46 protein-coding genes and 4 pseudogenes (2 of these 50 only partly in view) are annotated in these 57,671 nt (G+C 39.4%); 23 read left to right on the top strand and 27 right to left on the bottom strand.

The genetic code is table 11. The annotated features are described in order from the left end of the window. A protein-coding gene (locus ACYIB7_RS10010) for a trimeric intracellular cation channel family protein (protein WP_103982211.1) crosses the window boundary here: on the bottom strand, nt 1-179 show its 5' portion. 433 nt of this gene lie to the left of the window's left edge; the window shows 179 of its 612 coding nt (coding positions 1-179); it begins with the start codon at nt 177-179; the stop codon falls past the left edge of the window. Nucleotides 180-333: 154 nt separating this feature from the next. Here ACYIB7_RS10010 and ACYIB7_RS10005 point away from each other — a divergent pair, with 154 nt between their 5' ends. Then, the gene (locus ACYIB7_RS10005; protein ID WP_103982210.1) at nt 334-1,809 is read left to right on the top strand and encodes a DUF3943 domain-containing protein; all 1,476 of its coding nucleotides are present in this window, start codon (nt 334-336) and stop codon (nt 1,807-1,809) included. Between the two features lie 80 nt (nt 1,810-1,889). Here the strand turns inward: ACYIB7_RS10005 and ACYIB7_RS10000 are convergent, their stop codons facing one another. Beyond that, complete coding sequence (locus ACYIB7_RS10000; protein ID WP_099465095.1) at nt 1,890-3,527, bottom strand: ABC-F family ATP-binding cassette domain-containing protein; 1,638 nt, start codon at nt 3,525-3,527, stop codon at nt 1,890-1,892. Nucleotides 3,528-4,004: 477 nt separating this feature from the next. Here ACYIB7_RS10000 and ACYIB7_RS09995 point away from each other — a divergent pair. The 6 genes and pseudogenes from ACYIB7_RS09995 to ACYIB7_RS09970 form a co-directional block, all read left to right on the top strand. After that, a pseudogene (locus ACYIB7_RS09995) lies at nt 4,005-4,067 on the top strand (hypothetical protein); the annotation flags it as partial. 168 nt (nt 4,068-4,235) lie between these two features. Continuing rightward, entirely contained in the window at nt 4,236-5,510 is a 1,275-nt protein-coding gene (locus tag ACYIB7_RS09990; RefSeq protein ID WP_103982209.1) for a replication-associated recombination protein A, read from the top strand. Nucleotides 5,511-5,741: 231 nt separating this feature from the next. Continuing rightward, the gene (serC, locus tag ACYIB7_RS09985) at nt 5,742-6,809 is read left to right on the top strand and encodes a 3-phosphoserine/phosphohydroxythreonine transaminase (RefSeq protein ID WP_480336942.1); all 1,068 of its coding nucleotides are present in this window, start codon (nt 5,742-5,744) and stop codon (nt 6,807-6,809) included. A gap of 2 nt (nt 6,810-6,811) precedes the next feature. After that, complete coding sequence (locus tag ACYIB7_RS09980) at nt 6,812-7,732, top strand: NAD(P)-dependent oxidoreductase (RefSeq protein WP_103982208.1); 921 nt, start codon at nt 6,812-6,814, stop codon at nt 7,730-7,732. Nucleotides 7,733-7,783: 51 nt separating this feature from the next. Next, nucleotides 7,784-9,031 (top strand): DUF1015 domain-containing protein, encoded by a 1,248-nt coding sequence (locus tag ACYIB7_RS09975; RefSeq protein WP_480336941.1) that lies wholly within the window; start codon nt 7,784-7,786, stop codon nt 9,029-9,031. A 163-nt stretch (nt 9,032-9,194) separates the two neighbouring features. Next, nucleotides 9,195-10,397, top strand: a complete 1,203-nt coding sequence (locus tag ACYIB7_RS09970) for a PAS domain-containing sensor histidine kinase (RefSeq protein WP_480336940.1) — start codon at nt 9,195-9,197, stop codon at nt 10,395-10,397. Nucleotides 10,398-10,462: 65 nt separating this feature from the next. Here the strand turns inward: ACYIB7_RS09970 and galE are convergent, their stop codons facing one another. From galE to ACYIB7_RS09925, 9 genes and pseudogenes are all read right to left on the bottom strand, one after another. Further along, nucleotides 10,463-11,503 (bottom strand): UDP-glucose 4-epimerase GalE, encoded by a 1,041-nt coding sequence (gene galE / locus ACYIB7_RS09965; RefSeq protein ID WP_480336938.1) that lies wholly within the window; start codon nt 11,501-11,503, stop codon nt 10,463-10,465. A gap of 23 nt (nt 11,504-11,526) precedes the next feature. After that, nucleotides 11,527-12,099, bottom strand: a complete 573-nt coding sequence (rsxA, locus tag ACYIB7_RS09960) for an electron transport complex subunit RsxA (RefSeq protein WP_099465101.1) — start codon at nt 12,097-12,099, stop codon at nt 11,527-11,529. 17 nt (nt 12,100-12,116) lie between these two features. After that, a complete protein-coding gene (locus tag ACYIB7_RS09955; protein WP_480336936.1) occupies nt 12,117-12,701 on the bottom strand; it encodes an RnfABCDGE type electron transport complex subunit E in 585 nt (194 codons plus the stop codon). Further along, complete coding sequence (locus ACYIB7_RS09950) at nt 12,698-13,333, bottom strand: RnfABCDGE type electron transport complex subunit G (RefSeq protein ID WP_480338471.1); 636 nt, start codon at nt 13,331-13,333, stop codon at nt 12,698-12,700. The genes ACYIB7_RS09955 and ACYIB7_RS09950 overlap by 4 nt, the downstream gene beginning before the upstream one ends. After that, nucleotides 13,325-14,295 (bottom strand): annotated as a pseudogene (locus ACYIB7_RS09945) (RnfABCDGE type electron transport complex subunit D); the annotation flags it as partial. The pseudogene ACYIB7_RS09945 and the gene ACYIB7_RS09950, both read right to left, overlap by 9 nt. An 11-nt stretch (nt 14,296-14,306) precedes the next feature. After that, the gene (gene rsxC, locus ACYIB7_RS09940) at nt 14,307-15,638 is read right to left on the bottom strand and encodes an electron transport complex subunit RsxC (protein WP_103982201.1); all 1,332 of its coding nucleotides are present in this window, start codon (nt 15,636-15,638) and stop codon (nt 14,307-14,309) included. 16 nt (nt 15,639-15,654) lie between these two features. Beyond that, complete coding sequence (locus ACYIB7_RS09935; RefSeq protein ID WP_103982200.1) at nt 15,655-16,593, bottom strand: Fe-S cluster domain-containing protein; 939 nt, start codon at nt 16,591-16,593, stop codon at nt 15,655-15,657. A 10-nt stretch (nt 16,594-16,603) separates the two neighbouring features. Continuing rightward, entirely contained in the window at nt 16,604-17,020 is a 417-nt protein-coding gene (locus ACYIB7_RS09930) for a SoxR reducing system RseC family protein (protein WP_103982199.1), read from the bottom strand. Nucleotides 17,021-17,121: 101 nt separating this feature from the next. Next, a complete protein-coding gene (locus ACYIB7_RS09925; RefSeq protein ID WP_103982198.1) occupies nt 17,122-18,672 on the bottom strand; it encodes a DUF3078 domain-containing protein in 1,551 nt (516 codons plus the stop codon). A gap of 526 nt (nt 18,673-19,198) precedes the next feature. On the opposite strand from ACYIB7_RS09925, the gene ACYIB7_RS09920 reads away from it, so the two are divergent. The 3 genes and pseudogenes from ACYIB7_RS09920 to ACYIB7_RS09910 all read left to right on the top strand — a co-directional run. After that, a complete protein-coding gene (locus ACYIB7_RS09920) occupies nt 19,199-20,815 on the top strand; it encodes a CTP synthase (RefSeq protein ID WP_103982197.1) in 1,617 nt (538 codons plus the stop codon). 3 nt (nt 20,816-20,818) lie between these two features. After that, nucleotides 20,819-22,720, top strand: a complete 1,902-nt coding sequence (gene yidC / locus ACYIB7_RS09915; RefSeq protein WP_103982196.1) for a membrane protein insertase YidC — start codon at nt 20,819-20,821, stop codon at nt 22,718-22,720. A gap of 236 nt (nt 22,721-22,956) precedes the next feature. Beyond that, a pseudogene (locus ACYIB7_RS09910) lies at nt 22,957-23,625 on the top strand (DUF6057 family protein); the annotation flags it as partial. On the opposite strand, the gene ACYIB7_RS09905 reads toward ACYIB7_RS09910, so the two are convergent. From ACYIB7_RS09905 to ACYIB7_RS09895, 3 genes are read right to left on the bottom strand one after another with little or no spacing between them, the layout of a single operon-like run. After that, nucleotides 23,616-23,786 (bottom strand): hypothetical protein, encoded by a 171-nt coding sequence (locus ACYIB7_RS09905; protein WP_160034616.1) that lies wholly within the window; start codon nt 23,784-23,786, stop codon nt 23,616-23,618. The pseudogene ACYIB7_RS09910 and the gene ACYIB7_RS09905 overlap by 10 nt on opposite strands. Before the next feature lie 57 nt (nt 23,787-23,843). After that, on the bottom strand, nt 23,844-24,599 hold the full coding sequence (kdsB, locus tag ACYIB7_RS09900; RefSeq protein WP_103982195.1) for a 3-deoxy-manno-octulosonate cytidylyltransferase: 756 nt from the start codon (nt 24,597-24,599) through the stop codon (nt 23,844-23,846). Between the two features lie 34 nt (nt 24,600-24,633). Next, nucleotides 24,634-26,898: a monovalent cation:proton antiporter family protein gene (locus ACYIB7_RS09895; protein WP_480336932.1), complete on the bottom strand. Its 2,265-nt coding sequence runs from the start codon at nt 26,896-26,898 to the stop codon at nt 24,634-24,636. 71 nt (nt 26,899-26,969) lie between these two features. On the opposite strand from ACYIB7_RS09895, the gene ACYIB7_RS09890 reads away from it, so the two are divergent. After that, nucleotides 26,970-27,611 carry an AlbA family DNA-binding domain-containing protein gene (locus ACYIB7_RS09890; protein WP_103982193.1) on the top strand — a complete coding sequence of 214 codons (642 nt, stop codon included), beginning with the start codon at nt 26,970-26,972 and terminating at the stop codon, nt 27,609-27,611. 44 nt (nt 27,612-27,655) lie between these two features. Here ACYIB7_RS09890 and ACYIB7_RS09885 read toward each other — a convergent pair whose 3' ends face one another. Then, a complete protein-coding gene (locus ACYIB7_RS09885; protein WP_480336930.1) occupies nt 27,656-29,035 on the bottom strand; it encodes an NfeD family protein in 1,380 nt (459 codons plus the stop codon). A 260-nt stretch (nt 29,036-29,295) separates the two neighbouring features. Here ACYIB7_RS09885 and ACYIB7_RS09880 point away from each other — a divergent pair, with 260 nt between their 5' ends. The 6 genes from ACYIB7_RS09880 to ACYIB7_RS09855 all read left to right on the top strand — a co-directional run bounded on the left by ACYIB7_RS09880 (nt 29,296) and on the right by ACYIB7_RS09855 (nt 36,436). Beyond that, entirely contained in the window at nt 29,296-29,805 is a 510-nt protein-coding gene (locus tag ACYIB7_RS09880) for an RNA polymerase sigma factor (protein ID WP_103982191.1), read from the top strand. A 126-nt stretch (nt 29,806-29,931) separates the two neighbouring features. Next, nucleotides 29,932-30,954, top strand: coding sequence for a threonine aldolase family protein (locus ACYIB7_RS09875; protein ID WP_103982190.1), 1,023 nt, complete (start codon nt 29,932-29,934; stop codon nt 30,952-30,954). Between the two features lie 118 nt (nt 30,955-31,072). Beyond that, nucleotides 31,073-32,932 carry an endonuclease/exonuclease/phosphatase family protein gene (locus ACYIB7_RS09870; RefSeq protein WP_480336929.1) on the top strand — a complete coding sequence of 620 codons (1,860 nt, stop codon included), beginning with the start codon at nt 31,073-31,075 and terminating at the stop codon, nt 32,930-32,932. 11 nt (nt 32,933-32,943) lie between these two features. After that, a complete protein-coding gene (locus ACYIB7_RS09865) occupies nt 32,944-34,317 on the top strand; it encodes a nucleobase:cation symporter-2 family protein (RefSeq protein WP_103982188.1) in 1,374 nt (457 codons plus the stop codon). Between the two features lie 7 nt (nt 34,318-34,324). Then, a complete protein-coding gene (gene xpt / locus ACYIB7_RS09860; RefSeq protein WP_103982187.1) occupies nt 34,325-34,891 on the top strand; it encodes a xanthine phosphoribosyltransferase in 567 nt (188 codons plus the stop codon). A gap of 3 nt (nt 34,892-34,894) precedes the next feature. Next, the gene (locus ACYIB7_RS09855) at nt 34,895-36,436 is read left to right on the top strand and encodes a serine hydrolase domain-containing protein (RefSeq protein ID WP_480336926.1); all 1,542 of its coding nucleotides are present in this window, start codon (nt 34,895-34,897) and stop codon (nt 36,434-36,436) included. A gap of 43 nt (nt 36,437-36,479) precedes the next feature. Here ACYIB7_RS09855 and ACYIB7_RS09850 read toward each other — a convergent pair. Beyond that, nucleotides 36,480-36,803: pseudogene (locus ACYIB7_RS09850) on the bottom strand (succinate--CoA ligase subunit alpha); the annotation flags it as partial. 103 nt (nt 36,804-36,906) lie between these two features. On the opposite strand from ACYIB7_RS09850, the gene ACYIB7_RS09845 reads away from it, so the two are divergent. Further along, the gene (locus ACYIB7_RS09845; RefSeq protein WP_103982185.1) at nt 36,907-37,683 is read left to right on the top strand and encodes an SGNH/GDSL hydrolase family protein; all 777 of its coding nucleotides are present in this window, start codon (nt 36,907-36,909) and stop codon (nt 37,681-37,683) included. A gap of 101 nt (nt 37,684-37,784) precedes the next feature. Here ACYIB7_RS09845 and ACYIB7_RS09840 read toward each other — a convergent pair whose 3' ends face one another. Continuing rightward, entirely contained in the window at nt 37,785-38,927 is a 1,143-nt protein-coding gene (locus tag ACYIB7_RS09840; protein WP_103982184.1) for a glycerate kinase family protein, read from the bottom strand. Between the two features lie 263 nt (nt 38,928-39,190). On the opposite strand from ACYIB7_RS09840, the gene ACYIB7_RS09835 reads away from it, so the two are divergent. Both ACYIB7_RS09835 and ACYIB7_RS09830 read left to right on the top strand, forming a co-directional pair. Beyond that, complete coding sequence (locus ACYIB7_RS09835) at nt 39,191-40,156, top strand: Acg family FMN-binding oxidoreductase (RefSeq protein ID WP_103982183.1); 966 nt, start codon at nt 39,191-39,193, stop codon at nt 40,154-40,156. Nucleotides 40,157-40,279: 123 nt separating this feature from the next. Further along, nucleotides 40,280-40,879, top strand: coding sequence for a recombinase family protein (locus tag ACYIB7_RS09830; protein ID WP_103982182.1), 600 nt, complete (start codon nt 40,280-40,282; stop codon nt 40,877-40,879). On the opposite strand, the gene corA is transcribed toward ACYIB7_RS09830, so the two are convergent. From corA to ACYIB7_RS09815, 3 genes are read right to left on the bottom strand one after another with little or no spacing between them, the layout of a single operon-like run. Further along, a complete protein-coding gene (corA, locus tag ACYIB7_RS09825) occupies nt 40,880-41,956 on the bottom strand; it encodes a magnesium/cobalt transporter CorA (RefSeq protein ID WP_480336923.1) in 1,077 nt (358 codons plus the stop codon). Nucleotides 41,957-41,969: 13 nt separating this feature from the next. Beyond that, a complete protein-coding gene (locus ACYIB7_RS09820; RefSeq protein WP_103982180.1) occupies nt 41,970-44,438 on the bottom strand; it encodes an endonuclease MutS2 in 2,469 nt (822 codons plus the stop codon). A 14-nt stretch (nt 44,439-44,452) separates the two neighbouring features. Further along, the gene (locus ACYIB7_RS09815; protein ID WP_480336921.1) at nt 44,453-45,877 is read right to left on the bottom strand and encodes a DUF4136 domain-containing protein; all 1,425 of its coding nucleotides are present in this window, start codon (nt 45,875-45,877) and stop codon (nt 44,453-44,455) included. Between the two features lie 206 nt (nt 45,878-46,083). Here ACYIB7_RS09815 and ACYIB7_RS09810 point away from each other — a divergent pair, with 206 nt between their 5' ends. From ACYIB7_RS09810 to ACYIB7_RS09800, 3 genes are all read left to right on the top strand, one after another. Then, the gene (locus ACYIB7_RS09810) at nt 46,084-46,677 is read left to right on the top strand and encodes a nucleotide exchange factor GrpE (protein WP_099465128.1); all 594 of its coding nucleotides are present in this window, start codon (nt 46,084-46,086) and stop codon (nt 46,675-46,677) included. Between the two features lie 29 nt (nt 46,678-46,706). Continuing rightward, the gene (gene dnaJ / locus ACYIB7_RS09805) at nt 46,707-47,864 is read left to right on the top strand and encodes a molecular chaperone DnaJ (RefSeq protein WP_103982178.1); all 1,158 of its coding nucleotides are present in this window, start codon (nt 46,707-46,709) and stop codon (nt 47,862-47,864) included. A 376-nt stretch (nt 47,865-48,240) separates the two neighbouring features. Beyond that, entirely contained in the window at nt 48,241-51,147 is a 2,907-nt protein-coding gene (locus ACYIB7_RS09800) for a PD-(D/E)XK nuclease family protein (protein ID WP_103982177.1), read from the top strand. Between the two features lies 1 nt (nt 51,148). Here ACYIB7_RS09800 and ACYIB7_RS09795 read toward each other — a convergent pair whose 3' ends face one another. From ACYIB7_RS09795 to ACYIB7_RS09765, 7 genes are all read right to left on the bottom strand, one after another. Continuing rightward, nucleotides 51,149-51,877 (bottom strand): porin family protein, encoded by a 729-nt coding sequence (locus tag ACYIB7_RS09795; RefSeq protein WP_103982176.1) that lies wholly within the window; start codon nt 51,875-51,877, stop codon nt 51,149-51,151. A 4-nt stretch (nt 51,878-51,881) separates the two neighbouring features. Next, nucleotides 51,882-52,448: a flavin reductase family protein gene (locus tag ACYIB7_RS09790; protein WP_103982175.1), complete on the bottom strand. Its 567-nt coding sequence runs from the start codon at nt 52,446-52,448 to the stop codon at nt 51,882-51,884. Next, nucleotides 52,445-52,909, bottom strand: coding sequence for an aspartate carbamoyltransferase regulatory subunit (gene pyrI / locus ACYIB7_RS09785; protein WP_099465133.1), 465 nt, complete (start codon nt 52,907-52,909; stop codon nt 52,445-52,447). Before pyrI ends, ACYIB7_RS09790 begins: the two co-directional genes overlap by 4 nt. A gap of 6 nt (nt 52,910-52,915) precedes the next feature. Then, complete coding sequence (pyrB, locus tag ACYIB7_RS09780) at nt 52,916-53,836, bottom strand: aspartate carbamoyltransferase (RefSeq protein WP_099465134.1); 921 nt, start codon at nt 53,834-53,836, stop codon at nt 52,916-52,918. Between the two features lie 71 nt (nt 53,837-53,907). Further along, the gene (locus ACYIB7_RS09775; RefSeq protein WP_480336918.1) at nt 53,908-54,534 is read right to left on the bottom strand and encodes an RloB domain-containing protein; all 627 of its coding nucleotides are present in this window, start codon (nt 54,532-54,534) and stop codon (nt 53,908-53,910) included. Next, nucleotides 54,534-55,853, bottom strand: a complete 1,320-nt coding sequence (locus ACYIB7_RS09770; protein WP_103982173.1) for an AAA family ATPase — start codon at nt 55,851-55,853, stop codon at nt 54,534-54,536. Before ACYIB7_RS09770 ends, ACYIB7_RS09775 begins: the two co-directional genes overlap by 1 nt. Before the next feature lie 142 nt (nt 55,854-55,995). Continuing rightward, nucleotides 55,996-57,671 carry the 3' portion of an alkaline phosphatase gene (locus tag ACYIB7_RS09765; RefSeq protein ID WP_103982172.1) on the bottom strand. It continues 25 nt past the right edge of the window, so the window shows 1,676 of its 1,701 coding nt (coding positions 26-1,701); its start codon lies beyond the right edge, outside the window; it ends in the stop codon at nt 55,996-55,998.

The following is a 57,671-nucleotide window of genomic DNA, read 5'->3' as shown; positions in this document are numbered from 1 at the left end:
ATCCAGAAAGGGGTTGCATTTAGTAATATATCGCGTATTGTTCCACCTCCTACGGCTGTTACTACCCCGATAACGTATGCACCGAACCAATCAAATTGCTTGGCAGAGGCTAACCTTATGCCGCTTATTGCGAATGCAAACGTGCCCGTATAGTCGCAGAATGTGATAAAATCTATCATTATGTTTTTTCTGCAAAAATATGGAATAGTTTGGAATATCGCTCTTTATATTAAGAATACCTAACAATAATTTAAACCAAACGAATATAGTACTGTTTATAATACATAAGTTTGCGGGTAAAATGATAGTAGTGAAGGTGTAAAGAGTATACGAATGAAAAGATATTTGTTATCAGGGTTATTATTTTTTATTTCGGTTCAGTGGTTATGGGGACAACATTTTCCCAGAATGAAAAGTCGTAATTATGTCAGTGATTCAGCCCTTTTTGTTCCCCGTCATCCTTGGAGGGCAGCCGGAGAAGTCTTCGGACTTAATATGGCTGTATGGGCTTTCGACCGCTATGCAATGAATGAAGATTTTGCCCATATAAACTGGAATACGATCAAAAGTAATTTTAGAAAAGGTCCGGTATGGGATACAGACAAGTTTTCAACTAATCTTTTCTCTCATCCGTATCACGGTTCCCTGTATTTTAATGCTGCACGTAGCAATGGGCTGAACTTTTGGCAATCAATTCCTTTTTCAGCGGGAGGCAGTTTGATGTGGGAGTTTTTTATGGAAAATGAGCCTCCCTCTATTAACGACATGTTGGCTACCACCTTCGGTGGGGTAGAGTTGGGTGAAATCACTTATCGTTTATCGGATTTGTTTATCGATAACCGTACTTCGGGTATGGAGCGTGTCGGGCGCGAAGTATTGACAGGTGTGTTATCCCCCGTCCGTGCACTTAACCGTATTATAACGGGAGAGGCTTGGCGCCGTAGCCCTTCTAAAGGGCGTACCTATTCTTCCGTACCGATAAATTTTATCGTGAGTATGGGACCCCGCTTCCTGGCAGAGCAAGAGAATTCAAAGAATGGTACTACGAGTCTGAATATAAATTTCCGTTTGGATTATGGCGATCCTTTTTATGACGAATTTTATTCTCCATACGAATGGTTCCAGTTTCGTTTCGGAATGGATCTGTTTTCCGCCCAACCAGTCATCAGCCAGGTAAATGCTGTAGGAGCTTTATGGGGGAAAAGAGTATGGAATAAAGGACCTCGTGCATTGACGGTTGGTGTTTTCCAGCATTTTGACTACTACGATTCCGAACTCCGTTCGAATAGTGATAAAGAAGTGGCACCTTATCGTATATCGGAAGCTGCGGCAATAGGGGGAGGTCTTATCTATTATAAAGAATCTACTCCGGATGACAAGGTGGATGTATTTACCGAATTTTATGCTACCGGGGTTGCTCTTGGCGCCAGTGTATCCGATTACCTGAAATTGGCTGAACGCGATTACAATCTGGGTAGCGGTTATAGTGTGAAGGCTTATACGGGTCTGAGTTACAATAAAAGATGGGGGCTTCTGCTGGATATTGAAAACTATCATCTTTTTACCTGGAAAGGATATGACCCGGATATAAATTGGAATGAGATCGATCCTACAACGCTGAATGTGCAAGGCGATACCGGTCATGCGCGTTTAACGGTATTTTCTGCAAAACTGTTCTATCTGATAAAAAACAGATGGAGTATTATTTTAAGCAACCGCTATTTTTCCCGCCGTACACATTATAAATATTATGATGATATTGAAAGCTCCACTTACGATGTCATGCTGAGTGTGGGCGTCCGGATATAAACATGCTTTGGAAAATCATCCTGATGTTTTTATAAAATGATCGGGATGATTTTCCAAAAACATTGGGATGATTTATATATTTAGCTTTTCCGTTCCAACTCGCGGAGGTTTTCCATTTTCTTACGTTGCATGAATTCGTAAATACCTTCCAGATGTTCGGTCACTTTTTGGTTGCCGAACTCATATACCTTTGTTACAAGGCCATCCAGGAAGTCTCGGTCGTGTGATACAACAATCAATGTCCCGTCAAAATCGAGCAGTGCTTGTTTCAGGATGTCTTTTGTCTTCATGTCCAGGTGGTTGGTCGGCTCATCCAGAATCAGCAGGTTTACAGGTTCCAGTAGCAGCTTTATCATTGCCAGTCGCGTACGTTCTCCTCCTGAAAGCACCTTTACTTTCTTGGCCGAATTTTCACCTCCGAACATGAATGCACCCAGCAAGTCTTTTATCTTGTTGCGGATATCGCCTTGTGCTACGTCGTCGATGGTCTGGAATACCGTCAGGTTTTCATCCAGCATGGATGCCTGGTTCTGTGCAAAATAACCGATCATTACATTATGGCCGATTGTTAGTGTGCCATCGTGCTCTATTTCTTTCATGATGCACTTCACCAATGTAGATTTACCTTCTCCGTTTTTTCCAACGAAAGCAATCTTGTCGCCGCGTTCTATCGTCAGGTTTGCATTACGGAATACGGTATGATCCCCGTAGCTTTTTGTTACACCTTCTATCATCACCGGGTAAGAGCCGGAGCGGGGAGAAGGTGGAAACTTAAGGCGTAAGGCCGAGGTATCTTCTTCGTCTACTTCCAGTATATCCAGTTTTTCAAGCATCTTTACACGGCTTTGTACCTGCAGGGTTTTAGAATAAGTACCTTTGAAGCGTTCGATAAATTCTCTGGTATCGGCAATAAATTTCTGTTGTTCGTCAAAAGCCTTTTGTTGCTGCTCGCGGCGTTCCTTACGCAGTTGAAGATATTGGCTGTAGTTTACTTTATAATCGTAGATGCGTCCCATTGTCACTTCAATAGTGCGTGTGGTGATACGGTCTACAAAAGCGCGGTCGTGGCTGATTACCACAACTGCCTGTCCGTTATCGATCAAAAAATCTTCAAGCCATTGTATAGATTCAATGTCGAGGTGGTTGGTTGGCTCGTCCAACAACAACACATCCGGTTTCTGAAGCAGTAGCTTAGCCAGTTCGATACGCATCCGCCATCCACCACTGAATTCGCTGGTTTGCCGGGTAAAATCTTCGCGCTTGAAACCTAAGCCCAGTAACGTCTTTTCTATGTCGGCATCGTAGTTGATCTCTTCAATCGAATAAAACTTTTCGCTGAGAGCTGACACACGTTCGATCAGTTCCATGTAACTGTCCGACTCATAGTCTGTGCGTGTTTCCAGCTCTTTGTTGATAGCATTAATTTCAGCTTCCATTTCGTGCAAATGGGCAAAAGCCTGGGCTGTTTCTTCAAAAACGGTGCGTCCGTCTTCCGTCATCAGATGCTGAGGGAGATAGGCTATGACTGTATCTTTAGGGGCGGAAACTTTTCCACGGGTTGGCTCGCGTACACCGGCAAGTATCTTCAACAACGTTGATTTACCTGCCCCGTTCTTACCCATCAGGGCAATACGGTCTTTTTCATTTATCACAAAAGATACATCCGAAAATAGGGCGCTTCCGCCAAATTCAACTGTTAGTCCGTCTACTGAAATCATTCTCTATTATATATTAATGTATGCGAATCAGCAGTAGTTATCTCTCGTTTTATTTGTTAGAAGTCAAGTAGTTAAGAATAACAGGCTATTTCTACTTAACTACTTGTCTACTTGACCCCTTGCTTTTTTAACTTCTCTTCTCCTTTAACTCCTGCCGGTTCGCGTAATGTATTAAAGAAGGCGCAAATGTACTAAAAAGCTTCGAGTTTTCAGTCTGTTGTGTTTTCGCAGAAGCAGAATTTGTTTTTATTGTGGCTGAGGCAAATACTACTAATAGGATAGATGGTACAAATAAGATATGGAAGAGCGGAAACTTTGTTTTACCTGTTGCTTCTGAATATCTTGATAGATATTGTGGGCGACGAGGTAAGCAAAGGTGAGAAGGTTTGCTTTCAGGGATTCGGCGCCTTTACCCTTTGAAACTAAACGGAGCGGCCGGGGCGCAATCCACAGACAGGAACTCCGGTAACAGTACGGCCGCGGCGAAGTGTAAAATTTAGGGCGGGGACGGATTTGCTGGAAAAGGTGAATGTAAAATAAATCATAAATAAACAAACATATAGTAAGCATATATCTCTGTATATGGCGTGTTGTTGGGATATATGCTTACTTTTTGATAGTAAATGCTGCTGTTTAACATCTGTTTTGAACTGTAAATTTCTTTCCTTCCCCTTTGATAAATGAATAAAATATGCGACTTTTGCCAACATGATGAATCAACCGTTAGCAGAAAGATTGCGTCCGAAGACACTGGACGATTATATCGGACAGAAACATTTGGTAGGACAAGGGGCTGTGCTCAGAAAGATGATAGATGCAGGGCGCGTACCTTCGTTTATCCTTTGGGGACCTCCGGGTGTGGGAAAGACAACGTTGGCGCAGATTATAGCGAACAAGCTCGAAGCGCCGTTTTATACGCTGAGTGCGATTAGCTCGGGCGTGAAGGATGTACGCGAGGTGATAGACCAGGCTAAGAATAACCGCTTTTTCAATGCCGTATCGCCTATCATGTTTATAGACGAAATACATCGTTTCAGCAAAGCACAACAAGACTCGTTGCTGAATGCGGTTGAAACGGGAGTGGTTACGCTGATTGGCGCTACGACGGAAAACCCTTCGTTTGAGGTGATACGCCCACTGCTTTCGCGCTGTCAGGTGTATGTGCTGAAATCGCTGGATAAAAACGATCTGCTGACCTTGCTTAATAAAGCGGTAACGGAAGACATCGTGCTGAAAGAAAAGAACATTACGCTTACCGGGACGGATGCTATGCTGCGATATTCCGGAGGGGATGCGCGCAAACTGCTAAACATTCTGGAATTGGTGGTTTCGGCCGAGGAAAGCGAAAAGGATATAGAAATAACGGATGCTAAGGTTGTGGAGCGTTTGCAGGAGAATCCGGCGGCGTATGATAAAGGAGGCGAAATGCACTACGATATTATATCGGCCTTTATCAAATCTATCCGCGGGAGTGATCCGGATGGAGCTATCTACTGGCTGGCACGTATGGTGGCAGGAGGGGAAGACCCTGAGTTTATAGCACGCAGGTTGCTTATATCGGCTTCCGAAGATATAGGACTGGCAAATCCCAATGCTTTGTTACTGGCAAATGCCTGCTTTGACGCCTTAAAAAAGATAGGCTGGCCCGAAGGCCGTATTATCCTTGCCGAAACTACGGTTTATCTGGCTTGCAGCCCCAAAAGCAATTCTTCGTATATGGCGATCAATGCTGCTCTTGACCTGGTGGAACGAACCGGAAATTTGCCGGTACCTTTGCATTTAAGGAATGCACCGACTAAACTAATGGCTGAACTTGATTATGGAAAAGAATACAAGTATGCACACGACTATGCCGGCCATTTTGTCAAACAGGAGTATCTGCCGAAGGAAGTCCGGAACGAACGTTTGTGGATAGGGCAGGAGAATCCTGCCGAAAGTAAGTTGGTGGAGCAGATGAAGAGGCTTTGGGGAGATAGGTTTTAATAACCGGAAACGGATAATTGAAAGTTGAAACTAAATAAAAAGATAATGGCTAAATGACGGGAAGAATGTTGAGAATTAGGGAGAAACGTTAGTGTATGGGTGTATATTTGTATCGTTTTGATTATAATTTTCGGATTTTGGTTTTCAATTATCAATTAAATGCGTACATTAGCCGCCTGTTTTGAAAAACACGTTACTAAAATTATTATAACATTCAAAAAAGACATTGGTATGAAGAAGCACAATTTTTCTGCAGGTCCCTCTATCCTGAGTGAATACACAATTAAAAATACCGCTGCTGCGGTTGAGAACTTTGCAGGTACGGGGTTGTCAATTCTTGAAGTTTCCCACAGAGGAAAGGAATTTGTAGCAGTCAATGACGAAGCGCGTGCATTAATTAAAGAATTACTGGATGTTCCTGCCGGTTATGAAGTTGTATTTATGGGTGGCGGAGCAAGCATGCAGTTCTGTATGGTACCATATAATTTGTTGAACAAGAAAGCTTCTTACCTGGATACCGGTACATGGGCTTCCAAGGCCATTAAAGAAGCAAAACTGTTTGGTGAAGTAGATGTAGTAGCTTCTTCAAAGGATGCTAACTATACTTATATTCCTAAAAATTATAAGGTAGCCGAAGATTCCGATTATTTCCACTTTACTTCGAACAACACGATTTACGGAACAGAAATGCGTTACGATCCGGATATGAAGGTTCGTTTGGTTGCAGATATGTCTTCCGATATATTCTCACGTCCGATTGACATATCCAAATATGACGTTATCTATGCCGGCGCACAGAAAAACCTGGCTCCTGCAGGTGTAACGTTGGCTATCGTCCGTGTAGACGCTTTGGAACATGTAGACCGTCTTATCCCTACCATGTTGAAGTATAAGACACACGTTGATAAAGATTCTATGTTTAACACCCCTCCAGTGTTGCCGATTTATTCAGCATTGCAAACATTGAAATGGTATAAGGAGCAGGGCGGTGTGGCTGTTATGGAAAAGAAAGACAAAGAAAATGCAGCTATATTGTATGATGAAATAGACCGTAACAAGTTGTTTAAAGGTACCGTTGCTGTAGAAGACCGTTCTATTATGAATGTTTGTTTCATAATGAACGATGAATACAAAGACTTGGAAGACGAATTCAGCAAGTTTGCTTCTGCTGCCGGTATGGTAGGTATTAAGGGACACCGTTCGGTAGGCGGATTCCGCGCTTCTTTGTATAACGCTATGCCTAAGAGCAGCGTTGAGGCTTTGATTGTTTGCATGAAAGAATTTGAAAGAACACATTGATTATGGCAAAAGTATTAGTGGCAACAGACAAACCTTTCGCAGCGGTAGCTGTGAAAGGTATTCGTGAAGTAGTAGAAGGAGCAGGCGACGAATTAGTCCTGCTGGAAAAGTATACGGAAAAGCAACAGTTATTGGATGCTGTGAAGGATGTGGAGGCTATGATTGTCCGTAGTGATATTATAGATGCCGAAGTGTTTGATGCAGCAAAAAAACTGAAAATAGTAGTCCGTGCAGGTGCTGGTTATGATAATATAGACCTGGCTGCTGCAACAGCCCATAAGGTTTGTGTGATGAATACGCCGGGGCAGAACTCGAATGCTGTAGCTGAACTGGTATTCGGTATGTTGGTATATGCCGTGCGCAATTTCTATAACGGAGCTTCCGGTACGGAGTTGAAAGGGAAGAAGCTGGGTATTTTGGCTTATGGCAATGTGGGACGTAATGTAGGCCGTATAGCTAAAGGCTTCGGTATGGATATTTGTGCATATGATGCCCATTGTCATGCTCAGGTAATAGAGAATGACGGTATAAGGGCTGTTGCATCTACTGCCGATCTTTTCAAGGAATGCCAGATTGTATCATTACATATTCCGGCAACTGCCGAAACAAAGAATTCTATCAACTTTGAATTGATGAACTCGATGCCCAAAGGAGCTATTATTGTAAATACGGCCCGTAAGGAGGTGATAGATGAGGCAGGCTTGGCTAAAATGTTTGAAGAACGTCCTGATTTCAAATATATGACAGATATTAAACCGGCTATCGATGCAGAATTGGCTGCCAAGTATCCCGAACGTTATTTCGGAACTCCCAAAAAGATGGGGGCACAGACTGCCGAGGCAAATATAAATGCCGGTATTGCTGCTGCAAGACAAATAGAAGATTTCCTTTGTACAGGTAATCAGAAATTCAGAGTGAATTAATTCATAATATGAAAAGCCGGATTTCTATATTCATTAAAAACACCGTGAATTATGGCAAAAATTAAACCTTTTAAAGGTATTCGTCCGCCCAAAGATTTGATCGGACAAGTAGCTTCTCGTCCTTATGATGTTTTAAATTCGGAGGAAGCGAGAGAAGAGGCGAAAGGTAATGAGAAATCTTTATATCATATTATAAAACCGGAGATAGATTTTCCTGTCGGTACAGACGAACATGATCCTGCTGTATATGAAAAGGCAGCCGAGAATTTCCGGAAATTTCAGGATAAAGGATGGTTGGTTCAGGATGAGAAAGAATGCTATTATGTGTATGCACAGACAATGAACGGCAAGACGCAATACGGTTTGGTTGTTGGTGCTTATGTTCCCGACTATATGAACGGCATCATCAAGAAACATGAATTGACACGCCGCGATAAGGAAGAAGACCGTATGAAGCATGTCCGTGTGAATAATGCCAATATTGAACCTGTATTCTTTGCATATCCTGATAATGCAGAGCTGGATATTATTGTAAAGAAATATACAGCCAGACAGCCTGAATATGATTTTGTTGCCCAGTTGGATGGTTTCGGACATACATTCTGGATTATAGACGATGAGGCCGATATAGCCCGTATTACCGAGCTGTTTTCGGCTATGCCGGCTCTTTATATTGCAGATGGCCATCATCGCTCCGCTGCTGCCGCTTTAGTGGGAGCGGAGAAGGCAAAACAGAATCCGAACCACTGTGGTGATGAAGAATACAATTATTTTATGGCAGTTTGTTTTCCTGCCAACCAGCTTACCATTATAGACTATAATCGTGTAGTAAAAGATTTGAATGGTCTGACAGAGGCTCAGTTCCTTGAAAAACTATCCGGTAATTTCATAGTGGAAGAAAAGGGTACGGATATTTATAAACCGAATGCTTTACATAACTTTTCCCTTTATCTGGACGGAAAGTGGTATTCTTTAACTGCAAAACAGGGAACATACAACGATAATGATCCGATAGGGGTGTTGGATGTAACTATATCTTCTGATCTGATATTGAATGAGATTCTGGGTATCAAAGACCTCCGTTCCGACAAACGTATCGACTTTGTAGGCGGTATCCGCGGTTTGGGAGAATTAAAACGCCGGGTAGACAGCGGAGAGATGAAAGTGGCTTTAGCTTTATATCCTGTTACGATGAAACAATTAATGGATATAGCAGATACCGGAAACATTATGCCTCCGAAAACTACGTGGTTTGAACCGAAGCTACGATCAGGCCTTGTAATTCATAAATTGTCTTGACAAGAGAATGAGATATAGGAAAGGCGAACCTGACGGGTTCGCCTTTTTATATTATCTTGTATTTGTGAAAAGTGTTGATTTTTATTGCATATTGATGATTTATAATAGCTGTGCATTCAAATATTTATTTATTTTTGTGCCCAATAATAAGAGGGTGAAATGTATGCTGAATAAACATCAAGACGAGTCAAAGAAAAATTTGACCGGTAATCTAGTATCATTAGAAGAAAAAAACCGGGATATACAGATGCATACAATGCCTGAGTCCATAGGAGCGGAACGAGACCAGGAGAAGATTGCTATTTTAAAAGCTGCTGTTAATATTGGTGATTCTCTGATCTGGGAATATGACGTACAGCATGATCTGATTCACGTTGATTATGACTTAAACGAACATACTAAATTCTCGCGTTTACGAATAAAGCCTTTCAGGAATAAAGAAGATTTTTTGAATGCTATTCATCCCGATGACAGGCAAAATGTGTTTTATGATCATTTTGAACGCCTGATCCGGGGTGAAATAAAAAGTTATAGTATAAAGTATCGTAGAATATTTGAAGGACAGGTACTTTGGGTGGAAGCGAATGTACAACCTTACAGGTATAATGCCGACGGAACACCTAGTTGTGTTGTTTATTACCTGTCTGATATAACCAAAGAATATGAAAGTGAAATGGCTTTGGTGGAAGCACGCGAGGCCGATAGGCTGAAATCGGCTTTCCTGGCAAATATGAGCCATGAAATACGTACTCCGTTAAATGCAATCGTAGGTTTTTCAAGTTTATTGGCCGAAGCGGACGATCATGAAGAGCGCGATTCGTATATGGAAGTAATCAATAAGAATAATGCTTTGCTACTGCAGCTTGTTGATGATATTTTGGACTTTTCGAAAATCGAATCCGGCAAAATGGATTATAATTTTGCCGATGCGGATTTGAAAGGAATATGTATGGATGCATATAATGTACATGTTGTGCGGGTAAATCCGGGAGTGGAGCTTATTTTTAATTTTGAACATCCTTCATTGGTATTGTATACCGATGAACAACGGATTATGCAGGTGCTTTTTAATTTCCTTTCGAATGCTATTAAGTTTACTAAAAAAGGTTCTATTACTATTTCCTATAAGAAAAGGATAGATGACGTTTATGTCTCTGTTGCCGATACCGGGATAGGTATTTCTGCCGAAGATTGCCGGATTGTGTTTAATCGTTTTGTAAAGTTGGATAGTTTCCAGCAAGGTACAGGACTTGGTTTGGCTATCTGTAAAATGATTATCAAGTTTCTGGGGGGGCAAATAGGAGTTGCGTCGGATGAGGGAAAAGGTTCTGTTTTTTGGTTTACATTGCCTTTATCCGAATCATAATATAAAAAGAGGATGCCACTTCAATTTGGGACATCCTCTTTCAATATATAGGATTTTTATGTTTGTTACATGATACCGCGTTCGCGCAGCCTTTGTTGCCATTTCCATGCGGAGGCCAGTGTGTCGGCCAACGTCTCTTCCGATTTCCAACCTAAAACTTTATTGGCACGTTCCGGATTGGCCCATACTTTTTCAATATCACCTTCGCGGCGGCCTACGATTTTGTGAGGAACTTTTACACCGGTAGCTTGCTCAAATGTATTGATCAATTCCAATACGGTTACACCTTTTCCTGTTCCGAGGTTGAATATTTCAACATTCTCTTTTGTTTTATTGCCCAGCATGCGGTCCATGGCAATAACGTGTGCTTTTGCCAGGTCTACCACATTTATATAATCACGGATACAAGAACCGTCAGGGGTATTGTAGTCATTTCCAAAAACGCTTAATTCTTTGCGGATTCCTATTGCTGTTTGCGTCAGGTATGGAATCAGGTTCTGAGGAACTCCGTTGGGTAATTCTCCGATTTCTGCACTTGGATGTGCTCCGATCGGATTAAAGTAACGGAGAATAATGCTTTTGAAAGGAGCACCTGCATGGATTGTATCGCGGATAATCTCTTCGTTGATCTGCTTTGTATTGCCATAAGGAGAGGTGGCCGGCATGATAGGGGCATTTTCTGTTACAGGCAGGTTTTTCGGATCCGGTTGTCCGTAGACCGTGCATGAAGAAGAAAATACAATGCCTTCAATTCCGAATTCAGGCATCAACTCAAGCAAGTTAACCAACGTGACAATATTATTACGGTAGTATTTAAGTGGTTGTTGAACCGATTCGCCAACAGCCTTGCTTGCTGCAAAAAGAATGATGCCTTTTATTCCCGGGTGGGCTTTCAGTGCTTCGCGGGTTCCTTCTTTGTCTTTCAGGTCTAATTTGATAAACTCAGGGCGTATGCCTGTGATCTTTTCTATACCGTCCAGTACTTCGATATTGGAATTAGACAAGTTGTCAATGATGACAACTTCATAACCGGCATTTTGTAATTCCACTGTGGTATGTGAACCAATATAGCCTGTACCGCCTGCTACTAAAATCTTCTGTTTCATTCTAGTGTTATTTAGATTCGTAATTATACAATACCAGAAAATCCCATGAAAGCCATAGCTAACAGACCTGCAGTAATCAATGCGATAGGAGTGCCTTTCATGCCTTCAGGAACATGGGTCATAGCCAGTTGTTCCCGAATCCCTGCAAAGATAACCAAAGCTAGCGCAAATCCAATAGCTGTTGATATTGCATATACTACGGATTGTAATAAATTATATTCTTTTTGTATTACCAGAATGGCAACACCCAGGATACAGCAGTTTGTTGTGATCAAAGGCAGGAATACTCCCAACGCCTGATAAAGCGCCGGAGATACTTTCTTTAATATAATTTCCACCATTTGCACGAGAGCGGCAATAATAAGGATAAAGCTGATTGTCTGCATGAATCCTAATCCAAAGACGTCCAGAACATATTTCTGGACCAGGAAGGTCACGATCGTTGCAATGGTAAGCACGAATGTAACGGCAGCTCCCATGCCTGCGGCGGTTTCTACTTTCTTGGAAACTCCAAGAAACGGACAAATGCCTAAAAACTGTGCCAGTACTACGTTGTTGACGAATACAGCGGCAATAAATATAAGTATATATTCCATATCGTTCGTTTTTATAATCAGGCTTTACGGAGTTTATTTACAATTGCGATCAGATAGCCTAATGCAATAAAAGCACCCGGAGCCAATACAAAGATCAATGAACCGTATTCTTCCGGCATGAAAGAGAAGCCGAAGAATTTACCGGTTCCCAACATTTCGCGGATAGCTCCCAATAGAGTTAAAGCCATCGTGAATCCTAATCCGATACCTAAACCGTCAAAGGCAGAAGGAATAATGCCGTTCTTTGCAGCAAATGCTTCGGCACGCCCTAGTACGATACAGTTTACTACAATCAAAGGGATAAAGAGTCCCAGGCTGGCATATAACGCAGGAACAAAAGCTTCCATACACATCTGTACGACAGTTACGAAAGTGGCGATTACCACAATGTATGCCGGTATACGCACCATGTCAGGAATCAGGTTCTTCAACGCTGAAATTACAATGTTTGAACAGATCAATACGAACATGGTAGCCAACCCCATACTCATACCGTTCAAGGCAGAGGAGGTTGTACCCAATGTGGGACACATACCCAGCAATAAGACGAAAGTCGGGTTTTCTCTGATGATACCGTTCATCAATATCTTAAAGTTGCTCATTTCTCACCTCCTTCTTCTGTTTGTGTTTTACTTGTAGCTCCACTTGTTCCGTCGGCTCCGCCTTTGTATGCACTATAAGCGCGGTTTACTGCATCCAGAAATGCCCGGCTTGAAATAGTGGCTGCCGTAATGGCATCTACATCTCCGCCGTCTTTTGTTACAGACAAATTTCCATTTGTCATAGAACGGCCAATTATGCTTTGCTTGTTTTTGTCCGTGCGAAACCATTCCTGCATTTTAGAACCCAATCCCGGGGTTTCTGTATGTTGCAGTACTGAATAATTCAGCAACTTACCTTCCGGATCGAAGCCTACTATTACTTTAATTTCACCACCAAAGCCTTTCTTTGTGTTACTTTCTACAGCGGCTCCTACAAATTTACCATCTTTCGTTGCCGGATAGATGATTAAAGAATCGCCTTCGGAAGTGACAGCTTTATAAGCCTGTTCAGTCGGGTTGTTATCAAATTCCGGAACAACCTGCTGTATTGCGTTTTGCAAAGCTGCAGCTTTTGAGGCTGCAATTGGTTCCAGAGTGTACATATTTACGCCTGCTAATATTGCTCCGGCTACCAGACAGATAATTGTCAGGGATAAGAGCATATTGGGTAATGTCGATTTTAATTTTTTCATGCTTACTTCCCTCCGAAATGTTTAGGTTTGATATAACTGTTAATCAACGGAGTAAATGCATTCATAATGAGAATGGCAAATGACATGCCTTCCGGATAGGAACCAAACAAACGGATAACCGTAGTTAAAATACCGATTCCTACACCGTAAACCAGCATTCCGTTCTTACTCATAGGGGATGTTACATAATCTGTTGCCATGAATATGGAACCTAATAATAAACCTCCTGATAGTAAGTGTACAAACGGATTTGCATACTGCAGCGGATTTACCAGATACATAATACCGGTGAATACAAATACAGTTGCCAGTATTGAAACCGGGATATGCCAGGTAATGATTTTTTTCCATAACATATAGATAAGTCCCAGTATTAATGCAACAGCACTGACTTCGCCTAAACTACCGCCCATATTTCCCAATAACATATTACCGTAGGAAGGTAATTGGGTTATTCCTTCGTTCATTAATGATAATACGGTTGCTCCGGTTTGAGCATCCGTATAGGTCATAGGCAGTTCGCCGGTAACCGGCCATGTAGTCATTTGTGCGGGGAAGGAAATCAGCAGGAATACACGTCCTACCAATGCCGGGTTAAATATATTGTTGCCCAAACCTCCGAATGACATTTTTCCAATACCGATAGCTGCTAAAGCTCCGATTACGATGATCCAGACAGGAAGGTTGGACGGCAGATTAAATGCCAGTAAAACGCCGGTTAATATAGCTGACCCGTCATATAGTGTTGCTTCCTTTTTCATCAGGAATTTTTGGATCAGATATTCGAATACCAGGCAGGAGACAACAGATGTTACAGTAACAATGAGCGCTCCCAGTCCGAAAAAGTAAAGCGATACCAGAAAAGCCGGAATAAGGGCAATCAGTACACCGTACATATTTTTGCTTATGCTGTCGCCACCGTGAATGTGAGGCGAAGGCGATACGTATAATTTGTTTTCCATATTGCTCTTTTTTATGACTTTCTTGCCCTGATAATTCCCATTACTTTACCTTTACCCAAACGGATATAGTCCAGTAACGGACGATTGGCCGGACATGTATAGCTACATGAGCCGCATTCAATACAGTCTGTTATATAATTCTTTTCTGCGAGTTCCCAATTTGTGAATTCGGTAGAGTTCATCAATAGAGTTGGATTTAAACCCATTGGACATACACTGACACATTTGGCACAGCGGATGCAGTCGCGCATAGGTTTACGTACGGATTCTTCCTTATTCATAATCAGCACACCGGAGCTGCCTTTTGTTACCGGTACTTCTGCGCTGATTAAAGCTTTTCCCATCATCGGGCCGCCACCGATAATCTTGCCTGTGTTTTCAGGAATACCGCCGGCCGCATTGATCAACTCCTGGATAGGAGTGCCGATGCGAACCAACAAGTTGGAAGGATTGGCTACGCCTTTACCTGTAACGGTAACTACGCGTTCAAACAACGGTTTGTTCTTTTGTACTGCTTCATAAACGGCATAAGCTGTTCCTACATTCTGTACCACTGCTCCGGCAGAGATAGGAAGTGCACCGCTTTTCACCTGACGGCGGATAACGGCGTCGATCAGTTGTTTTTCTCCTCCTTGCGGATATTGAACTTTCAAAGGCATGATTTCGATCCCGTTGAAATTGGCTGCTAACTTTTGTAGGTGAGCGATTGCATCCGGTTTATTATTTTCGATGCCTATAATAGCTTTGCTCACATTGACAGCTTTCATTAGCAGGGTAACGCCTACCAGGATCTGTTCTCCTTTTTCCATCATCAACGAATGGTCGGATGTAAGGTAAGGTTCGCATTCAACAGCATTGATAATAACAATTTCTGCCTTATTGCCCGGAGGCGGAGTAAGCTTTACCTGAGTAGGGAAGGTAGCCCCTCCCAAGCCTACGACTCCGGCAGCAGCTATTTTATCTACGATTTCTTTAGATGATAGTTTGCAATCCTTAACCAACGTTTCGTTGCGGTCGATGGATTCTTCCCAATCATCTCCTTCTACATCTATATAGATAGCGGGACGTCTGTAACCGCTTGCGTCGAGAGCGTTATCTATTTTATTTACTTTGCCGGAAACTGATGAGTGGATATTGGCCGATACAAAGCCACCGGCTTTGGCCAGAAGCGTACCGACTTTTACCGTGTCACCCTTCTTTACTACTGCAACAGCCGGAGCACCGATATGCTGTCCTAACGGTATGATAACCTGTTTAGGTGCAGCTAGCGTTGTAATCTTTTTACCGGCAGACAGTTTATTTTCGGGCGGATGTATACCTCCGATTCGAAATGTCCTTAGCATACTATTAGATTTTATTTTAATTTGTTTTTTCTTTGACCTTTTCTTGTGGGGCGGCAACTTCCTTTGTTACCGGCGTCTTTTCTGTTTTTGGAGCAGGTGTTGGTTTATCAGCTCCGGTTTTTGTGTCCGTCGCAGCTTCCTTGCGGGGCGGGAAGTTCAATTCGTGGATAGCGCCGGTCGGACATACGGCTACACACTTGCGGCATAAACGGCATTTGGTATAGTCGATATAAGCAAGATTATTTGTAACGGTTATTGCCTCGAACGGACATTCTTTCTCACATTTACCGCAACCTATACAAGCGTTTGTACATGCTTTTCTTGCAACAGCTCCTTTGTCTTTATTTACGCAGCTGACATAAATACGGCGGGATTTCGGGCCTTTTTTACGCAGTTCGATGATGTTCTTTGGACAAGCCTTTACGCAGGCACCGCAAGAGGTACATTTTTCTTCGTCTACTTCCGGTAGTCCGGTTTCTATATTGATATGAATAGCATCGAATGTACAGACGTTTACACAGTCTCCGTAGCCCAGACAACCGAAGGAACAACCTGTTTCCCCTCCATATAATGTGGATGCTATGGCACAGCTTTGAGATCCGTCGTATTGATTATTGCGTGGGCGGACCGAGCATGTACCGTTACAACGGACAACTGCAACCATCGGTTCCGCACTTGCGGCTTCTTTACCCAGGATAGATGCAACTTTTGCCATTGTAGGTGCTCCACCGACCGGACATAACAGCCCGTCTAAAGTATCAGCTTTTACGCAAGCTCCTGCAAAGCCTGAACATCCCGGATATCCGCAACCTCCACAGTTTGCACCCGGTAAAGCTTCCTGAACCTGTGCAATACGGGGATCTTCATAAACTTCAAATTTTTTGGAGGCGGCGTATAATAACAAAGCACCGATTGCTCCAATTACTCCTAAAGAAATAACGGCAATTAAAATCATGATATTATTATCAATTAAGTTTTTTCAAAGTAAAAATAAATCGTTTTTTTAGTTTATCGCGTAAAAAATATAAGATGCAATAATACACTGCTAATACAAAAAGGCCGCAAAGTCCACTGATGGTTTCTTTCCATTGCAGGTTGTTGCCCATAACTATGGCGATGACAACAATAATCAAGGGAAGAATAAAAGCCAGCAACACAGCTTGAAGACCTAATGAACTTTGCCCGCAAATCGTAACGTTTTCGTTTATCCGGAATTTTCCGGTATAGTCGGGAACTTCAATAATTTTGTCTTTACATTCGGATGCTGCACACATAGACTTTGCATGGCATCCTGAACAGGCCGATTGTTGTGTAATTCTGACAAAGACGAGGTTTCCTTCTATCTTTTCTATTACTCCGTTATGATTTATGCTATCACTCATATTTGTAATCTCGACATTGCAAAACCGGGGCAAAAATAGTCATTATTTAGATATTATGTCATGATTAACAAAGTTTAGTATGTGAATATTTTCAATTCTTCTTACCATTTGTAATTAAACCCGAAACTAAGCAACTCATTAATTTGAAGATAAGAATCGAAGTCTTCGTTTTTGGCAACAGCATCGTCATAACGGAGGTTTAAAGATATAGTGGTTGAGAAGAACCGGCTGATAGCCATTGTTAACCGGTTTTCAAATTCGCCCAATATGCGGTCGTAACTGGTGAAGTAGTAAAAACGCGAATACCAGCTTACATTACGGTTAAACTGGAATGTAGCAGTAGCATTGACCGTAGAACCGAACTGGCTTAACTTGTTGTTGAACTTTCCGGTTGCTTCGTCTTTTTTGAAACCGTGGCGTCCTAAATCGATATCCTTATCTATACTATACATAAATGTATAAGAAAGAGGTGCGAGATTTATAGACATCGTCAGGTTTTTATGACGTTTGTTCGCAAATTTTTTATTCAGGTCATATTTCATACCGAGACCGAGGTTAACACTGAATGGTGCTAAAAGAGCAGCCATTATGTTATTTGTGTTTTCCTGATAATTGGAAAATAACTGCGTCTGGAATGTGGCATCAAATGTATAATACCATTTATTGAATGCTCTGTAACCAAAGTTGCTGTGGACGCGGAATACGTCATCGCCTATTTTATAGTCGCGCAAAGTATCCTTTGGCGCTGTGTATAGATTCGTTTTCCACTCCAGTTCGTTGGTAAACTGTATTTTGTCTTTATTATAATTGTATACGAAGTATTGGCGGTTTGTCAGGTTTAAAGTACTTACACCTCCTTTATGCCAGTTCGGCGAGATATAATTTTGTGCAAACTGGATGGCGCTTTCAAAATGTGATATCCAGTAACGTCTTTCCGGGATGAATTTAACCGGAGCATCGACATCGCTGAAGCTAGCTTCGTTTTCTATTTTTAGAGGTAAATCTTCGTAAGTCGTTTTCTTGATAGCCTTTGGTTTTATGACGTCCTTGGGCAAATCATTTAATGAATAGCGGAAATAAGTTGGATAGTTATTTTGTACATATTGATATGCCAGATCTTCTATCTTACGATTCAATAGTTCATTTTTAAAAATTGTATCAGTTTGGACAAGAGGTTTTAATATGCTTTTTGGTTTCAGGGAATTCGGATCAAAGAAGTTCAGGTCTTTAGGAAGAACTTCTCCTTTGAAGACGATTGGCATAAACAACGGGTTTACAATAATTGTATCTTTGAAAGTCATGTTTTCATTAAAAGCTGTAGAGGCATCACGTACCAGGTGTGCCCAATACAATGCTTCTTCGGAAAGTTCCAATTCATCCTTTTTCAGAAAACGGAGCAGGCTTTCGTTTGGAACAGATGGGGCGGAATAGGTTTTATTTTGCTTTTCGAATTGGGAACGGATATCTACAATTTTATTTAAGTTCTTGTCGTCAAGGTTGACGGAAGGAATTGTGTCTGTTATGATTTCTGCCTGTGATGCCTGCTGTATGGCATTGCCTGTTAGAATATTAGATTCCTGAGCCTTCGTTGTGAAGTGCAGCATGGACAATAGTCCCAATAATACACATGCGCTATACCCTTTCATCATCATAATACCGTTTTACATTTGTTAGCTATAATGCGTGCAAAATTAGCCAAAAAGAATGATATCTACTAATCTTTTACATCATATAACAATCTTTTCATCCGGATGATTTTATATGAGCTTCTGTCGTTGTCATTCGACCCTTTGTGGTTTGATTTATTGTATCGCACAATTTATTGAAAACGATACGGATATTTATTCTTTTTACCAAGCGCAAAATTAATTACTACCTTGCTAAAAATTAATTTTGACCCGGGGCGAATTTAATTTTGTCCTAGGTCAAAAGAATAAAAGTACAGGATTTTTTATATAAATAGTCGGTGGGGTATTTTAATGGGTAATTATATTTTTATTTATTGGTGTGTATAATGGCATATACAATCATTGTTGAATGTAAGTTTTGGAATGTATCTTATAAGTTTTGAAAAATATAAATATGGTTTACTTGTTGGTATGTGTAAATGAAAATCACTAACTTTGCAGTTTTGAAATACAAATATGCTAATAATAAGATAACTAAAATATTACTAACGTGGCAGATACAAAGTACATTTTCGTTACGGGCGGTGTAGTCTCTTCATTAGGAAAGGGCATTATTTCCGCATCATTGGGTAAATTACTTCAGGCAAGAGGTTACAAGGTTACTATCCAAAAGTTTGACCCGTACATTAATATCGATCCGGGTACACTGAACCCGTATGAACATGGTGAATGTTATGTAACCGTAGACGGACATGAGGCTGATTTGGACTTAGGTCATTATGAACGCTTTTTGAATGTTCAGACGACCCGTGCAAACAATATTACTACAGGACGTATTTATCAGAGCGTAATCAGTAAGGAGCGTAAAGGCGATTATCTGGGGAAAACGGTACAGGTCGTTCCTCATATCACTGATGAAATTAAGCGTAACGTAAAATTGCTGGGTTCAAAATATAAATTTGATTTTGTAATTACGGAGATTGGCGGAACAGTAGGCGATATTGAATCATTGCCTTTTATTGAAAGTGTCCGTCAGTTAAAATGGGAATTAGGTAAAAATTGTATTTGCGTACATCTTACTTATGTGCCTTATATAGCGGCTGCGAAAGAATATAAAACGAAACCGACGCAACATTCTGTAAAACAGTTGCAGGAATTAGGTATTCAACCGGATGTGCTGGTGTTGCGTACCGAACATGAACTTAAAACGGATTTATTACGCAAAGTCGCTTTGTTCTGTAATGTGGCGGAAGATGCGGTAATACAGTCAATAGATGTCCCTACGATTTATGAAGTTCCGTTGGTATTGCAACGTCAGAAAATGGACGAAATAATTTTACGCAAAGTTGGATTGGAAGTTGGAGCTACACCGGAATTAAAACCCTGGAAAGAGTTCCTTGCACTGAAGACTTCTGCTACGGAATCAGTAAAAATAGGATTGGTTGGTAAATATGTAGAATTGCAGGATGCTTATAAGTCTATAGACGAATCTTTGTTGCAGGCTGCTATTTATAATCACCGTAAACTGGATTTGCATTTATTCCATTCTGAAAAGTTGAACGACAGCAATGCTGCCGAACTATTGAAGGATATGGATGGAATACTGATTGCTCCGGGATTCGGGCAGCGTGGTATTGAAGGTAAGTTTGCAGCTATTAAATATGCCCGTGAAAATGATATACCTTGCTTGGGTATATGTCTGGGTATGCAGTGTATGGTTATAGAATACGCACGTGATGTGCTGGGTATGACCGATGCTAATTCGACAGAGATGGAACCGAATACGGCCCATAAGGTGATCGACATAATGGAAGAACAGAAAAATGTAACCAATATGGGCGGTTCAATGCGTTTAGGTGCATACGACTGTACTTTGAAGAAAGGCTCTAAAGCTTATGAAGCTTATGGCAAAGAACATATACAGGAGCGCCATCGCCACCGTTTTGAATTTAATAATGAATATAAAGATCAGTTTGAAGCTGCCGGAATGAAGTGTACGGGTGAGAATCCGGATACCAATTTAGTGGAAGTCGTAGAAATCCCGAAATTGAAATGGTTTGTCGGCGTACAATATCATCCTGAATATAACAGCACTGTCGTGAATCCGAATCCGCTTTTCCTTAGTTTTGTGAAGGCGGCTGTAGATAATAAAAAATCGAAGAAATAATAGATGGACAAAAATACAATAATAGGTTTCCTGCTAATAGGCGTAGTCTTATTTGGGTTTAGCTGGCTGAACCAGCCTTCGCCGGAGCAGTTGGAGGCACAACGCCGTTATAATGATTCGATCGCGAAGATTGAATATGCTCAACAGCAAGAATTACAAAAACAGGAAAATAAGACGGCTGATGCCGAGGAGGCATTAGAAAGCTTACCCGATTCTGTACGTGTAGCCCGTTTGGAGAAAAGTTTCGGCGTATTTGCTGAGGCTATGGTAGGAACAGACAGCTATACTGTATTGGAAAACGATCTGGTAGAACTTCATTTGAGTAATAAAGGGGGACGTGTCAGTTATGCACGTCTGAAGGAATATGATACTTATGATTCGAAACCTCTTGTTCTTTTTGATGAAAATGATTCTAAGTTTAACTTTACACTGGTAACGGCTACAAACCGTGTTGTCAATACAAGCGAATTGTATTTTACTCCGGTAAAAGGTAATGACCCGAACACAATAACAATGCGCCTTAGTACGGGCGAAGGAAGTTCTTTGGACTTTACGTATACATTAAAGCCGGATGATTATATGCTTTCTTTTTCAGTAAAGGGTACAGGCATGAACGGCGTGTTGGCACCGTCTACCAACTCTCTTGATTTGATGTGGCAGCAAGGTATTATCCAGCAGGAGAAAGGACGTAAGTTTGAAGACCGTTATGTGGGATTGTACTATAAATTTATATCCGATAATGTAGAATACTTGAGTGAATCTAAAAGCGACAGCAAGCAGATCCCGAACCGTCTGAGATGGATTGGTTATAAGGATATGTTTTTTTCGACAGTATTGATTTCGGATACAGGCTTTGAAGCAACTACTTTGGACTCGGAAGTGGTTCCCAGTGGCGACATATTGAAGCGGTTTAAAGCGACTACGTCCGTTCCGTTCGATTTGCAGGGAAAAGAATCTACAGACTTCCGTTTCTATTTCGGTCCTAATAAATTCGCTTTGTTAAAATCTTTTGATAAAGATGTAAAAGTGGAAGACCAGCAGTTGGATCTGGAAAAGCTGGTTCCGCTGGGTTGGGGTATTTTCCGTTGGGTAAACCAGTATTTTGTTATTCCGTTGTTTGATTTTTTGGGTTCGTTTATCCATAGCTACGGATTGATAATATTCTTGTTAACATTAATAGTGAAGATTATTTTGTTCCCGCTGACTTATAAGTCGTATATGTCTTCTGCCAAACTGCGTGTATTGCGTCCGCAGGTAGAAGAGATTAATGCTAAATATCCGGGACAGGATAAGGCTGTGGAGCGTCAGAAGGCAACGATGGAATTATATAGTCGTGCCGGAGCCAGCCCGATGAGTGGCTGTTTGCCGATGTTATTGCAGATGCCGGTTTTGGTTGCTCTGTTTATGTTCTTTCCGTCGGCTATTGAATTACGTCACCAGAGTTTCCTTTGGGCGCACGATTTATCTACGTACGACGCTATTGTAAGCTGGAATACGCAGATACCTATAATCTCGACCTATTTTGGTAATCATATCAGTTTGTTCTGTTTGTTGATGACTATTACCAATATTATATATACAAAGTATAATATGGAAATGACCAATACAGGACAACAACAGATGCCGGGTATGAAGGTTATGATGTATATGATGCCGTTGATGTTCTTGTTTATTTTTAATAACTATGCATCCGGTTTGACATATTACTATTTTATTTCTACATTGATAACTATTATCCAGACACTTGTATTCCGTTATACTATTAACGAAGATAAGCTGCTGGCTAAATTGGAAGCCAATAAAAGGAAGCCCGTTAAAAAATCTAGCTTTATGAAGCGTCTGGAAGAGGCTCAGAAAGTTCAGCAGGCTCAGTTGGAAAAACAAAAACAGCAGAAAAGGAAATAAAGTACGACACGAATATTCAAATTGAAAAAGGAGAAACGGATGTATGAATCGGTTTCTCCTTTTTTTCTTGAATTTTTAAATATGATTGATATTTTCCAGTAAAAACTGTGAACATTTGTATAGCCTAATTTGTATAATATATATAGATAATTCGTTTGCACCGTAATAGAAATAAGGTCCTGGTGTGTTGGAATTAAAAAAACGTTGGGCCTTTCCTACCATATTATTCGTAAATAATGGCAAAAAAGATAATTGTGTTGAGGGGAGTAGTTGCTGTGATATTTGTAACTGCGTGTTTTTTGTTTTTTAATTATTCCTATCCGTTTTATTTGTTCCACTCAGGGCAAATGCCTGTTCCGGTGCCTATTTCCGATTTGTCTTCCTATTTGGATAAACCTGCTGTATTAGCTAGTTTTATAGGAGATTTCTTGAGTTCTCGGTTTTCTTCGCCTACTGTGGCAGCGAGTGTAATAACTTTGGTTTTCTTAGTTGAGTGGTTTATCATTACCAAGATGTTGAATAAATTCAATATTGGGAATATTGCTATTTTGTATGCTCTTTTTCCGGTTGTATTTGAATGGATATTCTATTGCCAATTGTCAAATTCGCTATCTTCCACCTTGTCGATAATGATTGCTTTGGTTGCATTTTATCTTTATGCAAAAATAAAAGGAAAGTGGGCGTCTCTTATTCTTGGGATTGCAGTGCTTCCATTGATTTATTTTGTGGCGGGCGGACGTCTGATAGCTTTTTCTTTAATGGTTCTTCTATACGAAGCGGAAAGTGGCAGGGTTCGTTGGATATATTGGGTGATACTTTTGGTTTTGAGTTATTTGTTTCCTGTTTTGGGTGCTTGCTATTATGATATCTCGGAAGAAGAGGCTTATCTGTATCCTTACATAATGATACGGGCTATGGTGCCTGCCATGGTTTTAGTATTTGGTTTGCTGGTATTGCAGATACGAACTGTCAGAAAAATAAAATTGAATGTAAAGTCTGCTTCTTTCTTAATTATATTGTTGGTCTTTATCCTGATTGCAGGAACTAATGCACAAAGAAAGTGCATCCAGAAGAAATTTAGTTCTCCGGATGCTATAGGCCTGGTTAAGGCTATTACCGATTCTTATTTGTGGGAGGCAAGGAATTCAAGGGCTTTTTCCATATCCTCGGGAGTGTCTATGCCGATTGTCTCCAGTTCAGTAATTCCTACTTTAATCTTATATCCGTTTTCCAACCAGCGCAGTTGTTCCAGACTTTCCGCCAATTCTAAGGGAGATTGCGGTAAACAGGTGATTTCTTTAAGAACATTTGCACGGTATGCATATAAACCGATATGTTTATAATAGGTATGATTGGGTAACCATTCCGTATATTTTTTTCCTCTCATATAAGGAATTATAGAACGACTGAAGTACATGGCTTCATTGTTCTTGTTTAATACAACCTTTGGAGAATTGGCATTGAACAGTGTGGTTTCGAAATCGTCATCGGGACGGAATGGCTTCACCAAAGTTGCAATTTGGACACTGTCATCGGAAAAACAAGCTTTGACTGTTTCTATTTGTTTGGGTTGAATAAATGGTTCGTCGCCTTGGATATTTACGACAATATCATATCCATTGCCTGTTTTACAAAAGGCTTCGTAGCAACGATCTGTTCCACTACGGTGTTGGTCGGAGGTCATAACAACGTTACCTCCGAATGCCTTTACTGCATTTTCAATCCGACTATCGTCTGTGGCAACACAAACAGCGTCCAATACGTTTTGCACTTGTTCGTAAACACGTTGGATCATGGGTTTTCCTCCCATATCGGCTAAAGGCTTTCCCGGAAAGCGGGTGGAAGCGTATCGTGCGGGTATAATTCCTATAAATTTCATATTTATATGATTTATGTACTTTGTAATAGTAAAGTTATAATTTTTTACCTTCGCTCAGGCGGAGAACTTTTTCCCGTTCTCCAACGATCCAGATAATATCGCCTTCTTCAAAAACTGTACTGGGAGGCGGGTTCATGATGGATGTAGTTCCTCGTTCGATACCAATGACCAGACAAGCGGCTTTGTCTCGTATTCCTGATTCAACAATGGTTCTTCCGATTAATCGTGAGCCGGATACGATGGTGAACTGTTCCATATTTATTTCTTCGATATTGCCGGAGATTGTATTGGTATTGGATAAACGGTATCGTTCTTCTATATACTTGCGGAAGTGTTCCAGATCGTCGTCTCCTCCTACAACAACTAATTTGTCGTATGGATATAAGCGTTCATTGCCTCCCGGAATATTAATCCGCTTGTTTCCACGTATAATAGTTACAATGTTTACATTGCATTTTTGTCTGAAATTGAGTTCCAGTAATGTTTTGCCCATACTGGGTGAGTTGGGACGAACTTCAAAATCGGCTAAGTGAAGGTCTCTCTCTAGTAAATGGTTGGCAAAGCGTTGATTGATCGGAGCTTTTTTCTCTGCTTCTGTTTCGCGGGCAGTTAAATTGCTGAAAAAATGACGCTCCATTAAAATGGACTGTTTTTTTAATTTTTTTGAGAATATAATTATAGCGATCACGGCAGAGGCAACCGACAATACAATCCCCACTTTCAAATTTAATAGTTGGGCAACGGGGAGCATAACCATACCTATGCATAAAAGTATACGAAGTATGATAAGCGAAACCAGAGGCCCCCGGTTGTATTTACTGTCATTCCATAATTGTAGAAATTCTTCCGAGTGGTTTTTTTTCATCATAATAGCCCGTAGCATAGGGGAAATCAAAGCAAGAATGAGGCATAATGCTAATATAGCTCCTTTGATACCGGGTATTTCCCTGGTGATAAGAGGTGCCACAAACTCGAGCCATATAAAGATAAGTACTAATGATATGGCTGTATAAGTTCCAACAATACGCATTAATGCTTTGAGAAGTTTATCCCATGCGCTTTTTTGCCGGATTGTATTGGAGCCGGAAGAGTAGCGTACCAAAAATTTTTTCCAGGAATTAGGTATGACCCGGTCTGCTATTTTGTACGCAGGTTCGGCAAGCCGGATCATGTAGGGCGTAAAGAATGTGGTTATTACAGATACAGCAACCACTATAGGATATAAATAATGATCTGTTACTTTCAGCGTTAATCCTAAAGAAGCGATAATAAATGCAAACTCTCCGATTTGAGCTAAGGAAAAACCTGATTGTATTGCTATTTTTAATGGTTGGCCTGATAGTAATACGCCGAAAGAAGCAAATCCGATTTGTCCTATCATTACTACTAGTGTCAATATGATGATCGGTACTTTATATTGCCATAATAGCACTGGGTCTATTAACATTCCAACAGATACGAAAAAGACGGCACCGAATAAGTTTTTTACCGGTTTTACAAGGTGTTCGATGTTTTCGGCTTCAACTGTTTCAGCTAGGATAGAACCCATAACGAATGCTCCGAGTGCAGCAGAAAATCCGGCTTTCGTTGCTATTATAACCATGCCGAGGCAAAGCCCGATACTAACGATTAATAATGTTTCATCATTTAGAAAACCCCGTGCTTTTTTCAAAAAGGAAGGAATTAGATAAATACCGACAACAAAACAGAAAAGAAGGAATGCTCCTAGTTTTATTACACTGTTAAGTAATTCAAGGCCTTCTACATGTTTACTGACGGCAAGGGTAGAAAGTAATACCATTAGTAAGACGGCAAATAAGTCCTCGACAACCAATATGCCGAAAACAACACCGGCAAAACGTTGGTTACGAAGTCCCATATCATCAAAAGCTTTAAAAATGATCGTTGTGGATGACATGGAAAGCATACCTCCTAAAAAGAGACTGTTCATGTGCCCCCATCCAAGAGAGAGCCCGGTTATATAACCCACTGTCATCATGCCGATAACAACAGTAATTGCTCCGATGACGGCTGTTCCGCCGACTTTCATTAATTTCTTAAAACTGAAATCCAGTCCTAAGGCAAAAAGAAGAAAAATGACACCAATGTCTGCCCAGATATGAATACTTTCTATATCGGATACTGTTGGAATTTGTTCTATAGCCGGTCCGGCGAGTATTCCGGCAACAATGTAGCCTAAAACAACCGGTTGCTTTAACCATTTGAATAACAAGGTTACTAGCCCGGCAGATATAAGTATTACAGCAAGGTCGGATATTAGCGGAGCTATTTGGGACATAGTTTCGTTGATTTTTCAATTGGCAAAGTTATGTATTTATTTTAATTTTGCAGGTCAAAAACTCTGCCAAAATGAAGAAGAGGCATCCAATAGAAACATTGATAGAACAAGGAGAGCATCAGCAACTCGATTTTAAATTTGAAGTAAGTGATAGTAAAAAAATAGCACGTACTTTGAGCGCTTTTGCGAATACGGATGGAGGGCGTTTACTGATAGGAGTGAAAGACAACGGAGCTATATCGGGTATAAGGAGTGAAGAAGAGTATTATATGATAGAAGCTGCATCGAAAATGTATACTCGTCCCGAAGTGCCTTTTACTGCAACCAAATGGGATATTAATGGTAAAATTGTGCTCGAAGTTTATATAGCACCGGGCATGGATAAGCCTTATTGTGCTCTGGATAAGGAAGACAAATATAAAGCCTATATACGTGTTGCAGATGAGAATATACTGGCAAATGAAGTTTTGGTACTTTCGTGGAAGAAAAAGTCGAAGCCGGAAGGTACTTTATTAAAAATAGGCAAACCTGTTGAAAAGTTGTTTGCCTGGCTGGATAAACATGATAGTATAAGTATTGCCCAATTCTGCCGAGTTGCTCATGTTAATTACTATACCGCAAAAAATATTTTAAGTGATTTGATGGCTATGGGTACCTTACATTATATTGTCGTAGAAAAACATATTGTTTATCAGAAACAAACAGTTAGATAAAGTAGATTGTATAATCAAATTTATCTAACTGTTTTACATTGTTTTTATATTGTTTCTACATATACTTGGGCATTTTCAAAACGAATAACTTTTACCCGTTGCCCTTTTTCTATAAAACCACTCTCGGAAACACCATCGTATAATTCGTTGTCAATATTTACTTTCCCGGAAGGACGCAGGATGGTGGCGGCAATGCCTTCTTTTCCTATTAAGTTGTTAAATATGGGAGTAGATACAGCCTTTTCCAAATCTGCATTTAATGCTACTTTCTTAAATATGCCTTTGGTTCCTATTTTACTCGATATCCAGATACTTAGTACAAAACTGATTCCAATCCCCATGAGGACGGTAAGGGATGCCCTTCCTACTTCGGTCCCGGAAACTCCTTCAAAGTTGAAGTCTGTGTTGTTCAAAAGACTCATGGTGAGTCCGGCTATTATACAAATGATCCCACTAATGCCAGCTATTCCGAATCCCGGAATGATAAATATTTCAGCAACGATTAATATAACGCCGGCTATAAATACCAGAATTTCCCAGTTCTGAGCTAATCCATCTATATACAAAGGTGCAAAATAGAGTATAGCTGCAATAAGGGAGGCTATAGACGGAAATCCTAAACCTGGACTTTGCATTTCAAAATAAATTCCTCCGATAATAATGATAATAAGTATGGATTGAACCATCGGATTCATAAGGAACCCTTTGATATTGTCGAACCAGGATGGCGTATATGATTCAAGTTTGTAATTTTGGAATCCTAGATATTTGGTTATTACTTCGTCTGTCGATTCTGCTATACCGTCGCAGTAACCCCATTTCCGGGCTTCATCAGCCGTGAAAGTCAGAACCTTTCCTGTATCTATCAGGTTGGGTATTACTACTCGTTCGTCTACCATAGCTTCGGCAATACGAGGGTCTCTTTTCCATTTGTAGATCGTATCTCCTTGTTGTATAATAGTGTCTTTTCCGAGAGCTTCGGCCGTAGAACGTATCATAGAACGCATGTATGACTGATATTTATCAGGCATGGCTGCTCCCGTTTGATTTACTACGGTTGCAGCTCCTATATTGGCTCCTTTGCGCATATATATCTTTTTACATGCAATGGAAATGAGTGCACCAGCCGAAGCTGCGTTGTTATCGATAAACACATATACCGGGATCGGACTGTAAAGAATAGATGTCCGCATAGAATCGGCTGCTTCTAATAATCCTCCGTATGTGTTTAAATGGATTAAGACAGCCTTTGCTTTTAGCCTTTGTGCTTCTATCAATCCGTTACTAAGATATAGACGGGTGGTATTATCTATTTCTTTTTTTATATCGATTTGATATATGATTGTTTTTTCATTTGCGTTGGTTAGCAATAGAATAGAAGGATAAAATAATCCGAGTAAAATGAATGTTAATAGATTTCTCATTTAGCTTAATTCTTCTTGTTTTTTTGTTATGTTGCATTTTGTAATATTCTACTTGTAAATATTGAATTTTAAGGCCCGGTTTTGTTGTAAATTCTGCTCATTTTCAGTAAGTTTTATTGTTAAAATATTAAGTTACGATTTTTAATATTAATATTTCTCAAATGGATATTTATTTCAAATATTATATTTACATTTGTACATCCTTCAACAGTGAAAGGATAATACTTTTCAGGTATTTAACCTTTAATTATAAACTTAGTATGAATGCATTGCAATTTCAGAAAAAATTATTGAGCATGCAAGAAAATATGATGAATTTTGCATTAATGCTCACAGCAAACAGAGACGATGCTCAAGATTTGATGCAAGACACAACGCTGAAGGTATTGGATAATCAGGAAAAATTTGTTGATAATATCAATTTCAAGGGTTGGGTTTTGACAGTTATGCGTAATATTTTTATAAACAATTATCATAAAATTGTAAGAACACAAACGGTTGTAGACCAAGGAGTGGATCTGTACAATTTGGATGTTGTGAATGATTCGGGATTCGATACGCCGGACGGCGCTTACCAGATTCAGGAAATTACGAAAGCTATTAATAGTTTGAATAATGAATTGAAGATACCGTTTTCTATGTTTTTGAGTGGTTATAAATATAATGAGATCGCAGATAAACTGAATGTACCTCTGGGAACAGTGAAGAGCCGTATTTTCTTTGCCCGTCAGGAACTGCAGAAAATTTTAAAAGATTTCAGGCATGGTTAAATAATTACACAACATAATTTAAGTCGTCTTACTGTAGTTAGTAGGGCGGCTTTTTTGTTTTAAATAGTTGCTATTTAAGATATACTTTTAAATAAATCTGTAATTTTGGTGCAAAATTGGAATAAGATGAGAAGTTTTGCAAGTGATAATAATTCAGGAGTGCATCCTTTAGTTATGGATGCTGTAGTAAATGCAAATGATAATCATGCTATAGGTTATGGCGATGATCCATGGACCACTGACGCAGTTAATAAAATTAAAAGTGTGTTTGGAGAAGTAGCATCTCCTTTTTTCGTTTTTAATGGAACAGGAGCGAACTCAATAGCTCTGCAGGCCGTTACTCGTCCATTTAACAGTATTATATGTGCTGAGACGGCACATATAAATGTAGATGAATGTGGTGCTCCTGCACGAATGACAGGGTGTGCTGTTGTAACAATTTCTACACCGGATGGAAAATTGACACCAGAGTTAATAAAGCCTCGGTTACACAATTTTGGTGTCTGTCATCATTCTCAACCGAAGGCAGTTTATATATCTCAGGTTTCAGAATTGGGAACCGTCTATACGATAGAAGAAGTTAAGGCTATCGCCGATTTGCTTCATTCTAATAGTATGTATTTGCATATGGATGGAGCGCGTTTAGCTAATGCCTGTGCCTATTTGAAGTGTTCGATGAAGCAATTGACAGTTGATGCAGGTGTGGATATTTTAAGTTTTGGCGGCACTAAGAATGGGATGATGATGGGGGAAGCTGTTGTTTCTTTCCGCCCTGAAATAACCGAAAATTTACAATATTATAGGAAACAGTCTGCACAACTGGCTTCCAAACTTCGTTATTTGTCAGCTCAATTTATTCCGTATTTAGAGAATAATTTGTGGTTGGAAAATGCATTGAGAGCAAATATCAGTGCAGGTAAATTGGCTGAAATACTGAAGCAATATCCCCAGGTTAAGTTTACTCAGAAGATAGAATCTAATCAATTGTTTTTTACAATACCTTCCGAAGCTTTGAAAAAATTGCAAGAGGAATATTTCTTTTATATGTGGAATGAAGAGATAAATGAAGTTCGCCTTGTGACATCGTGGGATACAACGGGAGAAGATATAGCTCATTTTGAACAAGTATTAAAAGAAATATTTGCATAACTGAATATAGAGGTTTGTTTTTTGATTATTTAATTATCCTGATTGAAAGACTTGTTGTGCAGTCTGCCTAAATGATATTTTTTGTATTTTTGTTCCAAATACATAGAAGGGGGACATTATGAAAAATTTGATTTTGTGGGCTGCAACTGTTTTATTGTTGTTACCTGTCAGTGAAACCTTGTTGGCTGGGAATAACCAACAGGAAAGAAACACATTGCGTATCATGAGTTACAATATACGTAATGGAAAAGGTATGGATAATGTAACAAATTATCAGCGTATAGCAGATGTAATAAACCGGATGAAACCGGACGTGGTTGCAGTGCAGGAAGTTGATAGTGTGACAGGGCGCAGTGGACAAACAAATGTTCTTCAGGAATTATCAGAACGTACATTGATGTTCCGGACTTTTGCTCCCGCTATTGATTATAACGGAGGCAAGTATGGGATTGGTGTGTTAAGTAAAGAAAAACCTGTTAGTGTCCAACGTTTTCCGCTTCCCGGCAGGGAAGAAGCCCGGGCATTACTCGTTGTGGAATTTGAAAAGTATATATTTTGTTGTACGCATCTGTCTCTTACACCTGCTGATCAAGAACTTTCATTACCTATAATTCGTAAAGTTGCACAAGAATCCAATAAACCTTTTTTTATCGCCGGTGATTGGAATGCAACAGCAGCATCATCTTTACTGGCTGACATCCAGAAAGATTTTACAATTATAACAAACCCGAAGCAACCTACTTTTCCTGCAGATGAGCCAGATAGCTGTTTGGATTATATCGCTGCATATAAAACGGAAAATCTTCCATTTACCCGTTTGTCTTGTTTTGTTTGTAATGAACCGGTAGCTTCGGATCATCGTCCGGTTATTGCTGATATTGTATTTAAATCAAATAAAGAAGACATATTTTTGTCTGCTCCTTATTTGCAAAATCCGCTAGAGGGAGGTATTACGGTTATGTGGCAGACTACAGTACCGTGTTATAGTTGGGTAGAATATGGTACAGATACATTGAATCTGAAACGTGCACGTACTTTGGTTGACGGGCAGGTTATATGTAATGATTTGCATAATAAAATACGGCTGGAGAATATACAGGCCGGCCAGAAATATTATTATCGTGTTTGTTCTCAGGAAATAATGCTTTATCAGGCCTATAAAAAAGAGTTTGGAGAAACAGCGGTGTCTCCTTTCTATTCCTTTACTTTGCCAAAAGCTGACGATACTGATTTTACAATGTTGGTATTTAATGATTTACATAAAAATGTCTCAACATTGGATGCTTTGTATGAACAGGTAAAAAATATACCTTATAGCTTTGTGGTTTTTAATGGTGATTGCGTTGCAGAATCGCATACGGAAGAAGAGGCTTTGTCATTCTTAACATACCTGAATGAAAAGGTGAATGCCAGTCAGGTACCTGTTTTTTATATTCGCGGTAATCATGAAATTCGAGATGCCTTTTCAATCGGGTTACGCAGCTTGTTTGATTATGTTGGCGATAAAACCTATGGCGCGTTTAATTGGGGTGACAGCCGTTTCGTGATGTTGGATTGTGGTGAAGATAAACCGGATACGACATGGGTTTATTATGGATTGAATGATTTTACGAGGTTACGACAGGAACAGCTTGGATTTCTAACTAATGAACTTAAAAGCAAGGCGTTTAAGAAAGCTTCGAAGAAAGTTTTATTAGGGCATGTTCCTCTTTATGGAAACGGAGATAAATATCAACCTTGTACTGAAATTTGGGGTGAAATATTGGCTAAAGCTCCGTTTGATGTCAATATCAGTGCACATACCCATCGTTATGTATATCATCCTAAAGGGTCGATAGGTAATAATTTCCCCGTAATTGTGGGAGGAAGCAATCACTCTGATGGTGCAACTGTCATGGTGTTGAGAAAGAATGGCAAAAATATGACTTTGCAGGTATTAAATGTAAAAGGAGAAACGTTACTTGATATAAAACTATAAGAGTCCCGGAAATGAATATGAATAATGAGGAGCAATTCGTTGAGGCCATACAACCTGTACAAGAGACTGATCTTATATATGGAATAGATGATCGTCCTCCTCTGAAGGAAACTCTATTTGCTGCTATACAGCATTTACTGGCTATTTTTGTAGCAATTATAACCCCGCCTCTTATTATTGGCGGGGCTTTAAAGTTGGATTTGGAGACAACAGGTTTCTTGGTTTCTATGGCTCTTTTTGCATCCGGTGTGTCAACTTTCGTACAATGCAGACGTATTGGAGGTGTGGGGGCCGGGCTTTTATGTATACAAGGAACCAGCTTCTCTTTTATTGGCCCTATAATTGCCACAGGGATGATTGGTGGTTTACCTATGATTTTTGGAGCATGCCTGGCTGCAGCTCCGGTTGAAATGATAATTAGCCGTACATTTAAATATATGCGTAATATAATAACACCTTTAGTATCGGGTATTGTTGTATTGTTAATCGGGCTTAGCTTGGTAAAAGTCGGTGTGGTAGCTTGTGGGGGTGGATATGCGGCCATGGACAATGGTACTTTTGGAAGTATTCGCAATATAGGTGTTGCTGCAATTGTATTATTTAGTGTGCTATTCTTTAATCGTTGTAAAAATAAATATTTAAGAATGAGTTCAATCGTTCTTGGATTATGTATTGGTTATGGATTAGCTTTTGCTTTGGGTATGGTAGATACTTCAGCTGTTCTTGGACAATCCCAGATGGGCTTTAATATTCCGGTACCGTTTAAGTACGGTATTGAATTTAGTATTTCTTCTGTTATTGCGATAGGTTTAGTCTATTTGATTACGGCGATAGAAGCAACGGGTGATATAACGGCCAATTCTATGATATCCGGTAAACCTATAGAGGGAAAAGAGTATTTGAAACGGATTTCCGGAGGCGTGTTTGCTGATGGTATGAATTCTTTTATTGCAGCCATATTTAACTCTTTTCCTAATTCCATCTTTGCGCAGAATAATGGAATAATTCAGCTAACAGGTGTTGCCAGTCGTTATGTAGGCTATTATATAGCAGGAATATTGATCTTGTTGGGACTTTTCCCTATAGTAGGCACTGTTTTTTCATTAATGCCGGATCCTGTATTGGGAGGTGCTACATTATTAATGTTCGGAACGGTTGCTGCTGCAGGCATTCGTATTATTGCGGCTCAAGAAATAAACAGAAAAGCAACCTTAGTATTAGCTGTCAGCTTATCATTGGGGTTAGGTGTGGAGTTAATGCCTGATATTCTTAAAACAGCTCCGGAAACCATTAAAGGTATATTTTCTTCCGGAATAACAACCGGAGGATTAACAGCCATTTTTGCAAATATATTTATTAGAGTAAAGGAAGAAAAAATAAAATAGAAGCCTTATGGATTTACTTAAACAACGTATTTTACAAGATGGAAGGTGCTATCCAGGCGGAATTCTCAAAGTGGATAGTTTTATTAATCATCAGATGGATCCGATGTTAATGTATAAGATTGCTGAAGAGTTTATCCGTCGTTTTAAGGGAACAGAAATAAATAAAATAGTAACAATAGAAGCTAGTGGCATAGCTCCGGCTATTATGGTTGGCTATATTATGCAATTGCCTGTTGTTTTTGTGAAAAAGAAAAAACCAAAAACAATGGATAATATGCTTTCAACAACGGTCCATTCGTTTACGAAAGACCGGGATTACAGTGTTTGTATTAGTAACAGTTTCCTGACTCCGGCAGATAACGTCCTTTTTATTGATGATTTTCTTGCTTTTGGAAATGCTGCTATAGGAATGGTTGAACTGGTTCGTCAGGCAGGAGCAAAGATCTCCGGTATGGGATTTATTATAGAAAAAGCATTTCAGGATGGAGGAAAAACATTGCGTAATATGGGAATTCATGTTGAAAGCTTAGCTATTATAGAGAATTTGGACAATTGTAAGATTAGTGTTCGATAAATTATGAAAACCTGTTTAATATCTATGCTATTAGGAATACAGCTTTTATGCCCTTCTGTATGGGCAAAAAACATAAAAGCTGATGGTCTGCAACGTAGTACGCCTGAAGCTGAAGGCATATCTTCTTCGGCAATTCTTCAATATATTGATGCTGTAGAGAAGAAAAATTTAGGCATGCATAGTTTTATGCTGCTCCGTCACGGAAAGGTTATTGCTGAAGGCTGGTGGAAACCTTATCAACCGGAATTAAGACATATTGTACATTCTGTCAGCAAAATGTTTGTATCAACCGCTGTTGGTTTTGCTATCGATGAAAAACTGATGACTTTAGATGATAAGGTGATGTGTTTTTTTCCGGAATATTTACCGGATACAATCACTCCCTACCTCGAACAATTGACAATCAGACATCTTCTTACCATGTCGGCAGGTAATGAACCTGCTCCCGTATTTACTTCTGCAGACGGAAACTGGGTGAAGGCGTTTCTGGCAACGCCGCTTGTAAATAAACCGGGCAGCAAATTTGTATATAGTTCATATGCGACTTATATGGTTTCTGCTATTTTACAAAGAGTTACAGGGCTGCCTGTCCGTGACTATTTAAGGCCTCGTTTATTCGAGCCTTTAGGTATTTATGCTGTTTTATGGGAAGAAAGTCCTGCTGGTATTAATTGCGGAGGATGGGGGTTAAGGTTGAAAACTTCCGATTTGGCTAAACTGGGGCAATTGTATTTGCAAAGAGGTAAATGGCAGGGAAAGCAACTCCTTTCTGCATCCTGGATAGAAGAGGCAACAACTTCTCATATTAGCCCGCAACCGGATTTATCCCCCGATAAATGTACAGCAAATGATTGGGCACAAGGGTATGGTTATTATATATGGAGATGTTGTAATAATGCGTTTCGTGCAGACGGGTCCTCCGGACAATATATAATAGTAATGCCTGATCAGGATATGGTAATGGCTATTACTTCCGAATCTCCGGATATGAAGGAAGAACTAAATCTGGTATGGAAATATTTTCTTCCTGCTGTGAAAGATAAAAAACTCCCGAATGATAAGGACGCATATAATGCTTTGATGTCGAAGATGGCTACTCTTAGCTTGCCTATGCCTTTTGATAAAACTACTCTGCTAGATGATAAAACAGTGGTGCGTCATTATTCGGTAGAGCCAAATGAGCTACATATCAATCATATTTCTGTTAAGGTTGCAGATGATAAATGTTTTATGACATTGGTGACAGACGATGCTTCACACGAATTTGTTTGTGGTAACGGTCAATGGATTTATGATAAAACAGAGCGTAAAAGCCCTTATTTTGTTTCTTTGCGGCATAATTCTTCGGGTTTGTCTCCGTTTGATATAGCCGGATGTTTTGCCTGGAAAAATAAAAATGTATTGCAGATAAGGTTACTGTATTTGGAAGACAATACTTTTGAAACATTTTCTATTTCTGATGATGGAGAAGAAGCTACAGTTACATTATATAGAACTTCTGATACGAAACTGCCGGATGTCAGAATGAAAGCTCATATAGAATAGATGAATTTCAAATCCGTTTGATTCAACAAACGGATTTGAAATTTTAGCGGGTTGATTTTTGATGAAGCCCGGCTTTTAATAAAGCGGGAATTTCAGATGGTTCATTTGCTATTTTGATGCCGGCAACTTGCAGTGTTGCAATTTTTTCGGTTGCCGACCCCGATCCTCCTGAAATGATAGCTCCGGCATGTCCCATCTGCTTGCCAGGAGGAGCAGACTGACCGGCAATAAATGCTACGACAGGTTTGGTAACAGAATCTCGGATATACTGAGCAGCCAATTCTTCGGCATTTCCGCCTGTTTCGTCTATCATTGCTATAGTTTCGGTTTGCGGGTCGTTTTGCAGCATTTCAAGTAATTCGCGGAAATTTTTTATATGAAACAAATATTTTATTTCAACGGTTGAGCGATATGCCGTATTATTATTGTATTTGGAAGTTCAGACTAAATAAAATACATTTGTCTTCATTATGAAACGAACGGATTTGATTTTAGTATTGTTGCTTTTTTGCCTGGTTTCCGGTCAAATAATCGCAAATACAGGAGAAAAAAAAGTACTTAATATTGTTTTTATCGGCAACAGTATAACATATGGTGCGGGTTTGTCTGATCCTAAGCATGATGCTCCTCCTGTAAAAGCTGCCATGTATTTGGAAAAACAACCGGGGATTGCGTCTGTAAAGTTTGCAAATATGGGTGTCAGCGGTTGTACGACGGTTGATTATTTGCCGGAAACGGGAACATTGTTTTCGGGCATGCAGAAAGTTGCTGATAAATTTAAAGATGATAAAGGCTCAATGATGATCTTTTCTATTATGTTAGGCACTAACGATAGTGCCGTAAAAGGTACAAATGGTTGTCCTGTTTCTCCAGAGCAATATCAGGTTAATATGCGAAAAATTATTGATAGGTTGCTGGTTCTTTATCCTTCTTGCATAGTAGTTGTGAATCGCCCGGTATGGTACAGCCCAAATACCTATAACGGCGCTATGTATTTACAGGAAGGCCTGGAACGGCTTCAAGCGTATTATCCAGAGTTGAGGAGGTTGGTTTCTTATTACAGTGAAATAAATCCGGGACGTGTATATCTGGGAGATACACTTGGTTTCGATTATTTTAAAAAACATGCTGAGGAGGAATTACAAAAAGAGCAAGGCAATGCCGGAATCTTTCTTTTGCATCCTAACCAAAAGGGGGCTCTATCATTAGGTGAGTTGTGGGGAAAGGCTATATATAGTATTATATAAGAATTTTTTCAGGATAAGTTCGGCCCCGGACATATTATCAGTGACACAACGTCTGCAGGCAAATTTTTGAAGAAGAATTGTTGCCTTTGTTGTTACCGGATTTAAGTAGTGAACGGATAAATGAATCTGCATAGCTGGCTAACCAAGTTTGTAATGTTCTCTTTTGCATAGTTAGCATCCATTGCTTTTTCTAAAGTAATAGGAGCAGGGGTGATAGAAAATATGCCCTGAAATCCGGCTTTGCTGATTTCTTCTGCATTTTCGACACTTCCGGCTATAACGACAACCGGAATGTTTTGTTTCTGTGCTTCGCTTAAAATACCTGAAGGAACTTTCCCCATAATGGTTTGTTTGTCTACTTTACCTTCGCCGGTGATGATGATATCTGCATTTTTAATGTGGTTACTGAAATCGAGTGTTTCCAATAAAAGCTGTATGCCGGGCTTGAGTGTTGCGTCTAAAAAGGCCAGAAAGCCTCCGCCCATTCCTCCTGCGGCTCCGGTACCAGGTATCATTGTTATGTCTTTGCCTGTAGTGGAAAGGATTACATTTGCAAGAGAATACATGCCTTTATCCAGCAATTGTATCATAGTAGGGTCGGCCCCTTTTTGGCTGGCAAAAATGCAGGCAGCCCCGTTTGGCCCGCAAAATGGATTATGGACATCGCATGCTATGGTAAAGTGTGAATTTTTCAGATCCGGGTGTACATGCGACATATCGATTATAGCAACCTTATCCATTATTCTGCCTCCGGCTCCCAGGATATTATTTTCATTATCGAGAAAACGGAATCCCAACGCTTGCAGCATGCCAAGTCCGGCATCGTTCGTGGCACTTCCTCCTATGCCTATAATAAATTGCCGGCATCCTTTGTTTAAAGCGTCTTTAATCAGTTCGCCTGTCCCATAGCTTGTAGTAATCATAGGATTCCTTTTTTCGGAAGGAATAAGTGGCAGGCCGCTAATGGTCGCCATTTCGATAAATGCCGTTTTGCCATCACCGGATATGCCATATTGTGTTTCAATTATTTCCATTAACGGGTTGTGGGCTGTTAACCGGATGTATTTTCCACGGGCTGCAGACATTAGGATATTTAATATACCTTCGCCTCCATCGGCAATAGGCAATTGTATAACTTCACATGCAGGATAAACACGTTTCACTCCTTCTGCAGCAGCCTTTCCGGTTTCAAAAGAACTGAGGCAACCTTTAAATGAATCGATAGCAATGACAACTTTTTTCATGTACGATGAACCGGTGTTTGTATTAGATTTCAAATGTAGTAAATATTCTTGTTCTGGTAGATGAACTCATAGTTATGATTTTTTTGATTCATAGTAATGATTTTGAAAAATCATTACTATGAGTTCTTTTTTTGTTAAATGCAATTGTAGCGATTCTGGTTTGTAAATGTTATCTTTGTCTTAGTGGGTATTCCTTGTAGGTCTCAACATTTGCAGGTAAGGAAAATTGGGATAAATATCTCATTAAAGAAAGGAGAATAATTATGAAACGCAATGATTTGTTATTTATGATAGAACAGGCTGTGAAAGCACCTTCGGGGCATAATACGCAGCCGTGGCTGTTTCGTTTACTTGAAAATGAAGACAAAGTAGAATTATATCCAAATGCAGATAAGGAGCTGAAAGTGGTGGATACGGATAGGAGGGAATTATTCATTTCTTTGGGATGTGCTGTTGAAAATTTGTCTTTGGCAGCTTCTTCGAAAGGATATTCTTTGGATGTAAGTATTACGGAAGATGGAGTTATTACGGTGCAATTTACCTTTTCCGACTCTGTAAAGGAGCATGCTTTATTTAAACAGATAGGAGAACGGCAGACAAACAGAAGTGTGTACAATGGATCGGTTTTAAAAGAAAGCCTTATTTATTCATTGCAGGAGATTGGGAAAGTAGATAATGCAAATGTATATATGTGGTTGAATGGTAGTCCTGAATTTTGTGTGATAGCCGATTATGTTTTGAGAGGAAATGAGATTCAAATGAAGAGTAAAGAGTTTAAGAAAGAACTGTCCGATTGGATCAGGTATAATAGGTCGCATACGTTGCAAACCCGGGATGGGTTGAGTTATGAGGCTTTTGGAGCGCCCGATTTTCCCAGGTGGATGTCTGAATTGATCATGAAGAGTTTCCTGAATCCTTTTATGCAGAATAAAGGCGATAAGAAAAAAATACAGTCTTCTTCTCATTTTATTTTATTTACAACCCGGAATGATTCGGTCGTTGACTGGATAAATTTAGGTCGCACATTAGAACGGTTCCTTCTGGAATTGACGAGCCGGGGTATTGCTTATGCATTTCTTAATCAACCATGTGAAGTGAAGCCCCTTTCGGTTGGTATGGCACGGTCTTTATTATTGGAAAAAGAATATCCTGCCATATTGATACGGATTGGGTATGGTAAGAAAATGCCTTATTCTTTGCGAAAACCGATAGATGATGTTCTTATATAACGTTTGATTGGATTTGACTGTAAAGTTTAAATATAGAAATGCAGATGACTCCATATCTTTTTGTATCTTCACCAACAAAATCTAATATATTATTGTTCTTTAATTCATTAAAGAGGTATTTTTATGGTGATAGCGTATTTAAGTGTAGGAACGGACAGAAATCATTTGGATATTCAGCGTGATATAATAACCAAATTTGTTGCTACAAAAGATAATTTGCAAGTTGATAAATGGATAACTGATGTAACAGGAGAGAAAGCAAAACAAATGGGGCAGAATCTTAAAGATACATTAGACCGCGTGAACGAAGGTGATATATTGATCGTATCAGATATTACGCGTCTTAGCCGCTCTGTTTTCGAAATGATGGAGATATTGTCTTTGTGTCTGACGAAAAAAGTTTCTCTTTGGTGTATTGAAGACCGTTATATATTTGATTCGAGCATGGATAGTAAAAAGATGGTCGAGGCTTTTAAACTGACCGAATCTATTGACCATGCTTTGATATCTATGCGTACAAAGGACTCACTTATCGAGTTGAAACATGCGGGGAAAAAACTGGGCCGTCCGAAAGGTTCTGAGTCTAAGCAGCTTTTTTTAGATGCTAGCAAAGAAGAAATTATCAGCATGTTTGAACGTGGCGAAACGGTGACTTCCATCTGTAAGTATTATAATGTATCTAAGAATACATTCTATAAATTCAAGAAGAACTACGGATTGTAATTAATACCAGTCTTTTTTCTTCATGTAGAGCCAGGTGATGACTCCGCATATTACCATAACAGACCATGCTATAATATAACCGTACCTCCAATCCAACTCAGGCATGAATTTGAAATTCATGCCCCAAACACCTACCAGGAATGTAAGTGGAATGAATAGGGTAGATACAATGGTGAGCCGTTTCATAATTGCATTCATGCGCAAATCATTGTTGGATATGTAAAGATCCACTAATGATGAAATGATCTCCCTGCAACTTTCCGAAGACTGTATGATGAATGATAGTTGATCTGCCAGATCATTGTAAACCGGAAGTATATCAGAGCTGATAATTCCATTTTCACTGCGTAGTAATTTGGAAAACTGTTCTTTTAATGGTTGGCTGTTTTTTCGGATAATCATGTATTCATGCCGGCGTTGCTGGATAAGTGAACCCATGTTTTCCTGGCTGTTTTTTATATCCAGCAAAGTTTCTTCTATATCTTCCAGCATTTCTTCCACTTTCGTTACACTTTCGACAATGTTTGCAATTATTGTATTTAACAGGAATGCCAATAATAATCCGCTACCTTTTTTGCGAATACTAAGCATATTGGACTCGAGAGCTTTATAAGTGGCTTCAAATACTGGATTACTGCTTTCTGTAAAAGTTATTACCGTATCTCCGGCTACCAGGATACTGATATGTTCGGTTCTTATTTCTGTGTTAGCGTCGTAGTAACACGAATTCAGAATGATAAGCAAACGGCTTTCATATTCTTCTATCTTCACTACATGTTGAGGGGTCAGGATATCTTTAGCGTCCAGATTATGCAAACCAAAGTCTTGTACAATGCGGGTGATGGCTTCTGCATCTGTTAATCCGCTAACCTGAAACCAATTCATATAGTTAGTGTCAACTAATTTGTTGAAAGTATCCGTTGTTTTGATTTCACGCGTATGTATGGTCGTTTCATTATATTGTGTGAGACGGATGCCGGTTACTGTTTCGTGTTCGCCGACATAGAAATACTTGTCTGATAAATTTCTATTTGACATGCGTCTTCTTTTGTGCGAATTTGCCTCTTTCCGTCTCATATATTATCTGCTTTTATTCTAGTTCTACTACGGTAATACCGGCTCCGCCGAATTGCACATGCTCATCCTGGAAATGGTGCACTCCGGGTACTGTACGCAAATAGTCCCGTATTAATTGCCGTAATATTCCGGTTCCTGTTCCATGCAGGATACGGACACGGCCGACGCCAACCTGAATAGCATCGTCAATGAAATACGTTACTGTTTGCAAAGCTTCATCACCCCTCATACCTCGAACATCTATTTCCTGCTTAAAGTTCAATTTCTTTTCGTGCATATGGTCGGACGTCTGGTTGCTGACAAAGGTGCTTTTCTGGATTTCACGCTTGATTTGTCCTTTGCTAACTTTTTCCAGCTGTTCTAGCTTTACAGTGCTTTTTATCATACCGAAGGCCACAACTGCTTGTTTGCCTTGTAATTCCATAACAGTTCCAGCCGATACTTGCCCTTTTAAACGAACGTTGTCGCCAACTTCTATTATGTCTTTATTAAATGCAGGTTGGCTTGTCGTTTTTTGCTTTTGTTTTTTTCGTTCATTGCGTTCTTGAAGTTTAGCCATTTTGCGGGCTATCTTCCCGTCCTCCTCTTCGGTAGTTTGTATAGAGGTTTTAAATTCTTCCAAAGCTTTTCGTGCCAGCTTTGTCTGTTCCTTTTCGGCTTGTGCTTCTTTTATTTCGCGAATTGTATTTTCAATTCTTGCATTAGCCTCGGAAAGAATACGTTCGGCAGCGTTTTTTGCCTCTCGCATGATTTCTTTCCGCTGTTTGTTTACAGCTTCCAGGTCTTGTTCGTAACGGGCAGTTATTTCTTCCAGCTTTTTCTCCCGCTGACGTATATTTTGCCGTTTGCTTTCCCAGTATCGTTTGTCACGGACAATATCTTGCAAATATTTATCCATGTCGATATAGTCTGATCCTACTTTTTCGGAAGCATCGGCTATGACGTCTTCCGGTAGCCCTATCTTTCTGGCAATTTCGATAGCGAACGAGCTTCCCGGATTGCCAATGGAAAGTTTAAATAAAGGTTGCATCATGTGACGGTCATACAACATGGCTCCATTTACAACACCTTCCGTATCTTTTGCAAAATGTTTCAGATTTTGATAGTGGGTCGTAATTACTCCGAAGCTTTTGTTACGGTTGAAACGGTCTAATAGGGATTCTGCAATTGCTCCACCGATCTGAGGTTCCGTTCCGCTGCCAAATTCGTCAATCAGAATGATTGTCTTTTCGTTGCAATTCTTTACGAAATATTTCATGTTTGTAAGGTGGGAACTGTAAGTACTCAAGTCATTTTCAATACTTTGTTCATCACCTATATCAATAAAAATATGTGAGAAGATTCCGGTTCGCGAACTTTCATGTATCGGAATCAGCAATCCGCATTGTAGCATGTACTGTAGTAAACCTACGGTTTTCAGGCAGACTGATTTGCCTCCTGCATTCGGTCCGGATATAATTAAAATACGCTTTATTTCATCCAGGTAAATATCCAGAGGAACGACTTGTTTCCCTTGTTTCTGCAGTGATAAATAGAGCAAAGGATGTTTTGCCTGAGCCCAATCAAGTTGTTGCTTATCTTCTAAAATAGGCTTGATTGCGTTTATCTGGTTGGCAAAGAGTGCTTTTGCGCGGATGAAGTCTATTTCTGCCAGAAATTCGTAAGATTGTAGTATGTCTGATGCTATCGGACGGACTGTATTGGTAAATTCCGTTAGAATACGGATGATTTCCCGTTTTTCATCTCCTTCCAGTTCCCTGATACGGTTATTGGCTTCTACAACTACTTCCGGTTCGATAAAGACTGTTTTTCCACTGGCTGATTCGTCATGCACAATTCCTTTTATTTTTCGCTTAAAAGCTGGAGCTACAGGAATCATCAGGCGGCCATCCCGCATGGTGGGAGTTACATCTTTATCTACAACCCCTTCTGATTGTGCGGAGCGAAGTATGGATTGCAAGCTTCGTGAGATACCACTCATTGTTGAAGTGATGTCTTTGCGTATTTGAGCCAGTGTGGGGGATGCATTGTCTTTTACTTTTCCGAACTTATCTAATATTGTGTCTATTTTTCCTATCAGTTGAGGAAAAACTAAAATATCGCCGGCTAACTCTGTAAGTGCCGGATATTTTATCTCTTCGTCGTTTGTGGGGCGGAAAAAACTGACAATATCATTGATTGTTTGCAAAGATCGTTTAAGATCAAACAGTTCTTTTTCGTCCAACCAGGTTCCTTCCGGGCGTATCCGTTTTAAAGAGTGGCGTACGTCAAAGAAATAATTGGCTGGAAATTCATCTTCACCGTTTATGATTTTGAGAAATTCCTCAGTTTGTTGTAATCGTTCGGTTACGGTTTTATAATTTGCCGAGAATTCCATTTCGGCAACCCGCTCTTCACCGAGCGGGCTAAGGCATTTGTCTGTAATTAAGTGACGGATTTTATCAAACCCTGTCTTCTGTTCAAAATTTTGTGGATATATCACGTGTTTGAATTCATTTATTTAATCTCTACCGTCGATTCTGTTCGGATGGTAGGACGGATAATAACTTCCAGTTTGGTTTTACCTCGTTTTATATAAAACGTGCAGGTGTTGAGCCCTGACAGATTAATATAAGGTGCAAAATTGTATAAATAAGAGAATGCTCCCAGATAGTTGGGGTTCTGTATTTCATCTGCTATTTGCGGATATTTGAATGTATCCCATAGCATACAACGCGTGAAACCGTTTGCATCGGTAAACCGAGTTTTTGGATCACGAAATGGCATCGTGTTCGTTATGAATTTTTTATATGCGGAAGAAAATTCTTCTGCAGAATGATCCATTTTGTTACGGCCTATTTTCTCAATTATGTCTTTCGGACGAAGTCCGGCTGCATAAGCGGGAGAATTGCGGTTTACATCACTGATCAATTCCAGGCGATCTATATCATAACTGATACCTGTATAATTATATGATTTATTATTGACACCGAATTTTACATTGTGGGTATATTTTATGTATGGATATTGCATGCACATTAAAGGAACATGAATTTGGGCATATGTATCCAATCGATAGGAATTTTCCAGTAGTTCGTTTGCTTCACATTCCCATAATACACGCCCGGGGATGTCTTTCTGGTCTATCAGGCGGAATCCGAATTGCAGCAAATATTCGGCTTCGGATTCATTTGCAGAACCATTCAGAAATGGAAACTTTTCCATTTTGTTGAGTGAATAATTATAACGGTAAGTAGGTTCCTTGTTTACTAATACTTTGTTTGCACCTTTGTAATTTGGGTTTTTATCAAAGAAATAGAATGTTTGTATCAGTATGTCCGGTTGCTTATTATCGAGAGTCATGCCTTTTTTTGTAAATTCTTTTTCGATAGATTCATTGATTGCCGTTTCTAATTTATGGTTGTTCTGATCAATCGGAGCGAATGCAAAAGTTTTAAACCTGGCGAAGTTCACAGAATCTGGAGTCACAATCGTTTTGAAAGGACATGTAAATTCACGGTCGCTGGTTGTTTCCAGACTATACATGGCAAAAGCCGAAGCCAATTGATCTTCTGTTATAGAATTACTTTTTTTACATTCTTTTTTTACGATAGCTTGCTTGAATGGCGTAGAAAGATTACTGATTGTTAACACTACGTCGTTCTTTTCGGCAGGATTAAGTAATTGGCTGATTTCGTTTGCCGAAAGGTCAATAACACGAATTCCGTCAATTTCTTCTATAATATCGCTTTGACTAATACCGGCTTGTTCGGCAGGCGTGTATGGAATAACACTTTTAATAACCGGCTTTCCTTTTCCCCAGTTATTGTTTGTACTTATATCGTATGTGAAACCTAAACGACAAACTACTCCGTTACGGTTTTGTGCAAAACCTATAAGAAAAGCAAATAACAACAATGCTGACAGAATCGCTCTCTTCATAATATCTAAAATTCTTATGTTTTTATTTTAAGCCTAAATATATGCAAAGGTAAAGATTTTTTCTTATATAGAATAGTTGGCAATATATTTGATGCTATTCTGGTGAAAGACAGTATGGACGGCATTATCTGCATGCTTTGAAAAAGTAGGTGTATAATGGTGTATATTGCTTACAATTAGATAGTAATAAAAAAATAAAATAAATTATGAGCAAGATGAATCCTAACGGGAAGAAAGAAACTTCTCCGAAAAATGAACAGATGGCAAATGAGGATGCGACAAATTTGCAGGATGAACAGACAAATGCGACAGAAGAAACTGACGCTTCTGCCAAAGTGTCGGATGAATTGAATGCGCTAAAAAGAAAATATGATGAGTTAAATGACTCGCATTTGCGTTTGATGGCTGAGTTTGACAATTATCGTAAACGTACTTTGCGTGAAAAATCGGAACTTATAAAAAATGGAGGTGAAAAGGCCATAATAGAGCTTCTTCCTGTAATTGATGATTTTGAACGTGCACTGCAAAATATTCATAAGTCAGAAGAGGCGAATGACATAAAGGCTATTGTGGATGGTGTTGAACTGATTTATAATAAATTTGTGTCATATTTGTCGCAACAAGGTGTAAAAGCAATAGAAGCTGTTGGAAAACCTTTTGATACGGAAATGTTCGAAGCTATCGCTACTATTCCTGCCCCTGACACTGAAATGAAAGGTAAAGTGTTGGATTGTGTACAAACAGGATATACATTGAACGACAAAGTGATTCGTCATGCAAAGGTCGTAGTAGGTGAATAAGCAAAAAGAAGCAAATAACAAATACTAAGATGGCTAAAAGAGATTATTATGAAGTGTTGGGCATTGATAAAAATGCATCGGCAGAAGAAATAAAGAAAGCATACCGCAAGAAGGCTATACAGTTCCATCCCGATAAGAATCCGGGGGACAAGCAGGCGGAAGAAAATTTTAAAGAAGCTGCAGAAGCCTATGATGTATTGAGTGATCCTCAGAAACGTCAACGTTACGATCAGTTTGGTCATGCCGGGGTAGGAGGTGCTTCACAAGGAGGTGGCTTTGGGGGCGGTATGTCAATGGAAGATATATTCTCTCAGTTTGGCGATATCTTTGGTGGTCATTTTGGCGGTTTTGGCGGATTTAGTGGCTTTGGAGGAAACACACGCGGCGGACGACGCGTAAATCGTGGCTCGGATTTGCGTGTAAAAGTGAAGTTGAATTTGAAGGAAATAGCCAACGGCGTTGAGAAAAAAATTAAGGTCAAGAAATACGTTTCTTGTAATAAATGTCATGGCAATGGAGCAGACGGTGACGATGGCTCAACTACATGTTCAACATGTAAGGGTAGTGGGGTTGTAACGCGTATAGCCAATACAATTTTGGGACAAATGCAAACACAATCTACATGTCCTACATGTGGTGGAGAAGGTAAGGTAATTACTAAGAAATGCCCTGAGTGTAATGGTGAAGGTATTGTACGTGATGAAGAGGTCATTACTATAAACATTCCGGCAGGTGTTGCTGAAGGTATGCAGCTTTCCATGAATGGAAAAGGAAATGCGGCACGTCATGGGGGTATTAATGGCGATTTGTTGATTCTTATAGAAGAGGAAGAGCATCCTGAACTGATTCGTGACGAAAATGATTTGCTATACAATCTGTTGTTAAGTGTTCCTCAGGCTGCTTTGGGAGGAACGGTTGAAGTGCCTACGATTGACGGTAAAGCGAAAGTTAAGATTGAACCGGGTACGCAACCAGGTAAAGTGCTTCGTCTGCGTAATAAAGGATTGCCTTCTGTTAATAGCTATGGCACAGGTGATTTGTTGGTGAATGTGAGTGTGTATATTCCGGAATCTTTGTCGTCTTCCGAAAAAGATATGTTGACGGGATTGGAGAATTCTCCTAATTTCCAACCGAATAAATCCATGAAAGAAAAAATATTCAGCCGGTTCAGAAATTTATTTGATTAATGTTTATTTGATAATATGGTATGGAGGACAGCTTGCAGATTTCTGCAAGCTGTTTTTTTATGATTGAAAACATGTTTTATAACACAGTGTAGTTAAATCAGGTTAAATTGACGAGAAATCCAAATAAATATTAGTGTTGCACAGCATAAAATTCATATCTTTACACTGTGTTTTTCATGGTATTAGATTTAAGGTTAACAATGAGATTGGTTGTCCGTGAGGATGACCTTTTCTTTTATATGAGCTTTCTGAAATAGGAAATATTTGCGTACGTTTGTATAGCCGATAAAAATATCCTTTTCGGAAGAAATACCAGTTCCTTTCGAGAGAATTTATATTTTCATTCGGAAGGAATTTTTTTGAACCCAGTAAAAGTATGAAACCATTCTTATATCAGATAGCGGAACTTTTCTATCAAGAATGTGGGGCGGATGTGAGCCGTTTAGCATTTGTATTTCCAAATCGTCGTGCAGGACTCTTTTTTCAGAAGTATCTTTCTGAAGTGGCTGAAAAGCCGTTGTTCTCACCAACTATTCTTACAATCAATGATTTATTTGTTCAGTTAAGCGGTAAGCAGTCTGCCGATCGTATTGATATGCTTTTTACTTTATATGATATATATATTAAGCAGAGTGGCTCTACTGAAACGTTCGATGAATTTTTTTATTGGGGCGAAATGTTACTGAACGATTTTGATGATATAGATAAATATATGGCTGATGCCCGCATGCTTTTTACTAACCTGACCGATCTGAAAGAAATAGAAGATGGTTTTTCTTTTTTAAGTGAAGAGCAGATTGCTGCTATACAAACTTTCTGGTCTTCATTTTATCCCAAAAGTGATACTCCCAATCAACAGAGTTTTCTGGCCGTTTGGCAAATCCTTTATGGGCTATATGCAGAATTACGGAAAACATTGGATGCTGAAGGAAAAGGCTATGAAGGCATGATATTCCGTGAAGTTGTGGAACAGTTGGAAAAAGGACAAGCCTATGACTTACCTTATGATAAAGTCGTTTTTATCGGTCTGAATGCATTGTCGGTAGCTGAAGAGCATTTTTTGTTGCAGTTGCAAAAAATGGGTATTGCCGATTTTTATTGGGATTATGCTTCCGATAAAGTAACAGATCCTGATAATAAGGCTTCCTATTTTGTTGAGCGGAATCTGAAAAACTTTCCTTCTCAATTGGCAGTTGATGTAAATAAGTGGACAGACGGTAATACTACGGGGTCAAAAACTATAGAAGTGATAGGAATACCTTCCGGTATAGGCCAGGCCAAACATGTTTATTCATTATTGGAGGATTTATGCAAGCAACAAGAGTTGAGTGCGGAAAAAGCGTTGCGAACCGCGATAATTTTACCGGACGAAAATTTGTTGATTCCGGTATTGAATGCTATTCCTGAACAAATACGCCGTATTAATGTAACAATGGGTTATCCGTTGGCAGGAACTCCAGTGGCTTCTCTAATGGAATATATTCTGGCTTTACAAAAGAACGTACGGTATGTAGACGGACGACCTGCGTTTTATTTTAGGGATGTACTGCCTGTTTTGAACCATCGTTATGTAACCACAATAAATCCGGATATAATAACTGTTTTGGTAAAAGATATTACTGAAAATAATAAGATATATATTTATCAAGAGGAACTGAATAAAACACATTTATTAAATATCTTATTTATTCCGGTTACTGGTGTATATGAGTTTTCAGATTACTTAATCCGGGTACTTCAGGAACTTAATAAGATGATTAATCCGAAGGAGGAAAATGAAGATGGTGAAAACGAAATTAGTTGCCAACGGTCTGCCGATATAGAACAAGAGTTCCTGTTTCATTATTTTACCACAGTCAACCGCATGAAAGAAGTTATGTTGGAAGCTGGCATAAATATGAAAATTGATACTTATTTCCGTCTTTTGAAGCGGATGACGGATATGATAACTATTCCTTTTCAGGGTGAACCGCTTTCGGGCCTGCAGATTATGGGGGTGCTGGAAACACGTGCTTTGGATTTTGACCGTCTGATTATCCTTTCGATGAATGAAGGTGTTTTTCCACTCCGTAAGGCGGCTAATTCGTTTATTCCTTATAATCTCAGACGTGGTTTTGGATTGCCTACTTATGAACACCAAGATAGTGTTTGGGCTTACCATTTTTATCGTCTTATTTATAGAGCCAGCCACGTGAGTCTTTTGTATGATACACGAAGTAATGGTTTGCAGACTGGAGAGGTAAGCCGTTTTGTCCATCAGTTGCGCTATCATTATGAGATGCCGTTGGCTCAAAAAATTGTAGTGTATAACGTATCCTCTTCTAAAACTCCGCCTCTGGAAGTAAAGAAAAATGAGGAAGTGATGAAGCAATTGGATGAGTTCTGTTTTGGAGGTAATAAGGCTATTTCTGCCAGTACTATTAATACATATTTAGATTGTCCTCTTAAATTTTATTTTTCAGTGATTGAAGGCGTGGAAGAAGAAGAGGAAGTGAATGAAACTATTGAAAGCAGTATGTTCGGCCGTATTCTGCATAAAGTGATGGAAGAGTTATACCAGCCGTTCTGTGGTAAAATGGTGACAGCCGATTTATTAAAGTTGATACGGAAAGACACTGTAATGTTGACTGGTGTTATTGCCCGTGCCTTTGCTGAAGAATTCTTTAAGACCGATGTAATTCGTCCGCTTACGGGACAAAACTTTCTGATCGGAGAAATGATTCGTAAATATGCGGAAAAGATATTGGAACAGGACGGTAAGCTAACGCCTTTCTTGTATTTGGAATCAGAGAAAAAGATTAATCACCAGATTATGCTTCCGAAATGCAAGAAAGAAATTCGCTTAAAGGGATTTATTGACCGGATCGATCAGGTGGGTGATACGGTTCGTATTATCGATTACAAAACAGGTTCAGGGCTTTCAGCTTTCGGCAGTATGGAGAGTCTTTTTGATAAAACGGAAAAGGAACGTCCTAAAGCAATCATGCAGGTGTTTATGTATGCTTGGATGTATAGCCATGCCAAAGATAGAAAAGGTATGTTGGTTAAGCCGGGCATTTATTATATGCGTACGCTTTTTACTCCGGCGTTTGACCCTTCTGTCTATTCCCGTTCGGGACGTGAAAAACTTCCGGTGAATGATTTTATTGAATATATCGGAACTTTTGAGAAAGGATTGTATGATTGCCTGGATGAAATGTTTGATCCTAAAGTACCATTTAGTCAAACTCCTATAGAGAAAGCATGTATATATTGCCCATTTAAAGGAATCTGCGGGAAATAAATCAGAAAAGGAAACCTAATGAGAAACTCATAACATTGGTACGTTTGTCTATCCGGATGTTGTTCTTTTCGGAAGGAGCTATAGGGGCTTTGTCTTTAAAGTCCGATTCTACCTCATTCAGACCAAACTCGTAAGCAAAGTCAAAGAAAAGCCGTCCGATGCTTACTCCCAGTCCGGCTGAGAGATTGATGCCGAAAGGAGTACTGTCACTAATATATTCATGTGGCGATGCATTGGCAAAATTGGATGTGTAAGCCACTTTGTAGTTGTATTTGAGTTTTGGACCTAGCATTAAACTTAGTCCGTAAGGACCTTCTTTTACAAAATTATATCCTACCAAAATGGGAAGTTCCAGGGAGCTGGTTTTCATATTCAGGTCATTTTTCGGATCAATAACGTTAATGTCCGGTACTCCATTTGTTATATCTTCTTCAGGAATATTAAAGTGGATTTCGCCTTCCGAACGGTGCCAGGCAAGACTGGGCTGTAAGAAAAAGCGTTCAATGTTGACACGGCAAAAAACGGCTGCTATATATCCTACCTTATATTCTACACGTATATCCGTAGCTTCAACACCATATACAGAAAGAGAGTTGACAATCGGAAACGTAGCATTGAATCCTACTTTGCCGCCAAAGTTAAAAGCTTTATCTTTCAGGTATAAAAGATTTTCGGCTTTACCCGGCAAACAAAGCAGGAAAAAAGCAAACAGAAGGTAGATTTTTTTCATAGCTCTATTTTTTCTTTTGTACAGACCAACCGAATTTACCCACAAAATCACCTAACCCATAATATTTTCCGTGTGAATAAGCTAATATGTCAGCCATTTGTAAATTAAAAGCTTTGGTTTCGGGGTCCAGGTATTTATCATCTGCCAGCACATTTACTACATCGGCAATAAACATGTCGTGGCTACCTAAAGCAACCACCTCTTTCACCCTACATTCTATACACAAAGGCGATTCTTCTATAATGGGTGCGTTTACAATAGAAGCTTTTCCCGGAGTAAGATTCATTTCTTCAAATTTGTGATGGTCTTTTCCTGAGTTTACGCCACACCAGTCGGTTGCGTACGCCAGATCCCGAGTCGTCAGATTGATTACAAATTCCATATTCTTTTTCAGGATAGGGTATGAATATCTTTCCGGACGAACGGATATATAACACATCGGAGGGTTGGTACAAATTGTGCCAACCCATGATACGGTTATAATATTGTATTCGGATGGATTATTTCCGCAACTTACCATTACGGCAGGTAACGGATAAATCATTGTTCCCGGTTTCCAATCGTGTTTCATTTGATTATAATGTCTTCTTTGTTAATCTTACGTTCGCAATAACGGCATTTGATGGTACCTTTTTCTTTGTCAATAACGCTGAAACGTGAAAGCATCGGCTCATTATTGGTGATACATTTCGGATTGTTACATTTCACTAACCCAACCAGTTCGTCGGGAAGAGTAACAGTCTTCTTTTCTACAACCTCATAATCGCGGATAATGTTTAATATAACATTAGGAGCAATCAAGGCAATACGGTTAATTTCATCCTCTTCAAAGAATTTATTGGCGATTTTTATTACGCCTTTACATCCCATTTTGCTGCTGTGAAAATTATTTCCGATTGTGATTGTATTATTCATTTTTTCTAATCCCAGAAGTGATGCCACTTTAAAAAGCTGGCTGGGAGGAATATGATCTATGGCCGTGCCGTTTTCAAGTGCGGCAACCAGCAATTCTCTTTTCTTTTCTGTTGACATAGCTAATTAATTTTCGATTGGAATATTAAGTACTTCACAAATGATAGCCTGACGTGCAAATAAACCGTTGCGTGCTTGCTGGATATAATAAGCTTTCGGATTATCGTCTACGTCATAAGCTATTTCGTTTACCCGGGGAAGAGGGTGAAGTATGCGAAGATTTTCGCGACTGTTTTTCAGCATGTCGTTACGTAAGATATACACATTCTTTACGCGTTCATATTCTTCCAAATCGGTAAAACGTTCGCGTTGTACACGAGTCATATATAAAATATCAGTCTGGTTGATTATCTCTTCCGTGAAGTCCGTATGTTCATAATACTTAATGCCGTGTTTGTCACAGAAATTTTTTTGTTCATCCGGCATTTTAAGCTCTTTTGGAGCGATGAAATGGAAGGTAGGATTGAAATGGGACATTCCTACAATCAAAGAATGCACGGTTCGTCCATACTTCAGGTCGCCTACCATTGTGATGGTCAGATTATCCAGACGGCCTTGTGTTTTAAGGATGGAATATAGATCCAGCATTGTTTGTGACGGATGTTGATTGGCTCCGTCTCCGGCATTGATAATCGGGATGTTTGTTACTTCCGATGCATAACGTGCTGCTCCTTCCAAATGATGTCTCATGATGATAAGGTCTACGTAATTGCTTACCATCAGGATGGTATCTTTTAATGTCTCTCCTTTGGACGAACTGGTAGTAGAGGCATCCTGGAATCCGATTACGCGTCCTCCGAGACGGTTTACTGCTGTTTCAAAGCTCAATCGTGTACGTGTAGAGGGTTCGAAGAACAGAGTTGCTGCTACTTTTCCTTCCAGCAACTTACGATTCGGATTTTCCTCAAACTTTCTGGCATTATCCAGTATACGAAGAATGTCCTCTTTAGAACATTGATCGATAGAAACTAAACTTTTACTCTTCATAGATTGTGTATATCTGTCTTGTGTATGCAAATGTATAAAAAAAGCGGAGACTGGCTTGCCTCCGCTTTATTTTATTTCTTATTTAAAATACTGAAAAGCTTATATATTTCGGCCTTCCCTTTTTCCATATCGTAAATATTTATGTCACCCAGTTGTTTGGCATTGGTTATTGCCTTTTCCAAAAAGGGTTGAAGTTTTGTGTAAATATCCTTGTTCTTCTGCTTATAGAATTTCTCCGTTTTCTCATAACCATCAAGTATGGTGTTTTTGAATTCTTTTTCTAAGTCATTGTAACAGGTATAATATTTACTAGTGTTTTTTATATGCAAAAGATACCAGTATTCAAGGCATGGTACATTAATAAGTATATGTACATTTTCATGCTTTTTCAAAAGTTCCATATATTCTCTGAACTCTGATATTTTTGTTTTTTCTCCTTTGGGAGTTTCGCAAGTTTCTTTCAGAATGACATCGAAGTCAATAACCCAGATGATACTCAGATAATTATTGAGGTTTTCTTCTATAGTTTGAAATTGTTCTTTTAAGGTTCTTTTTTTGCATAATTCAGGATCTACCTTGAAGTTTTTCAATGAATTCTTTTCTTTATACAAATCGAGATACCATTTTTCTGTTTTTCCGTCTATAACGATCAGGTGTATCTGTTTTCCATCCCTTTTAGTTCTCTTGGCTCTTTCCATCATTCTTCAAGTTCAATGTAATAATCACCCAAATTCGGTGTTGCTCCTAACTTTCCTATCTTGTATGCATTATATACGGAACTTGTATTCCGGATTACCGAAGTATTGAAGTCATCTAATGAATACAAATCTGTACTGCTGTCCTCTTTTCTTTCGGTGAACCAGATCATGTCATTCCTGAAGATGTCTTTTTCTAAAAGGAATTCCCGGAAGTGGGTAGTAAGTATTAACTGTGAGTGTTTGCTGTTTGTTAAGAATGTTAATAGAAAATACTTTAACAAATCCGGATGAAGTGAAGATTCTACTTCGTCTATTGGCAGAATCTTATTCTTTCGTATTAATAAATCCAGTAAACCGCAAAACTGATAATACCGTTGTGTTCCTGCAGATTCTTGCTCATATTTTAAGCTATATGAGTCGTTGCCGATATGATGTTGAAGAAGTATTCTTTTTTCTTTTACCGGATATGTTTTTTTTGTTTCATCCAATGTGTCTTCTTCATTTTTTATATCCGAAAGTAGAAATAACTGCCTTAATACATCTTGGTTTAATATTCGCGTAGTTTCTTCTATAAGAATATCGGAAATATTGAAATCGGCTTTTTTCAGTAAAGAAACAACGTTGTTTTTATTTATTTCTTTTGTTTCAATTCTGCTTGATATATAACTGAATAAATTTGTTTTTGGTGTTATAATAGGTAATAAGTTATCTTTGAACCAACGGGTTACTTCATGTAACTCATTAAAGTCTATATTCGTTTTTTGGAAGCCTCCCAATACGGTGTTATTCCATAAAGTATTTGCTTCCAATGAATTTAAAAATTCTTTTTTTAATGATATTTTGTTTCCCAGTGAAATGCTGGTCAGTTGTTTTTCTAGATTGGTTGCTCTTTCGTAAACTAAAGACTTACTGGGGTTATATATATATAATTTTTCACTGATGACAGCATACTTCGTCAATTGAATCTCGTACAGATATTTTACTTTATTCTGTATAAACTCCAATGCGAAAGAAGTTGGCTGCGAAGAACTGGTATTATCAAGAAGAAACGGTTCAAAGTTGAATTTACTATCTTTCTTGTCAAGAGGCTTTAAAATAGTTCTACGTAAGAAATTGAGTGATTTTAGTATTGTTGTCTTGCCCGATGCATTTGCACCGTAGATCAATCCTAGCTTTAATAACCTGATAGATTTTCCGTTACTGAGTTCAACCGGTATGACATAATATTCTTCCAGATCTTTTGAATTGGTTGCTTCGAAAGATAAACAGATGGTGTCTTTTATAGAACCATAATTCTGAATGCTGAAATTTACGATCATATTTATTCCGGATTTGCTATTACTTGGCAAATATAACTATAAAATCGATATTTTTGTTCGTTTAGGGGGATTTGTAAAAAAACAGAGCACAACAAACTAAATATTTGTTGTGCTCTGTTTTTTATAAATATTCGTCCTGTTTTTATTTCAGGTAGTCCGTCAGGCTTTCCGGTAAATAGAATGTGTTGTTTTTGTCAACATATACAACTACAGAGTTGAGCCTTATTTCGTTTTCTCCTTTTTTACCCATTTTTATAATGTTTGAGAAAGGGGTGATTGTCAGTTGTTTTTTCTTGTCTTTCTTGTTGGTTACAACTAATGTAGGAGAGCCTTTTTCGTGAGTGGCAGGAATTATTTTGCAAGTATAATCCTTGAATACATCCATATGGCGGGCAAAATTCTTGCTTGTTAACTCTTCCAGTGTATTATGAGTTAATCCGAGCAGAGAGCACAAATATTCGTTTATTTCTATATTTGTATGCATACCGATCGGTAAAGTTCCCTGTGGATGATAAGCTGCTAAAAATACTTCTTCTCCGGTATGTCCGCTTGTTGTGAAACCGAAGCAGGTTCTTGATGTCAGGATATGAGCCATAAGACCGGTTAAAGAGCCGCTGTATAAAGAAGAATTGTCGTCCGATTTGCGTTGATCAGCCGGAATAGGACTGTTCTTGTAGTCAGGGTTGTTGTTTAAAGCATCCAGTTCTTCCGGTGTCAGTTCAAAACCTGCATATTTACGGAAAATGTTTTGTACTTCCGAGTTCGGTTCGCTGTTTAATTTCTTGGCAAAACCTTCGGCTGTCAGCTTATACAGTGAAAATTGGTGGAATAGCTGATCTTTGGTTAGTTTATCATAACCTTTGCAACTGGCTTTTCCTATGCTGATACCGCTGTTTCCATGATCGGGCATAATAACAACAGCTGTTTCTCCATTCTGGCGTGCAAATTCCAAAGCAGCACCGCAAGCGCGGTCAAATGCCAACATGTCTGTAGCCATACCAACCGGATCATTTCCGTGGGCAGCCCAGTCTACCTTACTGCCTTCTACCATCAGGAAGAAACCATTCTGATTTCTGGATAGTTTATCTATTGCTTTGCGGGTCATTTCTTCTAATGAAGGTTGTTCGTCCGGGTTACGGTCAATGTCGTATGCCATTTCTTTTTCTCCGTATAGCGCCCACATTTTGTCTTTGCTATCGGCACGCATGCCGTTAAGATCGTTTTTATATACGCTGTAACCGTTAGCAAGCAGGTAATCTTCCATCTCTTTGTTTAGGATGGAAACGCCTCCTCCGATAACTACATTCAGGTCATTATGTACCATCTGCGGTGCGATCCATTCATATTTTCCGCGGTTATAACTATGGGCGGAACAGTCAGCCGGAGTTGCGTGTGGAAATTCGCATGTAAATACTAAACCTGTTGATTTGCCTTGTAATATTTTAGCCGCTTCGAGTACGGTTGTCAGCGGTTGGAATGCACGGGACGGGTCAGTAGGATAAATGTCGTTATCGCCGTCATTTTCAGGATAAGTAGACACATAGCCCGTACGGCTCGGTTGGCCGGTCATATAACAGGATGTAGTGGGTGCAGAGTCGCCGATAGGTGCATTGGATGAATGCGTACGTACGGTTCCGCATAAATACGGGTCGATGTTCAACTTCGGTTTATCCGGATTTGTGTACCATTGCAACCAGCGTGCCATAGATACGGTGGCAAGTGAAGTGCCGTCCGGTATAAGGACTATCACGTTCTTGACTGGTTTCACATTCTCAACATCAGCTGCTTTTGATGGCACTATGATTAATGCCAATAAAA

Source organism: Parabacteroides sp. KHUB-03, from assembly GCF_056640975.1.
This window is presented reverse-complemented; position numbering and strand designations above follow the sequence as displayed.

Coding starts and splice junctions, on each gene's coding strand:
- ACYIB7_RS09870 (WP_480336929.1), top strand. CDS start 31,073: ATGAAAAATTTGATTTTGTGGGCTGCAACTGTTTTATTGTTGTTACCT.
- pyrI (WP_099465133.1), bottom strand. CDS start 52,909: ATGTCAACAGAAAAGAAAAGAGAATTGCTGGTTGCCGCACTTGAAAAC.
- ACYIB7_RS09935 (WP_103982200.1), bottom strand. CDS start 16,593: ATGATTTTAATTGCCGTTATTTCTTTAGGAGTAATTGGAGCAATCGGT.
- ACYIB7_RS09775 (WP_480336918.1), bottom strand. CDS start 54,534: ATGGAAAGAGCCAAGAGAACTAAAAGGGATGGAAAACAGATACACCTG.
- yidC (WP_103982196.1), top strand. CDS start 20,819: ATGGACAAAAATACAATAATAGGTTTCCTGCTAATAGGCGTAGTCTTA.
- ACYIB7_RS09930 (WP_103982199.1), bottom strand. CDS start 17,020: ATGAGTGATAGCATAAATCATAACGGAGTAATAGAAAAGATAGAAGGA.
- ACYIB7_RS09770 (WP_103982173.1), bottom strand. CDS start 55,853: ATGATCGTAAATTTCAGCATTCAGAATTATGGTTCTATAAAAGACACC.
- ACYIB7_RS09970 (WP_480336940.1), top strand. CDS start 9,195: ATGCTGAATAAACATCAAGACGAGTCAAAGAAAAATTTGACCGGTAAT.
- ACYIB7_RS09875 (WP_103982190.1), top strand. CDS start 29,932: ATGAGAAGTTTTGCAAGTGATAATAATTCAGGAGTGCATCCTTTAGTT.
- ACYIB7_RS09925 (WP_103982198.1), bottom strand. CDS start 18,672: ATGATGATGAAAGGGTATAGCGCATGTGTATTATTGGGACTATTGTCC.
- ACYIB7_RS09980 (WP_103982208.1), top strand. CDS start 6,812: ATGGCAAAAGTATTAGTGGCAACAGACAAACCTTTCGCAGCGGTAGCT.
- ACYIB7_RS09790 (WP_103982175.1), bottom strand. CDS start 52,448: ATGAAACACGATTGGAAACCGGGAACAATGATTTATCCGTTACCTGCC.
- ACYIB7_RS09890 (WP_103982193.1), top strand. CDS start 26,970: ATGAAGAAGAGGCATCCAATAGAAACATTGATAGAACAAGGAGAGCAT.
- ACYIB7_RS09840 (WP_103982184.1), bottom strand. CDS start 38,927: ATGAAAAAAGTTGTCATTGCTATCGATTCATTTAAAGGTTGCCTCAGT.
- ACYIB7_RS10000 (WP_099465095.1), bottom strand. CDS start 3,527: ATGATTTCAGTAGACGGACTAACAGTTGAATTTGGCGGAAGCGCCCTA.
- ACYIB7_RS09845 (WP_103982185.1), top strand. CDS start 36,907: ATGAAACGAACGGATTTGATTTTAGTATTGTTGCTTTTTTGCCTGGTT.
- pyrB (WP_099465134.1), bottom strand. CDS start 53,836: ATGAAGAGTAAAAGTTTAGTTTCTATCGATCAATGTTCTAAAGAGGAC.
- ACYIB7_RS09810 (WP_099465128.1), top strand. CDS start 46,084: ATGAGCAAGATGAATCCTAACGGGAAGAAAGAAACTTCTCCGAAAAAT.
- ACYIB7_RS09800 (WP_103982177.1), top strand. CDS start 48,241: ATGAAACCATTCTTATATCAGATAGCGGAACTTTTCTATCAAGAATGT.
- rsxC (WP_103982201.1), bottom strand. CDS start 15,638: ATGCTAAGGACATTTCGAATCGGAGGTATACATCCGCCCGAAAATAAA.
- ACYIB7_RS09950 (WP_480338471.1), bottom strand. CDS start 13,333: ATGAAAAAATTAAAATCGACATTACCCAATATGCTCTTATCCCTGACA.
- kdsB (WP_103982195.1), bottom strand. CDS start 24,599: ATGAAATTTATAGGAATTATACCCGCACGATACGCTTCCACCCGCTTT.
- ACYIB7_RS09815 (WP_480336921.1), bottom strand. CDS start 45,877: ATGAAGAGAGCGATTCTGTCAGCATTGTTGTTATTTGCTTTTCTTATA.
- dnaJ (WP_103982178.1), top strand. CDS start 46,707: ATGGCTAAAAGAGATTATTATGAAGTGTTGGGCATTGATAAAAATGCA.
- ACYIB7_RS09990 (WP_103982209.1), top strand. CDS start 4,236: ATGATGAATCAACCGTTAGCAGAAAGATTGCGTCCGAAGACACTGGAC.
- ACYIB7_RS09795 (WP_103982176.1), bottom strand. CDS start 51,877: ATGAAAAAAATCTACCTTCTGTTTGCTTTTTTCCTGCTTTGTTTGCCG.
- ACYIB7_RS09895 (WP_480336932.1), bottom strand. CDS start 26,898: ATGTCCCAAATAGCTCCGCTAATATCCGACCTTGCTGTAATACTTATA.
- ACYIB7_RS09835 (WP_103982183.1), top strand. CDS start 39,191: ATGAAACGCAATGATTTGTTATTTATGATAGAACAGGCTGTGAAAGCA.
- ACYIB7_RS09955 (WP_480336936.1), bottom strand. CDS start 12,701: ATGAGCAACTTTAAGATATTGATGAACGGTATCATCAGAGAAAACCCG.
- ACYIB7_RS09975 (WP_480336941.1), top strand. CDS start 7,784: ATGGCAAAAATTAAACCTTTTAAAGGTATTCGTCCGCCCAAAGATTTG.
- ACYIB7_RS09885 (WP_480336930.1), bottom strand. CDS start 29,035: ATGAGAAATCTATTAACATTCATTTTACTCGGATTATTTTATCCTTCT.
- serC (WP_480336942.1), top strand. CDS start 5,742: ATGAAGAAGCACAATTTTTCTGCAGGTCCCTCTATCCTGAGTGAATAC.
- ACYIB7_RS09855 (WP_480336926.1), top strand. CDS start 34,895: ATGAAAACCTGTTTAATATCTATGCTATTAGGAATACAGCTTTTATGC.
- ACYIB7_RS09905 (WP_160034616.1), bottom strand. CDS start 23,786: ATGCACTTTCTTTGTGCATTAGTTCCTGCAATCAGGATAAAGACCAAC.
- rsxA (WP_099465101.1), bottom strand. CDS start 12,099: ATGGAATATATACTTATATTTATTGCCGCTGTATTCGTCAACAACGTA.
- ACYIB7_RS09830 (WP_103982182.1), top strand. CDS start 40,280: ATGGTGATAGCGTATTTAAGTGTAGGAACGGACAGAAATCATTTGGAT.
- xpt (WP_103982187.1), top strand. CDS start 34,325: ATGGATTTACTTAAACAACGTATTTTACAAGATGGAAGGTGCTATCCA.
- ACYIB7_RS09880 (WP_103982191.1), top strand. CDS start 29,296: ATGAATGCATTGCAATTTCAGAAAAAATTATTGAGCATGCAAGAAAAT.
- galE (WP_480336938.1), bottom strand. CDS start 11,503: ATGAAACAGAAGATTTTAGTAGCAGGCGGTACAGGCTATATTGGTTCA.
- corA (WP_480336923.1), bottom strand. CDS start 41,956: ATGAGACGGAAAGAGGCAAATTCGCACAAAAGAAGACGCATGTCAAAT.
- ACYIB7_RS09865 (WP_103982188.1), top strand. CDS start 32,944: ATGAATATGAATAATGAGGAGCAATTCGTTGAGGCCATACAACCTGTA.
- ACYIB7_RS10005 (WP_103982210.1), top strand. CDS start 334: ATGAAAAGATATTTGTTATCAGGGTTATTATTTTTTATTTCGGTTCAG.